Origin of the sequence: Trueperella sp. HMSC08B05 (genome assembly GCF_001808405.1) — a bacterium.
Taxonomy (GTDB): Bacteria; Actinomycetota; Actinomycetes; order Actinomycetales; family Actinomycetaceae; genus Trueperella; species Trueperella bernardiae.
This window is the reverse complement of sequence record NZ_KV793272.1, coordinates 26,801-84,471: the sequence shown is the minus strand read 5'-3', so window position 1 is coordinate 84,471 and position 57,671 is coordinate 26,801. Positions and strand designations below refer to the sequence as shown.

39 protein-coding genes and 1 pseudogene (1 of these 40 cut by a window edge) are annotated in these 57,671 nt (G+C 65.2%); 15 read left to right on the top strand and 25 right to left on the bottom strand.

Going from position 1 to position 57,671, the window contains the following annotated elements; translation table 11 throughout:
- Together HMPREF3167_RS08320 and HMPREF3167_RS08315 are read left to right on the top strand one after the other, a co-directional pair.
- Positions 1-53, top strand: partial view of a hypothetical protein gene (locus tag HMPREF3167_RS08320; protein WP_062613457.1) — the 3' end only. 247 nt of this gene lie to the left of the window's left edge; 53 of the gene's 300 nt are visible here — the last part of the coding sequence; the start codon falls outside the window, past its left edge; it ends in the stop codon at positions 51-53.
- 60 nt (positions 54-113) lie between these two features.
- Positions 114-845 (top strand): alpha/beta fold hydrolase, encoded by a 732-nt coding sequence (locus HMPREF3167_RS08315; RefSeq protein WP_160326868.1) that lies wholly within the window; start codon positions 114-116, stop codon positions 843-845.
- A gap of 153 nt (positions 846-998) precedes the next feature.
- Here the strand turns inward: HMPREF3167_RS08315 and HMPREF3167_RS08310 are convergent, their stop codons facing one another.
- Positions 999-2,102: a coiled-coil domain-containing protein gene (locus HMPREF3167_RS08310; RefSeq protein WP_062613459.1), complete on the bottom strand. Its 1,104-nt coding sequence runs from the start codon at positions 2,100-2,102 to the stop codon at positions 999-1,001.
- A gap of 143 nt (positions 2,103-2,245) precedes the next feature.
- Here HMPREF3167_RS08310 and HMPREF3167_RS08305 point away from each other — a divergent pair, with 143 nt between their 5' ends.
- The 4 genes from HMPREF3167_RS08305 (at position 2,246) to HMPREF3167_RS08290 (ending at position 6,204) form a co-directional block, all read left to right on the top strand.
- Positions 2,246-3,358, top strand: coding sequence for a hypothetical protein (locus tag HMPREF3167_RS08305; RefSeq protein ID WP_068538692.1), 1,113 nt, complete (start codon positions 2,246-2,248; stop codon positions 3,356-3,358).
- Positions 3,351-4,364: a hypothetical protein gene (locus tag HMPREF3167_RS08300; protein WP_062613461.1), complete on the top strand. Its 1,014-nt coding sequence runs from the start codon at positions 3,351-3,353 to the stop codon at positions 4,362-4,364. Before HMPREF3167_RS08305 ends, HMPREF3167_RS08300 begins: the two co-directional genes overlap by 8 nt.
- A 12-nt stretch (positions 4,365-4,376) precedes the next feature.
- Positions 4,377-5,282 carry a tetratricopeptide repeat protein gene (locus HMPREF3167_RS08295; RefSeq protein ID WP_062613462.1) on the top strand — a complete coding sequence of 302 codons (906 nt, stop codon included), beginning with the start codon at positions 4,377-4,379 and terminating at the stop codon, positions 5,280-5,282.
- 61 nt (positions 5,283-5,343) lie between these two features.
- Positions 5,344-6,204: a MurR/RpiR family transcriptional regulator gene (locus tag HMPREF3167_RS08290; protein WP_062613463.1), complete on the top strand. Its 861-nt coding sequence runs from the start codon at positions 5,344-5,346 to the stop codon at positions 6,202-6,204.
- Here the strand turns inward: HMPREF3167_RS08290 and HMPREF3167_RS08285 are convergent.
- From HMPREF3167_RS08285 to HMPREF3167_RS08270, 4 genes are all read right to left on the bottom strand, one after another.
- The gene (locus HMPREF3167_RS08285) at positions 6,201-7,535 is read right to left on the bottom strand and encodes a lyase family protein (protein ID WP_070446425.1); all 1,335 of its coding nucleotides are present in this window, start codon (positions 7,533-7,535) and stop codon (positions 6,201-6,203) included. The genes HMPREF3167_RS08290 and HMPREF3167_RS08285 overlap by 4 nt on opposite strands.
- A 16-nt stretch (positions 7,536-7,551) precedes the next feature.
- On the bottom strand, positions 7,552-8,910 hold the full coding sequence (dcuC, locus tag HMPREF3167_RS08280; RefSeq protein WP_070446423.1) for a C4-dicarboxylate transporter DcuC: 1,359 nt from the start codon (positions 8,908-8,910) through the stop codon (positions 7,552-7,554).
- A 235-nt stretch (positions 8,911-9,145) separates the two neighbouring features.
- Positions 9,146-10,801: a glycoside hydrolase family 13 protein gene (locus tag HMPREF3167_RS08275; RefSeq protein ID WP_068538695.1), complete on the bottom strand. Its 1,656-nt coding sequence runs from the start codon at positions 10,799-10,801 to the stop codon at positions 9,146-9,148.
- Positions 10,802-10,829: 28 nt separating this feature from the next.
- Positions 10,830-11,852, bottom strand: a complete 1,023-nt coding sequence (locus HMPREF3167_RS08270; protein WP_070446422.1) for a LacI family DNA-binding transcriptional regulator — start codon at positions 11,850-11,852, stop codon at positions 10,830-10,832.
- 276 nt (positions 11,853-12,128) lie between these two features.
- On the opposite strand from HMPREF3167_RS08270, the gene HMPREF3167_RS08265 reads away from it, so the two are divergent.
- The 3 genes from HMPREF3167_RS08265 to HMPREF3167_RS08255 all read left to right on the top strand — a co-directional run bounded on the left by HMPREF3167_RS08265 (position 12,129) and on the right by HMPREF3167_RS08255 (position 15,969).
- Entirely contained in the window at positions 12,129-13,379 is a 1,251-nt protein-coding gene (locus HMPREF3167_RS08265; protein WP_062613468.1) for a sugar ABC transporter substrate-binding protein, read from the top strand.
- A 79-nt stretch (positions 13,380-13,458) separates the two neighbouring features.
- Positions 13,459-15,063, top strand: a complete 1,605-nt coding sequence (locus tag HMPREF3167_RS08260) for an ABC transporter permease subunit (RefSeq protein ID WP_062613469.1) — start codon at positions 13,459-13,461, stop codon at positions 15,061-15,063.
- On the top strand, positions 15,064-15,969 hold the full coding sequence (locus HMPREF3167_RS08255; RefSeq protein WP_062613470.1) for a sugar ABC transporter permease: 906 nt from the start codon (positions 15,064-15,066) through the stop codon (positions 15,967-15,969).
- 180 nt (positions 15,970-16,149) lie between these two features.
- On the opposite strand, the gene HMPREF3167_RS08250 is transcribed toward HMPREF3167_RS08255, so the two are convergent.
- The 14 genes and pseudogenes from HMPREF3167_RS08250 to HMPREF3167_RS10090 form a co-directional block, all read right to left on the bottom strand.
- Positions 16,150-16,884 carry a cyclase family protein gene (locus HMPREF3167_RS08250; protein WP_062613471.1) on the bottom strand — a complete coding sequence of 245 codons (735 nt, stop codon included), beginning with the start codon at positions 16,882-16,884 and terminating at the stop codon, positions 16,150-16,152.
- 112 nt (positions 16,885-16,996) lie between these two features.
- Positions 16,997-19,276 (bottom strand): 5-methyltetrahydropteroyltriglutamate--homocysteine S-methyltransferase, encoded by a 2,280-nt coding sequence (gene metE / locus HMPREF3167_RS08245; protein WP_070446420.1) that lies wholly within the window; start codon positions 19,274-19,276, stop codon positions 16,997-16,999.
- Positions 19,277-19,369: 93 nt separating this feature from the next.
- The gene (locus HMPREF3167_RS08240) at positions 19,370-20,434 is read right to left on the bottom strand and encodes a methylenetetrahydrofolate reductase (protein WP_083200568.1); all 1,065 of its coding nucleotides are present in this window, start codon (positions 20,432-20,434) and stop codon (positions 19,370-19,372) included.
- 254 nt (positions 20,435-20,688) lie between these two features.
- Positions 20,689-21,060, bottom strand: a complete 372-nt coding sequence (locus HMPREF3167_RS10220) for an ATP-binding cassette domain-containing protein (RefSeq protein WP_371440128.1) — start codon at positions 21,058-21,060, stop codon at positions 20,689-20,691.
- Positions 21,061-21,136: 76 nt separating this feature from the next.
- Positions 21,137-21,583: pseudogene (locus tag HMPREF3167_RS10215) on the bottom strand (ATP-binding cassette domain-containing protein); the annotation flags it as partial.
- Between the two features lie 1,238 nt (positions 21,584-22,821).
- Positions 22,822-23,043: a radical SAM protein gene (locus HMPREF3167_RS10210; RefSeq protein WP_371440130.1), complete on the bottom strand. Its 222-nt coding sequence runs from the start codon at positions 23,041-23,043 to the stop codon at positions 22,822-22,824.
- Positions 23,044-23,744: 701 nt separating this feature from the next.
- Positions 23,745-24,290, bottom strand: coding sequence for a YagU family protein (locus HMPREF3167_RS08230; RefSeq protein ID WP_062613475.1), 546 nt, complete (start codon positions 24,288-24,290; stop codon positions 23,745-23,747).
- Positions 24,291-24,511: 221 nt separating this feature from the next.
- Entirely contained in the window at positions 24,512-26,677 is a 2,166-nt protein-coding gene (gene glgB, locus HMPREF3167_RS08225) for a 1,4-alpha-glucan branching protein GlgB (protein WP_236698668.1), read from the bottom strand.
- 66 nt (positions 26,678-26,743) lie between these two features.
- Positions 26,744-28,060, bottom strand: coding sequence for a phosphotransferase (locus HMPREF3167_RS08220; RefSeq protein WP_062613477.1), 1,317 nt, complete (start codon positions 28,058-28,060; stop codon positions 26,744-26,746).
- Entirely contained in the window at positions 28,057-29,778 is a 1,722-nt protein-coding gene (gene treS / locus HMPREF3167_RS08215) for a maltose alpha-D-glucosyltransferase (RefSeq protein ID WP_070446417.1), read from the bottom strand. The genes HMPREF3167_RS08220 and treS overlap by 4 nt, the downstream gene beginning before the upstream one ends.
- Before the next feature lie 15 nt (positions 29,779-29,793).
- Complete coding sequence (locus HMPREF3167_RS08210) at positions 29,794-31,977, bottom strand: alpha-1,4-glucan--maltose-1-phosphate maltosyltransferase (RefSeq protein ID WP_070446416.1); 2,184 nt, start codon at positions 31,975-31,977, stop codon at positions 29,794-29,796.
- Between the two features lie 51 nt (positions 31,978-32,028).
- Positions 32,029-33,117 (bottom strand): ABC transporter permease, encoded by a 1,089-nt coding sequence (locus HMPREF3167_RS08205; RefSeq protein WP_062613480.1) that lies wholly within the window; start codon positions 33,115-33,117, stop codon positions 32,029-32,031.
- The gene (locus HMPREF3167_RS08200) at positions 33,114-33,755 is read right to left on the bottom strand and encodes an ABC transporter ATP-binding protein (protein ID WP_236698659.1); all 642 of its coding nucleotides are present in this window, start codon (positions 33,753-33,755) and stop codon (positions 33,114-33,116) included. The genes HMPREF3167_RS08205 and HMPREF3167_RS08200 overlap by 4 nt, the downstream gene beginning before the upstream one ends.
- Positions 33,752-34,807, bottom strand: a complete 1,056-nt coding sequence (locus tag HMPREF3167_RS10090; RefSeq protein WP_068538702.1) for an efflux RND transporter periplasmic adaptor subunit — start codon at positions 34,805-34,807, stop codon at positions 33,752-33,754. Before HMPREF3167_RS10090 ends, HMPREF3167_RS08200 begins: the two co-directional genes overlap by 4 nt.
- 555 nt (positions 34,808-35,362) lie before the next feature.
- Here HMPREF3167_RS10090 and HMPREF3167_RS08190 point away from each other — a divergent pair.
- Positions 35,363-36,103, top strand: a complete 741-nt coding sequence (locus tag HMPREF3167_RS08190; protein WP_070446414.1) for a hypothetical protein — start codon at positions 35,363-35,365, stop codon at positions 36,101-36,103.
- Between the two features lie 68 nt (positions 36,104-36,171).
- On the opposite strand, the gene HMPREF3167_RS08185 is transcribed toward HMPREF3167_RS08190, so the two are convergent.
- From HMPREF3167_RS08185 to glgX, 3 genes are all read right to left on the bottom strand, one after another.
- Positions 36,172-38,538 carry a glycogen/starch/alpha-glucan phosphorylase gene (locus HMPREF3167_RS08185; protein ID WP_070446412.1) on the bottom strand — a complete coding sequence of 789 codons (2,367 nt, stop codon included), beginning with the start codon at positions 38,536-38,538 and terminating at the stop codon, positions 36,172-36,174.
- A 103-nt stretch (positions 38,539-38,641) separates the two neighbouring features.
- Positions 38,642-39,730 carry a tryptophan--tRNA ligase gene (gene trpS, locus HMPREF3167_RS08180; RefSeq protein ID WP_062613484.1) on the bottom strand — a complete coding sequence of 363 codons (1,089 nt, stop codon included), beginning with the start codon at positions 39,728-39,730 and terminating at the stop codon, positions 38,642-38,644.
- A 39-nt stretch (positions 39,731-39,769) separates the two neighbouring features.
- Entirely contained in the window at positions 39,770-41,974 is a 2,205-nt protein-coding gene (gene glgX / locus HMPREF3167_RS08175) for a glycogen debranching protein GlgX (RefSeq protein ID WP_083281138.1), read from the bottom strand.
- A gap of 96 nt (positions 41,975-42,070) precedes the next feature.
- Between glgX and nudC the strand changes: the two genes are divergently transcribed.
- Together nudC and HMPREF3167_RS08165 are read left to right on the top strand one after the other, a co-directional pair.
- The gene (gene nudC / locus HMPREF3167_RS08170; protein ID WP_070446408.1) at positions 42,071-42,979 is read left to right on the top strand and encodes an NAD(+) diphosphatase; all 909 of its coding nucleotides are present in this window, start codon (positions 42,071-42,073) and stop codon (positions 42,977-42,979) included.
- Positions 42,972-44,972 carry an ATP-dependent DNA helicase UvrD2 gene (locus tag HMPREF3167_RS08165; RefSeq protein ID WP_070446407.1) on the top strand — a complete coding sequence of 667 codons (2,001 nt, stop codon included), beginning with the start codon at positions 42,972-42,974 and terminating at the stop codon, positions 44,970-44,972. Before nudC ends, HMPREF3167_RS08165 begins: the two co-directional genes overlap by 8 nt.
- Positions 44,973-44,983: 11 nt before the next feature.
- On the opposite strand, the gene HMPREF3167_RS08160 is transcribed toward HMPREF3167_RS08165, so the two are convergent.
- Both HMPREF3167_RS08160 and HMPREF3167_RS08155 read right to left on the bottom strand, forming a co-directional pair.
- Positions 44,984-45,934: a hypothetical protein gene (locus HMPREF3167_RS08160; protein ID WP_070446402.1), complete on the bottom strand. Its 951-nt coding sequence runs from the start codon at positions 45,932-45,934 to the stop codon at positions 44,984-44,986.
- 162 nt (positions 45,935-46,096) lie between these two features.
- A complete protein-coding gene (locus HMPREF3167_RS08155) occupies positions 46,097-47,497 on the bottom strand; it encodes a zinc-dependent metalloprotease (protein WP_244899229.1) in 1,401 nt (466 codons plus the stop codon).
- Between the two features lie 96 nt (positions 47,498-47,593).
- Between HMPREF3167_RS08155 and HMPREF3167_RS08150 the strand changes: the two genes are divergently transcribed.
- Entirely contained in the window at positions 47,594-48,694 is a 1,101-nt protein-coding gene (locus HMPREF3167_RS08150) for a YlbL family protein (RefSeq protein ID WP_062613489.1), read from the top strand.
- 43 nt (positions 48,695-48,737) lie between these two features.
- Here HMPREF3167_RS08150 and HMPREF3167_RS08145 read toward each other — a convergent pair whose 3' ends face one another.
- Positions 48,738-49,274: a PPA1309 family protein gene (locus HMPREF3167_RS08145; protein WP_062613490.1), complete on the bottom strand. Its 537-nt coding sequence runs from the start codon at positions 49,272-49,274 to the stop codon at positions 48,738-48,740.
- 160 nt (positions 49,275-49,434) lie between these two features.
- Between HMPREF3167_RS08145 and HMPREF3167_RS08140 the strand changes: the two genes are divergently transcribed.
- Both HMPREF3167_RS08140 and HMPREF3167_RS08135 read left to right on the top strand, forming a co-directional pair.
- Complete coding sequence (locus tag HMPREF3167_RS08140; protein ID WP_236698661.1) at positions 49,435-52,422, top strand: UPF0182 family membrane protein; 2,988 nt, start codon at positions 49,435-49,437, stop codon at positions 52,420-52,422.
- 360 nt (positions 52,423-52,782) lie between these two features.
- A partial coding sequence (locus HMPREF3167_RS08135; RefSeq protein WP_168160846.1) for an endo-alpha-N-acetylgalactosaminidase family protein occupies positions 52,783-57,671 on the top strand: 4,889 nt, incomplete at its 3' end.

The window sequence follows — 57,671 nt, the reverse complement described above, 5'->3', positions numbered from 1 at the left end:
ACTGGCACACGTCGTGCTGGCGGGCGAAAGGGCGCCGCTCCACGGGCTTCTAGTGGTAGCGTGGTTTTATGATTGCATATCGTAGAACTGGGCCAGCGTCTGACCTTCCGCTTGTGCTTCTTCATGCACTGCCGTTGGATTCGGCGATGTGGAATGCCGTGCGCAGCGAGCTTTCCGACGTCGACATCCTTACCTTCGATGCCCCGGGCTTCGGGGAATCCGAACTGACCGCGGAGTTCATGGCGGGCGAGCCGAGCATCGCCACGTTCGTGGCCGCGATGAAGGCGCGCCTGGACGAGCTGGGCATCAAGCGCATCGCGCTCGGCGGGTTGTCGATGGGCGGCTCGGTGGCCGCGGAGTTCACGGTCACGTACCCCGAGCTCGTGGCCGGCCTTGCCCTCATGGACACGAACATCAATTCCGATGATGCCGACCGCAAGGCTTTCCGCCGCGACGCCGCCGCCAAGGCTGACGCGGGCCAGGGCTATGAGACGGTAAAGGACTGGACGACCACGATGGTGGGCCCGGATGCATCGGACGAGGTCCGGGCGTCGTTGGACGCCCGCTTCCGTGCCCTGCCGAATGAGGGCCTGGCGTGGATCCAGCGGGCGATGGCGAACCGTGAGGATCGCACGGACGCGGTGGCGCGGGTGAAGGGCCCGGTGTATTTCATTCGTGGTACGGAGGATCCCACGGCGTCGATGGAGAGCTACATGAAGCTCGCCTTGCGTACCGACCAGCCACGGATCAAGGAGATCCCGGGCGTGGGCCACTTCGCGGCTGATGAGAGCCCGGTGGAGCTGGCGGCCATTTTGCGCGATTTTTACGCGCACGTAGCCCGCTAAGTGGTGGCTAACTGGTAATTCTGGAGCCGATCGGGGCCGATACGGCCATGAAACCTCTCAGATTCACGAGTTAGCAACGCCGCGAGAGCGAAGAGGGCCCCGGGCGCATGCCCGGGGCCCTCGACGTGCCAGCGTCCACTTGGCAGAGCTTATCTACTCGGCTCCCTCGCCGGCACCGCCTTTCCCGGCTTTGTCTTCGGCCGAATCGACGATCTCCTCGAGTGCGATGGAGTGTGAGGAGGAGGTGAGGATCGCCCGGATGTCCTCCAGGTAGGACTGGAGGGAGTTGCGCTGTTCGCGCAGGGAGGCCACGTGCTCTTCGGCGGATTTGCGCTCTCCGTCGGCGGCGCTTTGCGCGGCGGAGCGGATGCGGTCGGCCTCCTCGCGTGCGGCCTCGAGGATGGCGGCGGCCTCTTCGCGGGCCTGGGTGAGGATGGCGGCGGCCTCGGTGTTCGAGGTGGCGGTGAGCTCGTCGGCCCGCTTGGTGGCTTCGACCACCCGGGCTTCGGCGTCCTGTGCCTCGTTTTCGGCCGCGCTCACCATCTCCTCGGCGCGGGCGCGCAGTTCGGCGGCCTGCTCGGTGAGGGCGCGGGCGGATTCGGCGGCCTTCGCGGCGATCTCGTCCTCCGCCTCGGCGCGCATCTTGGCCACCTCCTGGGCCACCGTGGAGCGCAGATTGGTCATCTCCTCTTCCGTCTGGGCCCGAAGGGCCGCGGCCTCATGTTCGGCCTCGGAGCGCAGGGCGGTGGTGTCCTTGTCGGCGAGCGTGCGCAGGCGGGCGGCCTCGCGTTCGGCGGAGGAGACCATTTCGTTGGCGGTTCGACGCGTGGTTTCGGACAGGGTGGCCGCTTCGGCTTCGGCCTTGGTGCGCATAGTGGTGGCCTCCGTCTGGGCGTGCTCGAGGGTCTTTTGGCTTTCGGATTCGGCGCTGGCGCGCAGCTGGGCGGCGCGGGACTTCGCGTCGGCAACCAGCGCGGCAGCGTCCTGGCGGGCGCGCATCATGAGGTCGAGCGCCTGTTCCTCGGTGGAGCGCAGGAGGCGTTCCACGCGCGAGCCGAGCCCGGAGTAGGAGGGCCGCTCATTTTCCCGCAGCGCGTCCTGGGCCTCGGTCAGCTCGGCGGAGAGCTGGAGGATCTGCGCGTCCAGGCGGGAGACGTGATCCCGCGTCTGCTCGAGGCTGGCCTCCAGCTGGGAGATGCGCTCGTCTACCTGAGCGCGGTCGTATCCGCGCATGACGACTGGGAATTGGTCGGTCACATTGGCTCCTTGATCGGTTTTCTCTCCCTACAGCGTAGTGTCACCGCGCCGTCGAGTCACTCACACTACGATGATTTTATTACCTGTGTCAGGATAGTGTTACACAATTGTTATCAAAGACTACTGGATGCTGAGGAACTGGTATGAAACGGATCGGCGGCCTGCTTTTGGTTATCCTGGGCCTGATCGTGGCGGTTTTCGGGATTGTCCGGGCTGCCACGGCTGAGGAATCGACCGTCGTTGAGGTGACGGTGCCAGGCGGCGAGTCGCAATTCATTTTCACCGCACCCGGCGTCCTGGAGATGGTGAATGACACGGTGGCGGTGACGCTCGAGGGCGAGGGCACGGTCCAGTGGGCGTTGGCCACGACGGGCGACGTCCGGGCCTACGTGGGCGACGCCCCGGCTACCGAGGTGACGGGCCTGGAGAGCTGGGAGGCCGCGTCGTCGGACACGGTCCCGGGCACGGATGAGGCGCGTGCCGCAATTGATGAGGCGGCGGCCAGCGAGGCCGGCTTCGTCATCACGGGCTCTGACCTGTGGCTCGATTCGGGCTCGGGGGAGGGGTCCGTGGAGCTCGAGCTCACGCCCGACACCAGCTTCGAGCAGTCCCTCATCGCGACGACGTCCACCGGGCAGGCGCCCGACCTCACGCTCACGTGGAACAGGCCGCTGGCGCTGTCGAACCCGATGCCGGTGATCGCGATCGGCGTGCTCCTCCTGCTGATCGGAGCTCTCCTTCTGCTGAGCGCGCGCCAGGCGCAGCAGGACCAAGCGAGCGTGGCGAAGAGCTACCGCGAGCGCAAGGAGCGCTCCGAGGCCGAGACCAGTATCATGCCGAAGATCCGGGGCGATGAGTCGCCGGAGGAGTTGGGCGTGCGTCAGTCGGCGGCTGAGCAGACCGGAGGCGCCTTCGGCGCGGGCATCCTTCCCGCCGTCAACCAGGAGCTGCGCGAGCGCGAGCTGAGCGACGCCGACCGGGTGGTGCTTCCCGTAGCGGACGAGGATCCCGACGTCGATCCCGCGGCTGTCGATGAGGCCGTGGAGCCGGCCGTAGAGCCCGAAGGATCTGAGGCTGACGCCCCCGCGGAGGCCGAGCAGGCTGAGCCAGCGGAAGGCGAGCCGACGGAAGTGGAGAGTGGCGAGCTCGGCGCGGACGACGTCGTCGGCGAAGCGGCCGAAGAGGAAAAGGACTGGCGGGCGCTGTGGAATTTCAAGTGGGGTACTCCGTTCCAGAAGGGAGACGAGGATGCGTAAGGCGGTGGCGGCGATTGCCGTAGTGACGCTGATGGGCGGCTGCGCGAGCGAGCAGGCGGTCCCGAGCCCGGTAAGCGGGTCGAACCCGCAGGTGGTGGTGGCGGACGCGAAGTTCGCCGAGATCGCCCAGGCGGCGGCAGATGGGATTGCCGCGGCGGACACGAGCCTGAACGCGGATGACCTCGGCGTGCGCGTGGGCGGGCCGGCCAAGACTTACCGCGCGGCCCAGCTCAAGCTTGAATCCCTGCTGGGCGACTCCTATGACCTCGACCCGCTGCTGGTGGATACGGATGCGACCCCGGTGTCGTCGGGCACGGCTTTCCCGCGTTCGATGATGGCCGTGGTGCCGCCGCGCGACGGGCAGAACCTGACCTCGCTGGCGGTGTGGAGCCAGGACTCGGCGCGCGGCAACTACCACCTGTGGGCGGACGTGGCGTTGTTCCCGGGCGTGGACGCGCCCACCATCGTCTCGCAGCTGAACAACGCCGAGGGCTTCCCGAACGTCGAGCCCGCGGACTACGCGGTGGACCCGAATGAGGTGCTCGCCGCGTACGTGGCCTACAACGGCACCCGCACCCAGCAAGCGATCGCTTTCGAGGCGGAGGACCCGCTCTACCGGCAGATCGCCAACCAGCAGGATGCCTTCGTGCAGTCGTTGGGGGACCTGGGTACGGCCGCCACGGACTTTTACGTAGGCGACGCGGGCCTGCGCGGCGTGGCCACCGACAACGGCGGCCTGGTGATCGTGGGCGAGATGCGCTACGCGATCCGGATCACGAAGACCGTGGACGGGGCCAAGCTGCGCATCGGCGGGCAGATCGGCGCGCTGTACAACGGCTCGGGGGAGAACGCCACGCTGGAGATCGATCACCAGGGCGTGGCGAACTATTCGACAACAGTGGCGTTCTACGTGCCGCCGGCAGGCGCGGATGCCACGGTGCGCGTGATCGGCTCGGCGGAGCCCACGCTGATTTCCGTGGAGAACGTGGCACAGGACCAGCAGTAAAGAGGAGAGCATATGTCGATGTCTATGGGTGGCGCTGTCGACCTGTCGATGTTTAACACGCCGGAGCCGCAGGCTGCGGGCGGGGCCGTCCAGGGCCCGTGGATTTACGACCTCACGGATCAGGGCTTGCAGGGTGCGGTGACGACGTCGGCGAAGGTGCCGGTGGTGGTGGTCTTCCACTCGTCCCATTCCGAGAATTCCCAAACCCTTGTTGCGATCTTCGAGCGGCTCATCACCGCCAAGGCCGGGCGCATCCAGCTGGCCAAGCTCAGCGTGGATGAGTACGCGGAGGTGGCCCAGTCCTTCGGGGTGAGCGCGGTGCCCGCCGCGGCCGCGCTCTTGCAGGGCCAGCCGGTCCCGCTCTTCCAGGGCATGCCCGAGGAGGCCCAGCTGGCCGAGACCCTCGACAAGCTCGTGGAGACTGCCGCCCAATATGGCATTAACGGCGTGCTCGACAACTCGGCGGCCGCCCCCGAACCGGAGGTCCCGCCGCTGCACCGCGAGGGGCGCGAGGCGCTCGAGAAGGGCGACCTCGCTGCCGCCCACGCCGCCTACACCAAGGCGCTCGCGGAGAACCCCGGCGACGACGAGGCCCAGACGGCCCTCCACCAGGTCGAGCTCCTGCAGCGCATCGAGAAGCTGGATATCGCCGGCGACGTGTCGAGGGTCGAGTCCGTGCTGCGCGCCGCGGCCGAGGCGCCGGTGAGCGACGTCGAGCCGCACCTGACCGCCGCCGACGTCGAATTCTCCCTCAACCGGCCCGACGCCGCGTTCGCCCGGCTCATCGAGGTGGTGCGGGCAACCAGCGGGGAGGATCGTGACTCCGCCCGCGAGCGCCTGCTTGCCTACTTCGACATCCTCGGGCCCTCCGAGGTGGTCACGCAGGCGCGTAAGGCGTTGACGAACGCGCTGTTCTAACGGGCGGCCAGCCTGACAATGTGGAGATAGACAATGGTTTCGAACCGTGGAAGGACTCGGCGTGAAACTCTCGCTCTTTAATCGACTTGCTAACGTCGAAACTCCGACGGCCACGGAATCTCTGCTCCAGGAATACTTCCAGGATCATTTCCCCAACATCGCGTTTGAGAACATTGAGGACATCGCGGCGGGAGCAGGAGTGAGTCCCGCGTCCGTCACCCGCTTCGTGAGGAGCCTCGGATACGCGGGTTTCCGAGACTTCAGCGGTGCGGTGCGGGAGGAGGTGCGGGAGAACTTTGATTCCCCCGCCGAACGCAACGTCGCGCAGATTGAACCGTCGCGGCCGGCGGCGATGTGGTCGGCACAGGTGCAGACGGCAGAGGCGAGCATTGGCTCCTCTATCACGGAGGAGAGCGCGCTGGTCTTCGATGAGATCGTTGAGTTGGTGCGGGATCAGTCCCGGCCGCTCTATCTCTTCTCTCACGCCTCGGGGCGCTACCTGTTGCGCTATTTTTACCTGCTCGCGCGCTACCATCGGGGCAACATGAGGTCGCCGGAAGACATCGACGTCTTACCCCATGAGCTTGCGGGAATCGAGCCGAATGCTATTGCCTTGATTTCGATCTTTGACCGGCACCCGGCACCCATTAAAGGCCTGATCGAGTTTCTACACCAGAAAAAGGTTACGACCATCCTGGTGACGAACCGGCCAGCCTCGCCGCTACGCCAGCACGCGGATATCATCATGACGTTGCAGGCCCCGCCGCCGGTCGGCCGGTTCCGTAGCCGAAGCACCCTGCTCGTTTTCTTGGAGGCGCTCGTTGGAGCCCTCGAGAACGAGGGCTCCAACGAGCGCATTGAGCAGATCGAGGAACTGTTTACGAGCCAGGGTCTGATCATCAAACCCGGCCAATCCTCCTAGTCCTGTTCGCCCTGCCTGGCAAGGTGGGCGGACAGGCCCGTGTAGCTGTCGGGCTGCGAGAGTCGATCGAGGTCCACCGAGGCCAGTGCATCAGACAGCTCCGGTGACCGGGACACGAATGCGGCGAGGGTGGTGCCCTTTTCGCGGTACTCGGCCGCGAAATCCTGCAGTACGTGATGGGCGCGGTCGTGCCCGATATGGGGAGCCATCTGCATAAGGATGTTCTCCGTGAGGATGAGTGGACCGTCCAGCTCAGCATTGCGGCGCAGGTGGGCGGCGTTGAACGTGAGTCGGGTGAAGAGGCCGTTGAGCTTCTCCAGCGCGCCCCCGACCAGCACGAGCGTACGGGGCAGGACGTCGCGCTCAACCTCGAGCTGGCGGTGGTCGCGTTCGTGGGCACCTGGCGGTTGGGTGAGCAGGGTGGCTGTAGCTCCGGCGGCAAGCCGCGCGGCCACGGATGTCTTCATCATGGCGAAGGGGTTGCGCTTCTGCGGCATGGCGGATGAGCCGGAGAGGTGGGCATCCATGGCTTCGAATGCCTCGCCGATCTCGTTGCGCTGCATGTCGAAGAGGTCTTCGGCGATCTTGGCGAGGTTCTGGCCGAGGATGGCCACCACGCAGCACAGCATCGTGATCGAATCGCGGTCAGCGTGCCAGGGCAGCAGACGGAAGGTCAGGTCAAGCTGATCAGCTAGGCCCTCGGCGATTCTCGGCCCATCCTCGCCATTGGAGGCGTAGGTGCCGGCCGCCCCGGAGAACTGGACGCTGAGCGCCTCGTCTCTGCACAGCTGAAGTCGGCGCAGATCACGGTCGAGGCTGGCCTTCCAGCGGCTGATCCGTAGACCGAGCGTGGTGGGCAGGGCCTGCTGGCCGTTGGTGCGCGCCACCATGACAGTCTCTGCGTGCTCGTGAGCCAGACGCTCGCACGTGTCGCGCAAGGCGATGAGGTGACTTTCCATTAGATCGAGTGATTCGCGGATTTGCAGGGCGCGCGCGGTGTCAAGGATGTCCTGGCTGGTTGCGCCATAGTGGACCCAGCCGCGATGCTCCGGGGGAATCGTCTTGCGGATGTTGTCGAGCCCGACGATCAGGGGGTTGCCGACGCCACCCTGGCTGACGGCGTCGACGAATTGGTCGGAGACGCGGGCATTGGCGCGAATGGCCCGGGCGGCCTCCTTCGGAATGATGCCAAGCGTCGCCTGGACTTCGGCGAGCGTGGCCTCGACCTCGAACCACGCCTCGAGGGTGCGCCGTTCGCCCCAGATCTCATCGAAGTCGGTGTAGACGTACCCCCTGCGGGTCAGTGCGCTATCAAGCAAACCAAAAGACACGGTGATTTCCTTTCTATTAGCCAACGATCAGGCTGAGGGTAGTCATGACGACGATGCCGACAGCCATCGGGAGCGCCGTGCGCTTGACGATCGCGGCGGGGCTGACGCCGACTGTTCCAGCGACAGAGATAACGACGCCGGAGATAGGAGACATTGAGCGGAACAGGCCACCCGCGAACTGCATTGGGGTGACGAGGGTGGCAACCGAGCCGCCCATGTCGCTCGCAACCTTAGGAGCGAGCGAGGCGAAGGCAGAGAAGGCGCCGACACCGGAGCCGGTGAGGAAGGTGACGAGGCCGACGATAAGGGGGAGGATGATGGCCATCACACCGATCCCGATTTCGCCGCGCTGGGCGAGACCGATGAGACCGTCGATGAGGCCCGTGATTTTGAGGCCTTCGGCGAAGACCTGTGCAGCGATAATGAGCGCGACCACGGAAGTAAAGATGTTACCCATGCCTGCAAAGAACTGACATGCGTCAAGGAAGACGCCGTTGATCTCCCGCCTGCGGATCAGCTCGATCACCATGGCGGCGAGCCAGACGACGAAGAAAGCAGAAACGGTCGACAACTCAATGGCGTCGTTCGTGAGCGGGCTGAAGACAATGAGGAGGATGATGGGGCAAATCACCAAAAGGGCGTACCACTTGGGTGCTGACGCTCCCGCGGCCTGTTCCTGCTCGACCTGGATTGCCGAGGCGGCCTCGCGTCGATCGACGTACTTCTGGGTGAAGTAAATGGTGACGGCGATGGCGATCATCGTGGGGATCGCCACGGGTAGCTGATTCTTGACGAAGTAGACGGCGGGGGAGACCCCCACAGTCTCAGCGGCGAGGATGGCCGTTCCTGTACCAGGGCCCATGGGCAGTGCCGAGACCGACGCGATGACGGCACCCGCCGCGGCCGGGCGAACCCCCGCCGATTTGAGGATCGGCAAGAGGGTGACCAGCAAAAGGAGGGCGAGACCCGCGGCGCTTGGGATCACCATGAAGAGCGATTGACCCAGGAAATAGGCAATGACCAGGAGGACGTAGGGCCGGTGGAACCTCTCCATCGGGCTGGCGGCTACCTCGACGAGTGCTCGGGTCGCGCCGATCTTCTTCATGTAGGCTGAGAAACCACCAGCGGCCATGATGATTAGCCCAACCCCTGCGAGCTGGCTCTTGGCAACGGACTCGATGACTCCGAAGATGTCAACCCATCGCGAACCCGAGGTCGCGTCCTCTGACAGCGGCATCGCGCTGGAATCCAGAATGACTGCGGCCCCAATCAGTAACAGACCTGCGAGGAGGAGCACCATGATCGGCTGCTTCCCCTTGACGAGCATGTATCCTGCGCCAATGGTGACCAGGATAGCGAGAATGATGAGAAACATCGCCCACCCCTTCTTAGTGTTGGCGCCATCGCCAACGGCTGAGAATTAGCTTTCATGTCTTCGTTGGTTGAAAACTAATATTCAGAGTACGCCTACGAAAAGAGGTTTTCATCAAAATAGTGGTGTGAATTGATTGTTTTCGCGCCCGCACGGTCAGTTCTTTACGGAGACTCGGCCCGGAATAGGACGTTGGGCCCGGGAGTTTCCTCCCGGGCCCAACCGTGTCCGTGGCGTTCTACAAGGTGTACCACACCGCGGCGTTCGGCGGTATGACCCCGGCGAAGGGCCGGGACTGGACGAGGATCTTCGCGCCGGCAGGGAGCTCGGCGGGCTCGTCGAAGGTGCAGATGACGTGGACGTCATCGCGGCCTGCCAGCCGGGAGACGTAGTGCAGGTGGTGGCCCTCCTCGGGCTCGTTCAGCTCAGCACGGGCCATCCCCAGTCGCTTACGCTCGGCCAGCAGCGTGTGGAAGAGCGTGAGGGGCGATGCCGGGTCGGCGGCCTGCGCGTCGGCGGCCAGCTTGCCATACTCCTTGGGCTGGGGCAGCCAGGTCGCCCCGCTGGGGGAGAAGCCGTAGCCGGGCGCGTCCGCCTGCCACGGCATGGGGATGCGGCAGCCATCGCGGCCGGCCTCGGCGCCTTCGGTGCGGAAGAAGGCGGGGTCCTCGCGCACCGAGTCGTCGAGCGCCATGTGCTCAGGAAGCCCTAGCTCCTCGCCTTGGTAGATGTAGCACGAGCCGGGAAGCGCGGCCTGGAGCACGTGCGCCGCGAGCGCCCGGTCAAAGCCGAGCTCCACGTCCGGCTGCGTGTCGGTGGAGCGAATCCCGTTCGGGCCCTTGCCCGTGACCGGCAGGCCCATGCGGGAAGCCGCGCGGACGACGTCGTGATTGGACAGCACCCAGGTGGTGGGCGCGCCCACGGTGTCCATGGCGGCAAGCGAATCGGCGATGACGGCCCGGTAGGAGTCGACGTCGAACGGCGTGCACAGGAAGTCGAAGTTGAAGGCCTGGCTCATCTCGTCCGGGCGCACGTAGTTGGCCAGGTCCGTCAGCTCGTCCACCCAGGCCTCGGCGACGAGCGCCCGGTCCGGCCCGTACTCGTCGAGCACGGCGCGCCAATCGCGGTAGATCTCGTGCACGCCGGGCTGGTTCCAGTGCGGCGGGCGCGGGGCGTCCCCGATGCCGGAAACCATCGCCACCTCGTAGTTCCAGTTGGGTAGCGCTTTGTCTTTGACCAGCCCGTGGGCCACGTCGATGCGGAAGCCGTCCACGCCCCGATCCAGCCAGAAGCGCAGGATGTCGCGGAACTCGGCCCGCACTGCGGGGTTGTCCCAGTTGAGGTCCGGCTGGCTGGAATCGAACAGGTGCAGATACCACTGCTTGTCGTGCTCCCAGGGCGAGCCGGGCGCGTCGGACCGGTCGCACACGCGCGTCCATGCGGCCTTGCCGAAGATCGAGCCCCAGTCGTTGGGGATCTCCTCCCCTTCGCGGAACCAGTACAGCTCCCGCTCTGGCCCGCCTGGGTTGCGCAGGGCCGCCTGGAACCAGGCGTGCTGGTCCGAGGTGTGATTGGGTACCATGTCCACGATCACCTTCAACCCGCGCTCGTGGGCGGCGCGGACCAGCGCCACGGCGTCGTCATTCGTGCCGAACATCGGGTCCACGCGCCGGTAGTCCGCCACGTCGTAGCCCGCGTCCTTTTGGGGGGAGACGTAGAAGGGGCTGATCCACACCGCGTCGACCCCGAGGTCTTTCAGGTAGTCGAGCTTGCCAATGATGCCGCGCAGGTCGCCGATCGGGCCGGCGGAGGAGGCGAAGGAGCGGGGGTAGATCTGGTAGATAACGGCCTCGCGCCACCACTGGCCGGGGGCGCTTTGGGCATGAAGCAGCATGGGTATCCTTTGAATTGGGTAGGTGAACTTAGTGGCGGGCGGAATCGTGGTGGCGGCTGGTCGATTCGCGCACGATGAGCTCCGGTTCGAACTTCATCTTCCCGACGTCGGCCGGCGCGCCCCCGATCATCGCGAGCAGCGTGGACACCGCGGCCTCGGTCATGGTCTTGACCGGCTGGCGCAGGGTGGTCAGCGGCGGGTCGGGGAAACTGGTGAACGGCGTGTCGTCATAGCCGATCACCGACATGTCCTGCGGGACCTGCAGGCCCATCGAGCGGCAGCGCCGCACGACCCCGAGCGCCATGAGGTCCGAGCCGCAGATGATCGCGGTGCACCCCGCGCCGATCAGCTGGGAGGCCGCGAACTGGCCGCCCGACACGGTGTAGAGAGTGTGGATGACGCGCGGCTTTTCGTACGGCAGCAGCTCGCGCATCGTATCAAGGTAGGCCTCGGTCTTGTCCCGGGAGGGAAAGAAGCGGATCGGACCGGAGGCCAGGCCGATCTTCGTGTGCCCGAGCGTGACAAGGTGGCGGATCGACTGGCGGACGGCCGAGGCGTCGTCGGCAGAAAAATCCGGGTTGGCGAGGGCCGGGTTGGCGCCGTTGATCGTGATGAACGGGATTCCCAGCTCCGAGATGCGCTCGTAGCGGGCTGTGTTCGCGGTAGAGTCCGCGTGCAGGCCCGAGATGAAGGCGAAGCCCGCCACCCGCTGGCTGATCATAGCCTCCACGTACGCGTCCTCAGTGGCGCCGCCGGCCATCTGCGTGCCAAGCAGGGGAGTGAAACCCTGCACTGTCATAGCGTTGGCGATCTGCTGGGTGAACAGCGGGAAGACGGGGTTGGTGAGCTCGGGAACGATGATGCCGATCTGGCCGCCGCTACGTTCGCGCAGCACCTCGGGGCGCTCGTAGCCGAGCAGGTCAAGTGCGGCGATCACTGCCTGGCGCGTTTCAGGGGCTACGGAATCCTTGCCGTTGAGGACCCGTGAGACGGTGGCGGTTGATACCCCTGCCTGTGCAGCAATATCAGATAGGCGGATCTTTCGGGCCACGGTTTCTCCAAGTCGTCGTTGAACTCACCGACACCTTAGCTTATTTGCAGAGATCTTGCGTGATATTTGCATAACACACTCTCCGTTGAGGTGGGTAAAGCGCGGAAACGCGCGGTTTTCGGGCGTTGTCGCTTGCGTGAATCTTGCACAATCCTTGTATAGCCTTGCAAAGCGCTTTCGGGAACGTATGATCAAAGACACGCGGAAGGAAGCGAGCAATGAGGCTCCGTAACCTCGTTCGCTCCACCGCATCACACCACATAAAGAGGAGAGAAAATGCGAAGGAGCATTGCGCTTATTGCGAGCACCGGCCTGGCACTGACGCTGGCGGCCTGTTCAGACAACAACTCGTCCGGCAAGGAGACGACCTCTGCCCCGGCAACCGAAACCTCCACCGAGGCCCCCGCTGGCGGCGGCAAGCTCGTCATCTGGACCGACGCGAACCGCGAGCCGGCCTTCAAGATCGCGGCTGACAACTACAAGGCAGACACCGGCAACGAGGTCGAGCTCGTCGTCAAGGAAAATGACCAAATGCGCTCGGAGTTCTCCTCGCAGGCCGCCGCTGGCGAGGGCCCGGACGTCGTCTTCGGCGCCCACGACTGGCTCGGTGAGTTCGTCACCAACGGCCTGGTGGCCCCGGTCGAGCTCGGCGACAAGGCTGGCGACTTCAACGAGCTCGCCGTCAACGCCTTCACCTACGAGGGCACCACCTACGGCGTGCCCTACGCCGTGGAGAACCTCGCCATCTTCCGTAACGCCGACCTGGTGGACTCCACCCCGGCTACCTTCGACGAGATGATCGCCAAGGGCAAGGAAGCCGGCGTCGAGTACCCGTTCATCATGCAGGTGGGCGCCGACGGCGACCCGTACACCATGTACCCCTTCGAGGCCTCCTTCTCCGGCCCGGTCTTCACCCTTGATGGCGACAAGAACTACACCGCCGATCTCAACCTCGGTGGCGACAAGGGCAAGGCCTTCGCCAAGTGGCTCTCCGACAACGGCGAGAAGGGCACCGGCGTGCTCGACACCAACATCAGCTACGACATCGCTGTTGATGCCTTCAAGTCCGGCAAGTCCCCCTACATCCTCGGTGGCCCGTGGATGATCGCGGACTTTGCCGGCATGAACATCGCGGTTGACCCGATCCCGGCCGCTGGCGACATGCCGGCCTCCCCGTTCCTGGGCGTCCAGGGCGGCTTCATCAACGCCGGCTCGGCTAACCAGCTGCTCGCCACCGACTTCCTCGTCAACTACGTCGGCTCCAAGGAAGTCCAGGACAAGCTCTTCGAGATCGGCCAGCGCCTGCCCGCTCTGACCGCCTCCGCTAATGACGCGACCTCCGATCCGCTCATGGCCGGCTTCGCCGCCGCGGGCAAGGAGGCCCTCCCGATGCCGTCGCTGCCCGAGATGGGTGCCGTGTGGGGCTTCTGGGGCAAGACTGAGTCGCAGATCATCGCCGGCGACGCCGATCCCGCAGGCGTGTGGGACAAGATGATTACTGACATCGAAACAGAGATGAACAAGTAGTGATCCATGGAAAGTGCCGGCCGGTCTCGCTGACAGGCCGGCACTTGTCCTAAGAACCGAAGGGGAAACGTTGTCTTCGATGACAGTTCAGTCCGAGGCGACCAAGGGCAGGAAGCAGCGCCGCGAAGAGCTCCGCAAGAAGGACTCGCACGCCACCAACTGGTCCGTTGGTTTCATCACCAAGCTCATCCTCATGGCTTTGGTCAACGCCCTCGGCATCTACATTATCTTCACCGCATACACGATGGGCTCGTGGGTGGTCGGCACCCTCATGCTCCTCCTGCTGCTCGGCGTCGACTGGGTCTACTTCTCCAAGCGCACACTTGCCCTGAAGTACCTCGCGCCCGGCCTCGTGTTCCTGCTGATCTTCCAGGCGTTCACGATCGTCTACACCGGCTACATCGCGTTCACCAACTACGGCCACCAGCACACCCTGTCCAAGTCCCAGGCCATCGACGCTCTGGTCCTGCAAAACGCGTTTAAGCGCGTGGAAGGTTCGCCTCAGTACCCGCTCGCGATCGTGGAGAAGGACGGCGATCTTGGCTTTGCCGTCATCGACGACGGCGATCTCAAAGTTGGCACCGCCGAGATGCCGCTTGAAAAGGTCAAGGGCGAGACGGACGGGACGAAGATCACCGCCGTCGACGGCTGGGACATCATCCCGGTCTCCGGCCTGGCCGAGCGCCAGCAGGAGGTCATCAACCTGCGCGTGCCGCTGACCGACAACCCGGAGGACGGCACACTCGGCACCCAGACTGGCTCCACCGCCTTCCAGTTCACCTCGACCTTGCACTACGACGAGGCAAGCGACACGATGACGAACACCGAGACGGGCCTGACCTACAAGGCCAACGGGGAGACGGGCTTCTTCCAGGCCGACGACGGCTCCACGCTGTCCGTGGGCTGGCGAGTCGGGGTTGGGTTCGACAACTTCGTCAAGGGCTTCTCCGATGGCCGCTACGCCCAGCCGTTCGTCAAGGTCCTCATCTGGAACGTCCTGTTCGCCTTCTTCTCCGTGCTCACCACCTTTGTGCTGGGCATGATCCTGGCGATCGTGATGAACGACGAGCGGATGAAGGGCCGCAAGATTTACCGCACGATCATGCTGTTGCCCTACGCCTTCCCGTCCTTCATGACCGCGTTCCTGTTCGCGGGCCTCATGAACGCCAAGTACGGCTTCTTCAACGAGATGCTCGGCACGGCGATCCCGTGGCTGACCGACCCGACCATGGCGAAGGTCTCCGTGATCCTCGTGAACCTGTGGATGGGCTTCCCCTACATGTTCCTCATCGTCACGGGCGCACTCCAGTCCATCCCGGGCGACCTGGTGGAGGCGGCGAAGATCGACGGGGCGAACACCTACCAGGTGTGGCGCAACGTCACCTTCCCCCAGCTCATGATCGCGCTGACCCCGCTGCTCATCTCGTCCTTCGCCTTCAACTTCAACAACTTCAACCTGATCTACATGTTGAACGGGGGCGGCCCGTCGATGGCGGACGCCTCGGTGCCGGTGGGACACACCGACATCCTCATCTCCATGGTCTACAAGATCGCGGGCCTAACAGGCGAGGCGCTGCCGAACTACGGCCTGGCCGCCGCCATGTCGCTGGTGATTTTCCTGATCGTGGGAAGCGTGTCGCTGTACTCGTTTAAGAAGTCGAACTCGCTGGAAGGACTGAAGTAGATGACTGATCTGGCACAGCCTCAGGCGGGTCAGCTTGAGGTGGCACAAAACAAGATGAGTTTCGGGCGCTGGTTCCGCGAGCTCGGATTTAGGCACGTGGTGGGCATGCTCGCGGTGATTTACGCGGCGTTCCCGATCGTCTACATCGTCTCTGCGGCACTCAACCCGAACATCTCCACCACGCTCACGGGCGCAAACGCGCTCTTCTCGGACGTCTCCGTTGAAAACTTCACCGAGCTGTCCGACACCATGTTCTGGACCTGGCTGAAGAACACGCTCATCATCGGCGTGGCCACCTCGGTGGGCACGGTGCTCATGGGCGCGGCGGCGGCCTACGCGTTCTCGCGTTACCGCTTCCAGGGCCGCAAAGTCACGCTCATGTCGCTCATGATCATCCAGATGTTCCCGCAGCTACTGACCTTCGTAGCTATCTTCCTGCTGCTGACAACCCTGGGTGACATCATCCCGTGGCTGGGCATCGACTCGAAGATCGCCCTCATCGCCGTGTACTGGGGTGGCGCGCTCGGTGCGAACACCTTCCTCATGTACGGCTTCTTCAACTCCATCCCGATGGAACTGGACGAGGCGGCGAAGATCGACGGCGCCTCGCACGCCCAGGTTTACTGGACGATCATCATGCCGCTGGTCATCCCGATCCTCGCGGTGGTCGGCCTGCTGTCCTTCATCTCCGCGTTCAACGACTTCATCCTGTCGAGGACTATCCTCACCAGCCAGGAGAACTGGACGCTGGCCGTGGGAATGAACCTGTGGGTGGGCGGTAATGAAAAACACTGGGAGTGGTTCACTGCCGGCTCGATCATCTCGGCACTGCCGATCTTGCTGCTGTTCCTCTTCCTGCAAAAGTACATCGTTTCCGGCCTGACCGGAGGCGCTGTCAAGGGTTAAGGCTCCTTTCCTCGCCTTACCCGGTTCGGCCCCGCGCTCTCGTGCGGGGCCGAACTCGTCTGGGCCACGTGTGGGCCGGCAGACCGCGTTCGCTTAAAAACTCTTGGACGGTTTTGGGGCGATCTCCTCATATAAGAAGATCGCCCCAAAACCGTCCAGTGTATATAAATCGGCTTGTCTCTACTCGGCCTCAAACGTAGCCCAGGCCCGCACCGGCAGACCGTTCGCGCTCGCGATCTTGGGCCAACCGATGGAAATGAGCGCCCCGCGCACCGGCACCTGGTCAAGGTTGGCCAGCAGCTCGAGCTGGAACAGCCCCAGTCCCAGCACGTGGCGCTCCACGGCCAGGTCGCCAGCCGCCGCGCAGTCGACGGCCGGGTCCGTGTCGAGCGTCTCGTGCCCGATCCCGATCACGCCGCGATCGGCGAGCGCGCTCACCGCCTCCTTCGACCAGCCAGGCGAGTGCAGCGCCCCGTCGTCGTCGGCGTTGGCCAGCGCCGCGCCGTCGGGCCAGCGCTTGTGCCAGTCCGACCGGAAGGTCACGAAGCTGCCCGCCGGGATGGGGCCGTGCTCCGCCTCGTGCGCTTCGATGTCCGCCACCGTCAGCGCAAAGTCCGGGTTCGCCTCCACTTCCTCATGCCTATCGATGACGACAAGCGGCAATACCGCCTGATCCACCCCGAAGTCACGGGCGAGTGCGCCATCTTGGTGGAAGTGGCCGGGGAAGTCGATGTGCGTGCCGAACTGGCCGGGGAAGGTCTGGCGCTGAATGCGCAGGTTGTAGGGTGAATCGAAGTCGAGGATCGGGGTGTTGAGCTCGATCGCGCCTTCGGGCATGCCACCCCAGTAGGGGGAGTTTTCGTCGAGTTCGTGCGTGAGGTCCACGCGGGTCAGCTTGAGGTTCCACAGGGACATGGGAGGTCCTTTCGATGTCGTTGAGTCTTCAGCTCAGTTGTCTTCGGTGTCGGTTTGCGGCTAGCACCGCCGTCGTCGGGCCGCCGTCGGTCAGCGACGCCAGCCGCCGTCGTTACAGGCGCTCGCGCACCGACTGTGCGGCATCCACGAGGTTGCGCAGGGACTGCTCGGTCTCGGCGTAGGCGCGAGTCTTAAGGCCGCAGTCGGGGTTGACCCACAGGTGGTCTGCGGCAACGTTCCTCAGTGCGGCCGAGATGAGGTCGGTGAGCTCGGCGGTGTCAGGCACGCGCGGGGAGTGGATGTCCCACACGCCGGGGCCGATGTCGTTAGTGAAGGTGCCCTCCACCGACTCGAGCAACTCCATGCGCGAGCGCGCCGCCTCCACGGAGGTGACGTCGGCGTCGAGGGCGGCGATCGCGCCGATGATCTGGTTGAACTCCGAATAGCACAGGTGGGTGTGAATCTGGGTGTCCTCCCGCACGCCCGAGGTGGCGAGCCGGAATGCGCCCACCGACCAGCCGAGGTAGTCCTCGTGTCGGGCCTCGTCCAGCGGCAGGAGTTCGCGCAGCGCCGGCTCGTCCACCTGGATCACCGTAATGCCCTTGGCCTCCAGGTCCGCTACCTCGTCACGCAGGGCGAGCGCGAGCTGGTCGGCCACCTCGCCGAGTGGGGTGTCACGGCGCGGGAAAGACCACGCGATGATCGTGACCGGCCCCGTGAGCATGCCCTTGACCGGCTTACTCGTGAGCGACTGGGCGTACTCGATCCACTCCCCACCGAGCGAGCGCGTGCGGTAGACGTCGCCCCACAGGATCGACGGGCGCGTGCACCGTGAACCGTAGGACTGCACCCAACCGTTGTGGGTCACCGCGAAGCCCTCGAGTAGCTCGGCGAAGTACTGGACCATGTCGTTGCGTTCGGCCTCGCCGTGCACCAGGACGTCCAGCCCGATCTCCTCCTGCAATTCAATGACGTGCCGGATCTCGTTCTTCAGCACCTCGCGGTAGCCGGCCTCGTCCAGCTCGCCCGAGCGCCGCTTCGCCCGCGCCACCCGCAGCTCGCTGCGCTGGGGGAACGAACCGATCGTCGTGGTCGGCAGGAGTGGCAGATCGAGGCGGGCGCGCTGGAGGGAACGGCGCAGGACGGCGTCCCCGCGGCGGCGGTCCTCGGGGCGCAGGGCGGCGGTGCGCTCGCGGACGCTAGCCACCGTGACGCCGTCGGCACTCGCGCGCTGCTCGAACGCGGCGGTCGAAGCGGCGATGTCGGCGTCGATCGCGTCCCAGCCCTCGCGCAGGCCCCGGTCGAGCGTGACGATCTCCGCTACCTTCTCATCCGCGAACGCCAGCCAGGCGTGCAGGTTGGCATTCAGCGGCTCGTCCCACACCTCGCCCTCGAGCGTATGGGGGACGTGCTGCAACGACGTCGTCGTGGACGCCACAACCCTCGCGCCCGTGGCTCGCGCCCGCTCGAGTTTGTCGGCTGCCTCGCGCAGGTCCGTGCGCCAAATGTTGCGCCCGTCCACGACGCCGGCCGCGAGCGTCACGCCCTCCGCCCGCGCGCCCTCGGGCAGGGAGCCGCGGTCAAGATCGACGCCTATCGCCTCCACGCCCGTCGCGGCCAGGGCCTCGAAGGAGGCCGAGGAGTCGCCGTAGGGGACCGCGAGGAAGATCTGCGGGCGGGACTCGAGAGATGCGAGCTGTGAGTAAACGCGGGCGGCGATCTCGGTGAGGCGGGCCCTGCTGGCGGGCAGATTATCGGTGGCCAACGTCGGCTCGTCGAACTGCACCCACGGCGCTCCGGCGCCCTGAAGCTCGGCGAGGAGGGCGGCGTAAGCGACGGCGACGTCGTCGATACGCGTAAGCGGGTCAAAGTCCGGCTCGCGCTCAGTGCCCTTCGCCAGCGCCAGGAGCGTGACCGGTCCGACGACGACCGGCCGCACCGTGTACCCCGCCTCCGCGGCCTCGGTGTAGCGGGCCACGACCTGGCGGTCGGTGTATGCCACAGCGGTGGTCGAGTCGATTTCGGGGACGATGTAGTGGTAGTTCGTGTCGAACCACTTCGTCATCTCGTTTGCCGGGTGGGAGGCGTCGCCGCGGGCTGCGGCGAAGTAGGCGTCCAGGCCGTCGAGGTCTGCGAAGCGAGCGGGAATAATGCCGGCGAGGAAGGCGGCGTCGAGCACCTGATCGTAGTAGGTGTGGGTGTCTGGGATCGCGGCCGGCTCGGTCAGGCCTAGCTCGGTGAGGCGGGCATAGTTGGCCAGGCGCAGGCTGCGGGTCGCATCGAGGAACTCCTCGCGGGTGGTCTTCGCGGCCCAAAAGGATTCGAGGGCCCGCTTGAGCTCGCGGTTGGCGCCGATGCGGGGATAGCCGAGGATGGTCGAGGGCAGAGTCATGAAAAGTCCTTCGTGTCTTAATGGTCAGTGTGGTCGGGTGCGGAATGAAAACCTGGGAGCCGGCCCGCAAGCGGATCCCAGCAGGGCATTCGTCTAGGCATGATGCTCCTTGGCGACCAGGTCCATGACCGCGAGCGCGGGGACGGCCTTGTTGAAGGTGTAGAGGTGGACGCCGGGGGCGCCACCGTCGAGCAGCTCGAGGGCGAGGTCGGCCGCGATCCGGACGCCGATCCGCTCTTCCTCCTCGGGTGTGGCGGCGGTGGCGAGGGCCTCGAGGATCTCGGGGGAGGCCACCACGCCAGTGAGCTCCTGGGTGCGAAGCACGCGCCGGGTCTCGACCGGCGGGAGGATCCCCGGCACGATCGGGATGGTGACGCCAGCCGCGCGGGCCAGCTCCACGAAGCGGGTGAACTCGGCGGCGTGCCAGGAGAACTGGGAGATGGCGAAGTCGGCGCCGGCTACCTGCTTATGGACCAGGCGCTCGACCTCGGTCTCCGGGCTCGTGCCCGCCGCCGGGTTGCCGGCGGGGAAGGTGGCCACCGCGATGCGGATTGGCTGGAGCGCGCTTTGCAGGGCGAGCGGGGCGGAGCGGGCGTTGCGCTTGTAGTCGACCTCGCGGATGAGACGGATGAGGTCGGTGGCCCGGACCAAGGCGTCATCGGCCGGAGTCCAACCCGGCTTGCCAAGAGGCGGGTCGCCGCGCAGGGCGAGGAACGTGCGCACGCCAGAATCTAGGTAGTCCGTGACGATCTGCGTGATCTCCTCGATCGACGTGCCCACGCAGGTCAGGTGCGCGATCGGGGGAGTGGGCACGTGCCGGGCGAGGATCTCCGTGACCGCCCGGGCCCCGCGCCGATCCTGGCCCGCCGCGCCGTAGGTGACCGAGATGAAGTTTGGCCGGGCGTCCACCAGCTGCTTGACCGTGGTCCAGAACTTCGGGGCGGTCTGCGGGTTGCGCGGCGGCATCACCTCGAACGACGTGGTGATGTGGGAGGGGAGCTGGTCGCTGCCGCGGGCGGGGAGCCAGCCGAAGGACGCCGGATTGGCGGTGGGTTCTGGCGGGTTCGCGGCCGGGCTTGTCACCGTTGGGTCGGTGGCCCGCGCGGCCGGCGTCGGAACAGCAGAGAGTACAGGGGTAGCAGAGGTACAGGTAGCCATGATCATCCTGGAAAAACGTAGGATGTGGGCTCAAACGGCCTCGATCGGCGAGGCGGCTTGTTTTAGAAAAGTGCTACGAGCGCCTGCGCGCCCAACGTGCGCAGGAACCTAGCACACGTACATTCGCGCAACGACACCAGCAGTCATGACCGACTGGGCGTGAGCATGCGCGTAAATCTTCATGGCAATAACTTAACCCGAATCGTTCCCGCTGTCCAAAGGGGACCCTGAAATGTCTCACATTTCGATCGGCCCTAGAGAGTCGAGGAATCGTTGGGAGAATACCGCCCACGATCCTCAGCCTCCATGATCTGTGCCTCAAACATTTTCCGGAAGGCAGTTCCCGGAGACATCAGTTCATCAAAACTTCCAGATTCGAGGATCCTGCCAGCGTCGAGGAGGTAGATGGTGTCCGCCCATTTCAAGGTTGAGAGCCGATGGGAACTGAGGATAAAGATCCTGTCCTTGGCGAGAGCTGCGAACTTCGAGAACAGTTCTTCTTCGCCGGCGGCATCGATGGTGCTCGTCGGTTCGTCTAGGATCCACACGTATTCGTCCATGACCATCGCGCGGGCGATGGCAAGCCGCTGCCATTGACCCCCCCCGACAGCTCGATTCCGCCCCACTGGCTTCCCAGGGGGTGTCAAGTCCGTTCGGGGAGTCCCGGAAAATAGGTGCGATGCTTGCAAACTCTAAGGCGTCCCACAGCTGGGAATCGGCCGCGCGCTGCCTGCTTCCCAACATCAGAAACCGACGCACCGAGATTTCGTAACGCCCATAATCCTGCAGAACAGCGGACACATAAAAGGAAATATGTTCGTCTTCTCCCACGTTGATGGTGCGGTCGCCGATCAATACGCCCCCTGATGCGTCACGCTGTGTGTTCATCAAGGCCTTGAGAAGCGATGTCTTCCCGCTCCCGTTCTCGCCCACTATTGCGGTGAGCTTGCCGGAAGGAGCTTCGAGGGACACATGATCAACGGCGCGTAGCGTGCCGTAGTTGACCGTCACATCGGAGGCGATGAGAGCCTCGGCGTTTCGAACGTCCAAAGGACTTGATTGCTCGGTAGGTCTGTCAGCAAACGAACGGAGATGCTTGTTCGCCGGCAGCGATGTGACAAGCTCCCCGATCTGGTACCCGATGCCCATCATTGCGCTGATCCCTGCCATCACGCCGGCGGTTCCGGCGAACAATGCGCCGATGTTGTTACCGGAGTCCCTGTAGAGCGTGAGAAGCGCGATTGCAAACAAGCCAGTTGTCACGAGCCCGGCCAGCGACTCACTCGCGATTGACAGCCACTCTAGTCGTTGTCTGATCGCCATATGCGCGCATCGGTGATGCGCAGCTAGCTCGGCGAAAACATTCGTCGCCCGTAGGGTCGATATTTCGACCGCCGTACGCTGGTATGAGATCTGGTCCTGAAGATACGTGGATCGGCGAATCTCTTCTGTTGCCTGTGGCCAGAGGTGGGATTCCTGTTTCCCGTACCAGGCATATGCAAGCGTGGTGGGAATGGGTGCAAGGAGGCTGATCAGTGCGGCTGCCGTGCTGATTTCCCACAAAGAGAGCGACAATGTGAACGCGGTCAGCGTCGCGCACGCGATATTGACCGTTGCCTGGAACTGCGAAGAGACATGTCCCTCGGCAACACACTGCCGCGCCGCTCTCAACTCCTTCATGAACCCTTCGTCGTTAAACTCCCGAGCCGAAGCCTGAGATAGCCGATCCTGGAATAAGGAGGCAGAAGAAAGGTTGATCCTCATCGCATTCACGCGCGAGATTGCGTTGGAGACTTGTTGCCAGGCGTTCCCTGCGCCGAAAACGACGGCAACTAGGATGATGAGCCTGACGGCTCTCTGCTCCGAACCCATCGCGCTGGATAGCAACTTGATCAGCACAACGGTGGCGGCGGGGATTAAAGCAGCAACAATGAGAAACAAGATCGATGCGACAGCGCTAAGTGGAGTAGAGCGCAATCCGAATCGGAAGGCCCAAAGCCAGTGCGGGGTGTTCTTGTACGTCTCCACGGATTCACCCCTCAGCGAGAATCTTGACAATTTCCAATGCTAATCTCTGGTGGAGGTCGGACTCTTTGCCGGAGTACCCACATTGAACCCAGCTTTGTTCCTTTGATGTATCGAATCCGGAAATCACATCACCTATGGACATACCTGCCTGACCAGCACTGTCCCAGCAACTGTAGAGCTGCCCATGAGAGGTAACGACAATACCCTCTGGGTCAAACGGGGTGCCACAGGTTCTGCACAATCCAGAGTGCCCAGGGAGAGTCAAGCTAAAGCCAGCGGCAACTACGCTTCGTGCAAGCCTCACATACTCGCTGATGAATCTTTGGTCATAGGTGTGCGGGGTGTAAAACGGGGTTGAATCAACAACGGTCAAAGTGATCGAGATAAAGGAGTGGCTCCCCTCCAAGCAAGGAAAGGTGGATGCTTTGCTTTTTCTTTGTCGTAGCAAATTGGTGAATGAACCTCGAAATCTGTTCGTTCGATACGGACCGTTTCCCAAGGATTGGTTTACGTCGAGAATGAGATATGTCAGTCCTTTGATAGCAATAATCGCAGGATAAGTTGCAAGCAAACCCAGGCATATAGGCCACAGTTAAAACTCTGGGCTTCTTAGACTTTCCCATAGTCACAAGTAGCCTCAGGGCAACTGCACCGAATCTAGTTACGGTCCCGTTAGGAGTCACCAATGATCTTGGCAGGAAGAAAACGCCCGAACTGCACGAGACGTACGAGTGTTTTCTCCCTCTGAAACCGTACTATGCATCCTCCAAAACACTATTGTGTCTGTTAGTCAGCTTTGCTGGCTAACAGACAGTCGACCTAGAGCAGGCCGGGTACCATTCGACTACGCTACGGGCACTTATCGTCCATCGGAGTAAATGTGCCGAATCCCAGCTTTCGTAAGAGCGCGAGTAGCATCGTCTTCACCTCCTTCCTGTAGGTGTGATAAAGATTGCATCTGATAATGAGTGAACGCTACCCATTCGCGGAACGGATTGATCTGACCCTCTCCAACAGAGTATGGATGTAATCGGGTTGCGCCCCGGTTGCGTCCTTAAGAGTGGTGTATCTGGACTCGGGCTTGGGCGAAGCTTAATTGGCGGCGGCCTGTTGTCGCACTGTGTTCGGCTACCTTTCGATCGATCAACAACCCGTTTAACCTTTGCCAGTGGGCGACTGGGAAGCAAATGGTAAATACAGTGGGCCGCTCGGCTGAGCGGCCCACTGGTCGTTGCTTGGGCTGAAGCCCGTTGAAGTTTGGGCTGACCCAGCCCGGTGATGATTAGCGCGTGGCGAGCGCGACCTCCGGGTCAGGCTGACCGGTGATGCGGTTGCGCAGGTCGCGCCGGATGATCTCAATCACCCACATCCAGATCGCGTGCCCGGGGATCTCTGACAGGTGCTCCTCCCACGGCTGGTTCCACGGTGCCGGGACCACACCCATGGCCGGCATGAGCACCGCGTGGAAAACGAACCACAGGAACACGCCGAAGGCGACGCCCTGCCACAGCTTGATGCCCGGGTAGACCTCGGCGATCAGGCAGTAGAGCACCGCGAAGAAGATGGCGAAGCCGAAGTGGATGAGGAAGGACACCCACGGCAGGCCTTCGTTGCCATTGAAGGTGTAGGAGGCGTGCGTGGTCTGGTCGGAGAAGCCGAGCAGCTCCAGGAATGCCTGCGGCGGGTTGGTCGCGTTGCGCTCGGGGGTGCGCGGCGGGAGGGGGACCTCCCAGCCGAACTTCACAATCGCGGAGACGATTCCGCCGATCAGGCCAACGAGCGCGGCAACCTTATAATTACGTCGGGAAACATCAGTCTTTGTCCACATATATACGATTATTTCACTTAGCGAACCAGCGGTGCCAAATCGGTTCACATGACAGTACATGTGAAACTGTCGGCCCAGCAGATCCACACCGTTGTCGCTCGACCATCACACCGCCAAGGGACCGATCAAAAAGTTTGGACGGTTTCGGGGCTATCTCCTCGCATACGAAGATAGCCCCGAAACCGTCCAGTGTTGTGAAATCGCCGGCTTCCGGCCAGCCGCTACGCCCGCTTCGGCGTCAGGTACACCACGCCGTAGGGCGGCAGCTGCACGATCGCCGAGTGGGCGCGGCCCGCGTGCTCCACCGGCTCGGTCTCTACCTGGCCGAGGTTGCCCACGCCCGAGCCGCCGTACTCGACCGCGTCGGTGTTGAGAATCTCCTCCCACACGCCTTCGAACGGCAGCCCGATGCGGTAGTCGTTGTGCGGGACTCCGGAGAAGTTGCACACCGCCACCACGAAGTCGTCCTCGTCCTTGGACTTGCGCAGGTAGGCCAGCACGTTGTGGTCCGAGTCGTTGACTTCGATCCACTCAAATCCGTGGTTGGTGAAGTCGTCGCTCCACAGGGCGGGGTGCTCGCGGTAGATTTCGTTGAGGCGCTTGACGCAGGCCATCACCCCGTCATGGCCCGGGTTGTCGGTGAGCCACCAGTCGAGGCTCTTGCCCGAGTTCCACTCATCGATCTGGGCGAACTCCTGGCCCATGAACAGCAACTTCTTGCCCGGGTGGGACCACTGGTAGCCGAGCAACAGGCGCACGCCGGCCAGCTTCTGCCAGTGGTCGCCGGGCATCTTGCCGTACAGGGAACCCTTGCCGTGGACCACCTCGTCATGCGAGAGCGGCAACAGGAACTGCTCGGAGAACGCGTAGACCAGCGAGAACGTGAGCTCCCCGTGGTGCCACTTGCGGTTGATCGGCTTTTCTTCCATGTAGTGCAGGGTGTCGTTCATCCACCCCATGTTCCACTTCAGGCCGTACCCGAGGCCGCCCTGATCTGTCATGCCGGTGACTCCGCCCCACGACGTCGATTCCTCGGCGATCATCATGATGCCCGGGTGCGTACGGTAGGCGGTGGCGTTGGCTTCCTGGATGAAGGAGATCGCCTCGAGGTTTTCCCGCCCGCCGTACACGTTGGGCTGCCACTGGCCATCCTGGCGCGAGTAGTCGAGGTAGAGCATGGAGGCGACGGCGTCCACGCGCAGCCCGTCCACGTGGAACTCCTCCAGCCAGAACAGCGCGTTGGCCACGAGGAAGTTGCGCACCTCGCGCCGGCCGAAGTTGAACACGTAGGTGCCCCAGTCCGGCTGCTCGCCGCGCAGCGGGTTCGGGTCCTCGTACAGCGGCGTGCCGTCGAAGCGGGCGAGCGCCCACTCGTCCTTGGGGAAGTGGGCGGGCACCCAGTCCATGATGACGCCGATGCCGGCCTTGTGTAGCTCGGAGATGAGGTAGCGCAGCTCGTCCGGATGGCCGTAGCGCGCGGTGGGGGCGTAGTAGGAGGTGACCTGGTATCCCCACGACGGCCCGAACGGGTGCTCGGCCAGTGGCATGAACTCCACGTGGGTGAATCCCGTGTACTTCAGGTGGCCGATGAGCTGTTCGGCGGCGTCGCGGTAGGACAGGCCGTGGCGCCAGGAGCCCAGGTGCAGTTCGTAGACCGACACCGGGCCGGCGTGCGGATCCGTCTTCGCGCGCCCTTCCATCCACTCCTCGTCATCCCACTCGAAGTGGGACTCGGTGATAATCGAGGCCGTCGACGGCGGGATTTCCGTACGCCGAGCCATCGGGTCAGCCTTCTGGTGCCAGCTGCCGTCGGCGTACTGGATCTCGAACTTATAGCGCTGGCCGTCCTCGGCACCGGGGATGAAGAGCTCCCAGATGCCGGAGGTGCCCATGGTGCGCATCGCGGCAGACACGCCGCTCCACGAGTTGAAGTCGCCAATCACGCGCACGACGCGCGCGTTGGGTGCCCACACCGAGAAGCTGGTGCCGTGCACCGGGCCCATCGGCGTGTCATAGGTCTGCACGTGAGCGCCGAGCACCTTCCACAGCTGCTCGTGGCGGCCCTCGGAGAACAGGTAGCGGTCCACCTCACCGATGGTGGGAAGGAAACGGTAGCCGTCATCGGTGGTGGCCTCAAAGTCGCCGTAGGTGGCGCGCACCTGGTAGGTGGGAACCTCCCCGCCCGGGATCGCCACCACCCATACGCCGTTCCATTCGTGGGCGGCGGGGTATTCGGCGTCGGGGGTCACGATCGTCACCGAGTCTGCCAGCTGGCGACTCACGCGGATCGTGACGGTTTCACCGTTGGTGTGCGGCCCAAGGACGTCATGCGGCGAATGGTGAATTCCATTTGAGACGGCGTCAAGAACGTCATGGGAGACAGACATCGGTACGGGTTCAGTCATGTCAGGCTTCCTTCATCGTGCTGGCTAATGGCAATATTCTACGTCGGATTAGTTGTCCTGGGCGCCGATCAGGCGAAGTACTCCGCGCACGGGAATCTCCAACCAGGTGGGTCGGCTCGCCACCTCATAGCTCACCTCATACAGGGCTTTGTCCAAGGTTAGGGCGTCGAGCAGGCGTTGTTCGGAGGTCTCGATCTGCCCGTATCCGGCCATGAACGCCTCCCGCGCGCTCCGCGTCCACGCCTCCAGTTCGGCCCGGTTCCCGCCGGCGAGTTCGGCCGAGCCCCCGGCGTAGTCGAACGAGCGCAGGATGCCGGCCACATCGCGCAGGGCCAGGTCCGGGTGCACGCGTTCGGCAAGCGGGCGCAGCGGCTCGCCCTCGAAGTCCAGCGCCACCCAGCCCCGCCCCGGGGCGTTCAACACCTGGCCCAGGTGGTAGTCGCCGTGGATGCGCTGCAACGGGGGCCAGTGCTCCTCGAGCGCCCCGGCGAACACGGCCTCGATCCGGTCGCGGTAGTCGGCAAGCGCGGGCACCTGGGCAAGGGCCGTCCGGGCGCGCTTGCGCCACTGGTCCACGATCTCGGCCCGCATCGCCGGCGTCGCTTCCACCGTGGGGAAGGCCTCGGCGAGCTGGCGGTGAATGTCGCGCGTGAGCTTGCCCAGCGCCACGATTTCGCCGCATTGCGCGAACGACGCCGTCGTCTCCAGTTGTCCCCGCAGCACCTGCCACGCGTCGGTTGCCCCCGCGAGGAACTCTTGGGCCACGAGCATGTCGGTGCTCGCCGCGCCCCACGCCCCGGTCACCGATCCGTACTGGCGGGGCACCGCGCGCGAGCCGGCGGCGTCCAGCGCGGTTTGCAGCTCGACGTCGGGGTTCGCCCCGTCCGACAGCACGCGGAAGACCTTGAGGATAATCCCGGCCGAGCCCGTCTCATCCAGCTCGGCGAAGCGGTAGATGATCGACGTGTTCGACTGCTCCGAGGTCAGCTTGGCCGCGCTCGCCACGGGCGCGGCGGGCCGGATCGGGTGGGCCTCGAGGGTCAGGCCATCCCCGGACAGTGCTCCGGTGTAAACCGCGCCGAGCAGGGCGGCCTGGCCATCGGCGTCGTCGGTGGCATCAAAGACGTCGACCGCCCCGGTGCGCTCCCGGAACGTCAGCGGCACCGAGAACATCAGCTCTCCGGAGCGGACCAGGAAGATCTCCGTGCGGGCTGCGCCGTCGGCGAGCAGGGCGCTCGGGCCGAACTCGAGCTCATCTCCCGGGTTGCCGGTGAACCACCGAGCGCTCGTCATCCACTCCCGCGTCACGCCGGCGAGCGCCTCGGGCGTCACGGCGCCGAGCGTGGCTTCGATCGTGCCGATCACGCGCTATCACCCTCCACGGGCGCCGACTCGCCCTCCCCGGGCGGGGTCAGCTCGAACCAGAAGAAGTCGCGCGAGCCGAGGGTCATCGGGTAGCGGCCGTCCTCACCGATCGCGGGGAAGCCGGCGCCGCCAAACACGTCGCGCACGTTCCACCCCGCGTACTGCGGCACCTCGACCACCGCGGCGCGCGCCGTGTTGGCCATGTTCATTACGCACAGCATCGCCTGCTCGGAGTTCGCGCGGGTGAAGGATAGCACCGCCTCGTTGCCCGACTCGCGCAGCTCGAAGTCGCCGTTGCCGAGCACCGGGTAGCGGCGGCGCACCTGCAACGCCCCTCGCATCCAGTGCAACAACGACGCCGGCTGGGCCAGCTGCGCTTCCACGTTGATCGCCTGATAGTGGTAGACGAGCGACTGGATTGTGGGCAGGTAGAGCTTGCCCGGGTCGGCGGTGGAGAAGCCCGCGTTGCGGTCCGGGGTCCACTGCATGGGCGTGCGCACCGAATCACGGTCCGGCAACCAAATGTTGTCGCCCATCCCGATCTCATCCCCGTAGTACAAGCACGGCGAACCGGGCAGCGAGAGCAAGAGTGCGTTGGCCAGCTCGATCTCCGCGCGCGAGTTGCCGAGCAGAGGCGCCAGACGACGCCGGATGCCCACGTTCGCCCGCATCCGCGGGTCCTCCGCATACCAGCCATACATCTTGGCCCGCTCCTCGGTGGAGACCATCTCGAGCGTCAGCTCGTCATGGTTGCGCAAGAACGTACCCCACTGGGAGCCCGCCGGGATCGCGGGGCTGGCATTCAAGATGTCACGAATCGCGGTGGCCCGCTGGTCGCGTAACGCGTAGTAGATGCGCGGCATGACGGGGAAGTGGAAACACATGTGGCACTCCGGAGTCTCTTCATCCCCGAAGTACTCCACCACGTCCTCCGGCCACTGGTTGGCCTCAGCCAACATGATCTTGCCTGGGAACTCCTCATCCAGCATGGCGCGTAACTCCGCCAGGTAGGCGTGCGTGCGCGGCAGGTTCTCCCCGTTCGTGCCCTCCTCCTCAAACAGGTAGGGCACGGCGTCGAGCCGGAAACCGTCAATCCCAAGCCGGGCCCAGAAGCGCACCACGTCCTTAATCGCCTCACGCACCTGCGGGTTTTCGTAGTTGAGGTCCGGCTGGTGGGAGAAGAAGCGATGCCAGAAATACTGGCGGCGTACCGGATCGAACGTCCAGTTGCTCGCCTCCGTGTCAATGAAAATGATGCGGGCGTCCGAATAGGCCGTGTCGTCGTCGCTCCACACGTAGAAGTCGCCGAACGGGCCATCCGGATTCGAGCGCGAGGACTGGAACCACGGGTGCTGATCCGAGGTGTGGTTGACCACCAGGTCAATGATGATGCGGATCCCGCGCCGGTGGGCCTCCTCGATCAGCTCGCCAAACTCCTCGATCGTGCCGTACTCGGGCGCAATCGCCGTGAAGTTCGAGACGTCGTACCCGCCGTCGCGCATGGGTGAGGGGTAGAAGGGAGGGATCCACAGGCAATCCACGCCCAGCCACTGCAGGTAGTCCAGGTGCTCGATGAGGCCGCGGAGGTCACCGGACCCCTTCCCCGTCGAATCCCCGAACGCACGAAGCAGGACCTCGTAGAAGACCGCCGTCTTGAACCAGTCCGGATCGTCGGACAGCCCGGGGAAATGACCAGAGTCGAAGTGCGCGTTGGCCACTAAGCCACCTTTCGGTTAGAGAACCTTGACAGAGAGGATATGTGCGACCGTCCCGTTCGGGTCGAGGTTCACGTACGGGCGGTCGTTCCAGCGGAAGGAGGCGCCCGTCAGCTCGTCATAGACCTCGATCGCCGGTGAGCCGTCCCAGCGGGCCGACGTGCCAAAGACTGACAGGTCGAGGTCAATAGTGGCCGAGTGGGTCTCGAATGGGTTGAGATTGAGCACTACGATCACCATGTCCACCGAGCCATCCGCCGACTCCTCCGGGCGGGAGACCTTGCTGAAGCACAAAATGTTGTCATTATTCGTGGGGTTGATCCGCACGTTGCGCAGGCGGCGCAGCGCCAGGTGGCGGCTACGCACGTCGTTCAACTTGGTCAGCAGGTCCGAGATACCAAACGCCTCAGCCGAGGACCAGTCCCGGCTTTTGTATTCGTACTTCTCATTATCGATCTGCTCCTCCGCACCCGGGCGCGCCACGTTCTCCGCCAGCTCGTATCCCGAGTAGATGCCCCAGGTTGGCGAGCCGGTAGCGGCGAGGATGGCCCGGATCTTGAAAGCCGGCACGCCGCCGCGCTGCATGTACGGGGTGAGGATGTCGTGCGTCGTCGGCCAAAACGCCGGACGCACCCGCGAATCCGACTCCGCCGAGAGCTCCCACAGGTAGTCCTCGATCTCCTTCTTCTCATTCCGCCACGCGAAGTAGTTGTAGGACTGGTGGAAGCCCACCGCGCCCAGGGTCTGCAGCATCGGCGGCTTCGTGAACGCCTCGGCCAGGAAGATGACCTCCGGATGCTCCGCCCGGAACTCCTCCAGCAGGCGCTTCCAGAACATGACCGGCTTCGTGTGCGGATTATCTACGCGGAAGAGCGTCACCCCGTGGGAGACCCACAGCTTCAGGATCCGCTTGATCTCCTGGTAGATCCCCTCCGGGTCGTTATCGAAGTTCAGCGGGTAGATATCCTGGTACTTCTTCGGCGGGTTCTCCGCGTAGGCGATCGTGCCATCCACGCGCGTGGTGAACCACTCCGGGTGTTCCTTCAACCACGGGTGATCGGGGGAGCACTGGAGCGCGATGTCGAGCGCCACCTCCATGCCCAGCTCCCGGGCGCGTGCCACAAACGCGTCGAAGTCCTCGAACGTGCCCAGGTCCGGGTGGATCGCGTCATGGCCGCCGTCGGCAGAACCGATCGCGTACGGCGAGCCCGGATCCTCCGGGATGGAATCGAGGGAGTTGTTGCGCCCCTTCTTGTTCGTTTCACCGATCGGGTGGATCGGGGTGAGGTAGACGACGTCGAAGCCCATCGCCGCGATACGATCCAGCGCCTCAGCGGCGGTCTTCAGCGTGCCCGACACCCACTTCTCAGCCGCCGCGTCGTAGTAGCAGCCCGCCGAGCGCGGGAAGAACTCGTACCACGAGCCCACGAGCGCGCGCTCGCGGTCCACGTTCACCTTCAGCCGCGCCGATTCCGTGACCAGGTCACGCAACGGGTAGGCGGCGAGCGCCCGGCGCACGTCCTCCGAGGTGGCCGCGGCGAAGCGCAGGTTGATCGCCACCCGGTCACGCTTCATCACCGAGATTGCATCGCGCAGGATCTTGCGCTCCTCGCTACGCGCGGGCATCTTCTCCATCGCGCGGGTGAGCACACGCGCGCCCTCGAGGAATACCAGCTCCGTGTCCTGACCGGCGTTGAGCTTGATGTCGGCGTCGTGGTACCACGTGGCAACCGGGTCAGACCACGCGCGCACGAAAAACTCCCACGTGCCCGGGTGGGTGGGGGTGAGCCAGCCCTTGTAAATGTTGAGCCCCGGGTGGGAGTCGTACATGATCGACTCCTGCACCTCGCGCCCCTCCGGATCCACGAGCACGGCGGCAGCGCCAAACTGGTCGTGGCCCTCGCGGAACACCGTGGCGGTGACGGGGAATGCCTCGCCCTGCGTGCCCTTCGCCGGCCACGCGCCGTTCTGCAGGCTCGGCTGGACGTCGACGATCGGGATGCGGCCCAGCGTGGGCGCCTCGGCGGCCTTTGTGGCCTTGGTGGTGCGGCGCGTGGTGGCGCGCGGCTTGCGCGCTGCGGGCTTCTTCGCCGGCGCCTTTGCAACGGCAGGAGCCTTGCCAGCAGGCGCCTTCGTGGCGGCTTCAGCGGCAGAAGCAGGAACAGCGGGCTGGGTGAAATCGTTGCTAGTCACGTTTTTCATCCTATGCCAAAGGCCGCAACTTTACTGCCGCAATCAGCCGGTATCGAAATGCTACATGTGCGTGCGCATCACGGTGACGGGATCGCGGTAGGCGGCAACAACGCCGGGCGTGAACGCCGCGAACACCGCCGCAGTGACCGTCAGGATGAAGGTTGCCAGCGCAAACGTCCAGGGCACGGCCACGCCGCGGGTTGCGAGCACGATGTGCGCGCCCAGCACGCCGGCCGCGGCGCCCAGTAACGCGGAGTAGGCCACGCGCAACTGGACGAAGGCTACGAGCTGAGAGCGGGTGATGCCGAGCGTGCGGCGTCGTCCAAGATCGCGGGCGTGGAGGAGGACGTCGGCGAACACGACGCCAAACACGATAAGCAGCCCGGCTCCCATCGTCTGCGCCACGTTTGCAGTGCCCGAGCTACGCAGGATCCCCATAACCTTGAGCGATTCGGCTGCCGACGCCGCCGCCGACTGCTTGGCGATCTCGATCCCTGGGAATTCGCCGACGACGTCGGAGACGTCCCGCTCCATGCCCGAGAGCACCTCGAGGCTGCGTGCCACCACGTGCAGGCGTGCGTAGGCGCCGGCCTCCTCGGTAGAGATGGCGTAGGAGTTGAGGTCGGTGAACGGGGGTCGCGCCGCGAAAGTGCCGACCACCGCCCACTGCTCCCCGGCGGGGGACTCCACGTAGCCCACCCCGTCGACAAGCCGGAGCGCGTCGAGCGCCCCGGGGCCGATGACGACCTCGTGGGGGTCGGGCATCCGGCCCGAGGTGAGTGTGAGCGCGCCGTCGACGTCGCCGGCGATGTGGGACAGTGGCACGGGCGTCGAGTCCTGGCCGAGGTTGCCGGCTACGATGTCCTGCGGGGTGGTCATGGCCAGCGCGCGTTCGACCGAGGACAGCGAGCGCACCGAGTCCACGATCGGCATCCCGATCACCTGCTGCTCGCCGTCGGTGAGCTTGAACGTGCGCGCCTCGGGGGCGTTGAGCGACTCGCTGATGGAATCGTAGGTGGCGGCGTTCGAGCCCGCGCTCGCCATTGTAATGGCGCCCATGCCGGCGGTCAGGAAGGCGATGAGGAGGGCCGCCACGGGAGAGGAGCGGAAGGCGCGCCAGGATTCGGCGAGGAGTTCGGCGATGTTCATAGGGCGAGCACCCTGTCCGCGCGTTCCAGCACCACCGGGTCGTGCGTGGCGATGACGACGGCGCGCCCGGACGCCGCCATGTCGCCGAGCGCGTCGAGGACGATCGCGGAATTTGCGGGGTCGAGATTGCCTGTCGGCTCGTCGGCGAGCACGACGGCCGGGTCGTTGACCAGCGCCCGGCACAGCGCCACTCGTTGCGCCTGGCCGCCCGAGATCTGGGCCGGGCGGTGGGTGGCCCGTTCCTCCAGGCCGACCTCCGCTAGGAGGCGGCGGGCGCGCTCGAGGAGGTCGGCCCGGCGCGCGCCCGCATACAGCCCGGGCTCGATCACCGAGTCGATCATCGGGCGTGCCGGGTCGAGCTCGGAATCTTGAAAGACGAAGCCGAACTCGCGTGCCCGCACGGAGGAGATCTCGTGGTCCTTGAGCGTGGTGAGGTTCCTCCCGCGTAGCCGGATCGTGCCCGACGTCGGGCGCAACAACATGCCCAGGATGTAGAGGAGCGTGGACTTCCCGCGGCCGGACGGGCCGGTCACCGCCGTCACGCCGGCCTCGAAGTCGTGGGTCAGGCCGTCGAAGAGCTCGGGCAGGGAGGCCTTGTAGCGAAAGGTGAGGTCCGTGACGGTGAGGATCCCGGTCACGACTCCTCCTCCTGCGGCCCCGACAACAGGAGCGTGTCGCCTTCCTCCACTCCCTCGACAACCGCGAGGCCGCCCGAGACGCCCACGACCGTGACGTTCACGCTCTCCTGCGCATCTCCCGCCACGCGGGTCACGCTGGTGGTGCCGTCGGCGTGGGTGCTGATCGCGGCCACCGGGACGGTCACGCCCGTGGCAGGAGGGACGAGGACGACGTCGGTCAGCAGCGAGGCCGTGGCGGTGGGCGGGAGGGCGTCGCATTCCTCGCCGCAGACGAGCCCGCCGTCGGCGCCGAGCAACTCGAGCGAGATGCCCTCGTCGGTGGTGCTGGACTGGCCGACCACCCCGTCCCACGTCAGCTCACCGTGGTGGACGCGCACCGTCGTTCCGGGTGGGATCATTCCCGCCTGGGTGGGGGTGACGATCATAGCGAAGCTCGGATCGCGGTCCAGGATAGAGATCGCCCGCTCCCCGCCGGATAACCGGGCGCCCGGATAGAGGATCGACCTATCGATCATGACCGGGGTCGCCTCGGAGGGGATGGCGATGAGCTGGCCGATCGGCACCACGTCGTCGAAGCCGGCGCCATGCTCGGCGAGCAGGGCCTTCATCGCCGCCCGCGTGGCCGCGGTGAACTTCTGCCCAGGTTCGGCGAGGAAACCGGTGTCGACCAGCATCTGGTTGAGCTGGGCGACGTCGTCGCCCGAGTCGCCGGGCGCGAGGTCGCGCCAGAATGGGGTAGAGCCGACGACGGCGAAGACGGGCCGGGCGTCGACCTGGTAGAGAATGTCGCCCTGTGAGGCAGTGGAGGCGTCCGTGACCTTGAGGACGTAGCCCTCCAGCGCGTTGACCGTCAGGGGGAGCGCCTGCCTGCTCACGCTCGCCGTGAGGACGATCTTGTGCTCGATCGTTCCCGACGTGGCCTCGACCGTGGTGGGCGCGGCGTCCTTGGTAGGTGCGGAGCTCGGGGACGCGACGGTGTACCCCGCCCAGAAGACGCCGGCGAGCACGACGACGGCGCCGAGGAGTGTCGCGAGAGCACGAAAACCTTTCATACGGGTTCCCTTACATGCGCAGCGTTCTGGATCAAGCGGGAGGCCTGAACTTGCGGTGTTGGTTCGCTACTCAGAATCAACTAGTTGATGATCTTAGGCGCGCACGTAGCGTAGGTGCCTTACCAGAGTAGCCATGGCGAACTTGCAGACCACGTCTTGGTCCCTCCAGATGTGGTGTATCCCCATCCCACATACTCGCCGTACTTCGAGTAAACGGTCGAACCGCCGAGTTTAAGAGTCATAGTAGCGAAACGCTGTTGCTCACCTCTGACAGCATTCCTTGCGATTGTTGCGCAAGAATGAGTCCCCGATTTTGTACCAGCCGAAGCAGGCATTGTAGCGCCAAATACGAGCGCTACCGACATCATGGTCGCAGCAACGACTCTACCAAATCTCTTCATGAGATTATCCCTTCTATCATCACTGAAATAGGTACTTTCAGGTTAAATGTCGGGCATTCTTCGATCAAGGATACCTACTACTGCCTTGGTAGGAAGGCAAGATTCAGTCTGATTTGCCATAGTTGATAACAGATTGCTTTGAAGGATGGTTTTCATGCGTAAGCCTTTCTGTGCCGTACTTGTGACTGTTTTGCTCGCGGGTTGTTCCGTTCCCCAGGCACAACAGCCCGACGCCCCGACGTCCGAGGGCACGGGGACCTCGGAGGGGCCGTCGCGGGACTGGGATCCCAAGGCGTGGGAGCCAACCGTCACCATTACGCGCCCCTCGCTGACCGAGGACGAGAAGGATCAGACCCGCAAAGAGGTTGCACGGCAATTCGTCACGGATCCCGAGCTGCTTGAGAGCCTGCCTGATGTGCCCGTCGTCGCCTATTACGATTCGTTCCGAGAACAAGAAAAGAAGATGGCCGAGTGTATGACCGACGCCGGCTTTAGCGCCAAAGCACTTCAAACGGGCGGCCTGTCCTATGGTAAGTATCCCGAGTTGCAAGAGCGGGCATTCCAGCTGGCGGGATACACGTGCCAAATGCAGTTTCCCTTCGACCCGGCCCTCGCCCGCGACTGGTCAGCCGAGCAGGTCGGGCTCGTCTACGACTACTGGAACGAGTACATGATTCCGTGCCTGGAGGGCTACGGCTATGCGACGGACGTCTCCAAGCGCCCCTCGCGTGAATCCTACGTGCAGAACTTCTTCGCCGAGGACGGCTCGGGGCGGGAGTGGTTCCCCACCGACCTCCAGCCTGCTCTCGAAGCCGAGGGCGGCCACGACGACGTCCTCGAGGCCTGCCCGGCGCTTCCCGCGAGCGACATGCTCTACGGGGTTGCCCTCAAGTAGCGCCTAGAAACGCAGTGGTGCCCGCGCAATCGCGCGGGCACCCCGTGGGATCAGATCGCTTTTACACGTCAGATCTTCTGTGGCTCGATCTTCCACACCTCGCGGGCGTAATCCCGAATCGTGCGATCAGAGGAGAAGCGGCCCGACTCGATGATGTTCTTCAGGCACATCGCCGCCCAGTGGCGACGGTCGGCGAAGTAGTCAGCCGCCACCCTATCGCGGGTCTCGCGGTAGGAGGCGAAGTCGCCCAGCACGTAGTATTCGTCCGCGCCGCCCCAGCCGTCGAACAGCGAATTGTGCAGGTCGTGGAACAGCCCCGTGCCGCCGTCGTCGAGCGTGCCGTCCACCAGCGCATCCATGACACGCTGTAGGCCGGGGACCTCGGCGGCCGTGCGCCGCGGGTCGTACGTCTTGCGCAGCTCGGGCAGCTCGTCCTCCGTGGCGCCGAAGATGTAGGCGTTGTCGTTGCCCACCGCGTCCACGATCTCCACGTTCGCACCGTCCATGGTGCCCAGCGTGAGCGCGCCGTTCATCATGAACTTCATGTTGCCCGTGCCCGAGGCCTCCTTGCCGGCGGTGGAGATCTGCTCGGAGATGTCGGTGGCCGGGATGATGTGCTCGGCGGGGGAAACGTTGTAGTTCTCCACGAAGACCACCTTGAGGCGGCCGGCCACGTCGTCGTCGTTATTGACCAGTTCGCCGATCGTGTTGATCAGCTTAATGATCGCCTTCGCACGCACGTAACCGGGGGCGGCCTTCGCGCCGAAGATGAACACGCGCGGGGGCACCTCCATCGACGGGTCGTCCTTGATCTGGAAGTACAGGTCAAGGATGTAGAAGGCGTTGAGTAGCTGGCGCTTGTACTCGTGCAGGCGCTTGATCTGCGTGTCGAAGATAGCGTCCGGGTCCACTTCGATGCCCTGGCGGTGCTTGATCCACGCGGCGAAGTCCACCTTGTTGGCGTGCTTGATCGCATTTAGGCGGTCGAGCACGTCGGCGTCGTTGAGGTAGCCCTCGAGGTTCTTCAGCAGGTCCAGGTCGCGTACCCACTCGTCGTTGCCCAGCAGCTCGGTGAGCAGGGCGGACAGGCGCGGGTTGCACTGGTCAAGCCAGCGGCGCGGAGTCACGCCGTTGGTCTTGTTGTTGAACTTCTCCGGCCACACGTCGTACCAGTCCTTGAGCGTGTCGGCCTTGATGATCTCCGTGTGGAGGGCGGCTACGCCGTTGATCGAGAAGGCCGCGTAGCAGGCGATCCACGCCATACGGATGCGGTTGCCAGACACGGGTGCCATGTAGTCGATCTTGCCCTGGTCGAAGCCGGCCTTTGCCATCTCCTCGCGGAAGCGGCGGTCAATCTCGAAGATGATCTCGCGGATGCGCGGGAAGAGCCGGTCGAAGATCGACACCTCCCAGGTCTCCAGCGCCTCGGCCAGCACCGTGTGGTTCGTGTAGGCGAACGTGCCGCGCACGATCTCCCACGCCTCGTCCCACCCGAAATCGTGGTCATCCATGAGGATACGCATGAGCTCGGGGATGGCGAGAACCGGGTGGGTGTCATTGAGCTGGATCGAGTTGAACGTCGCGAAATCCTTCAGCGTTCCACGCTGGGCCAGCTCGTTGTCCACGATCTGCTGGAGGGAGGCCGAGCAGAAGAAGTACTGCTGGCGCACGCGCAGCACCTTGCCCTCGAAGGAGGAATCGTTGGGGTAGAGCACGCGCGAGATGTCGTTGACCCGCTCGCGCTCCACGATCGCGCCCGTGAAATCCTGCGAGTTAAACGCGTTGTAGTCGAAGTCGGCCATCGGCTCGGCCTTCCACAGGCGCAGCGTGCCCACGGTGTCGGTGCCATATCCGGTGATCGGCATGTCGTAGGGGATCGCGCGGACCTTGAGGTCGGCGTAGTTGATGAACTTGACGTTCTCCTCACGGCGGATGACGAAGGGGTAGCCCTCCTCCATCCACGGATCGGGCTCTTCGCCCTGGTTGCCGTCCTCGAAGAATTGCTTAAACAGGCCGTAGCGGTACAGGATGCCATACCCGCGCACGGGCAGGTTCTGGGTGGCCGACGAGTCGAGGAAGCACGCGGCTAGGCGGCCCAGGCCACCGTTACCAAGCGCGGCGTCGTGCTCCTCCTCCAGGACGTCGCTCAGGTTCTGGCCGAACGCGCCCAGGGCCTGTTCGGCTTCCTCGACCAGCCCCAGGTTGTTGAGGTTGTTGAGCAGCGCCCGGCCCATGAGGAACTCGGCCGAGAAGTAGTGCTGCATGCGCGAGGCGTTGTAGCGCTCCTCGGTCTTTTGCCAGTTGTCGGCAAGGTGGTCGACGACGGCGGCCGCGGTGCCCTGCCAGTATTCCTGCAGTGTGGCGGAAAGGACGTTCTTGCCAGAGACGGAACGGACCTGGCCCGCAATTGTCGCGGTCAAATTATCGTGAGTCATGAAACCCCTTCAGTGAAGCGTGGACGTCCACGAGACCTAACGCTCCAAGGATACCCGCGAAAAAAGCGTCTCCAAATTGGTCCAGGATTGTTGCAAGAAAACGTCAGTAACGCATGCCAAGCGCGTCGTGAACTTCCGCGAGTGTCTGCGCCGCCTGCTCGCGGGCCCGGGCCACTCCGCGCTCGAGCACGGAGGTGAGGTAGGCCGGGTCGTTTGCAAGCTCGGCGCGGCGTTCGCGCAGAGGTGCCAAGTGCTCGTTGAGGGCCTCGGTGACGACGTTCTTCAGGGTCCCGCCGCCGCCGTTGCCGATCTCCTCAGCGATCTCGCGCGGGTCGCGGCCGGTGGCCAGGCCCGCCAACAGCAGGAGGTTGGACACTTCGGGGCGGCCCTCCGGATCAAACGTGATGAAGCGCTCCGAATCGGTCACGGCCTTCTTAATGAGCTTGGCCGTCTCATCCGCGCTCATCCCCAGCTCGATCGTGTTGTGGCGCGACTTGCTCATCTTCGCCCCGTCCAGCCCGAGCACCGACTCGGCCTCGGACAGCAGGCCCTGCGGGCGCGGGAACACACGGGACTCGCCCTTGTGGCCGTAACGGGCCTCGAATCGGTCCGCGATCACGCGCGCCTGCTCCAGGTGGGGGAGCTGGTCCTTGCCAACCGGCACCAGGTTGGCCTTGCAGAACAGGATGTCGGCCGCCTGGTGGACCGGGTAGGTCAGCAGCAGGCCGGACATGGGTCGCCCGCCCGTCGCCTCAAGCTCGGCCTTGACGGTGGGGTTGCGGCGCAGTTCGGCGTCGGTCACGAGGGAAAGGAAGGGCAGGAGGAGCTCGTTGAGCTCGGGCACCTGGGAGTGGGCGAAGATCGTGGTCGCCTCCGGATCCATGCCGATCGCCAGGTAGTCGGTGAGAAGGGAGTAGACCGAATCGCGGATCGAGCCCGTCTCATCGCGGTCGGTGATCACCTGGTAGTCCGCGATCAGCAGCCAGGTATCGACCCCGCGGCGTTGGATGTCCACCCAATTGCGAAGCGCTCCAAAGTAGTGACCGATGTGCAGGTTGCCCGTGGGGCGGGCGCCCGTGAGCACACGGAACTGGGAAGGGTCCTCGGCAATGGCCCGATCGATCTTCGCGCTCACCGAGCGAGCGTGATCGAGGGAGGCATCGGACATGTCAAAGCTAGCGCGATCAGTCATGCCCCCATGATAGGTGGCCGCCTCGACGTTTCGAAACTTCTAGGCCGGGTTGGCGAAGAACAGTGTCAGTGAGAGCGGGGGCACGCGCGTGAGGGCGCCGGGCGCGTACGTCGGCGTCGATCGGCGCGGAGTCTCCCAGGTGGAACGCCACTCGAGACGGAACGGGTTGCCCCGCCCCTGCGGGAGCTGCACCACGCGCCAGGTGACGTTGCCGTTCGCCACGATCAGCGCGTCCGCGTCCTGCCCGAAGCCCGAGCGCAGGGCCTGCAACAGGCGCACGTTCGGGTCAAACCACTTGTAGTCGGGCATCATCTGGCCGGTGTAGTCGAGCCAGGTGATGTCGGGGATCACGTCGCCGTCGGCGGTGTTGCCCGTGTAGAAGGTCGTGGGGCGGAAGGTGCGGTGGTCGCGGCGCAGGCGCAGCAGGTAGGCCACCGTGTCGAACATGTTGCGCTGGTCCTGGTCGAGGTCCCAGTCGATCCACGAAACCGCGCCGTTTTGGCTGTAGGCGTTGTTATTGCCGCCCTGGGTCTTCATCAGCTCGTCGCCGGCGGCGATCATCGGCGTGCCCACGGAGAAGAAGAGGGAAGCGAAAAGGTTACGCATGGTTTGACGACGCGCGGCCAGGATCTTCGGGTCGGCGCTCTCGCCCTCCACCCCATGGTTCCACGAGCGGTTGTTGTCCGTGCCGTCTCGGTTGTCCTCGCCGTTACTCTCGTTGTGTTTGTGGTTGTAGCTCACCAGGTCATACATGGAAAAGCCGTCGTGGGCGGTGATGAAGTTGACCGAGGAATACACCCCGCGCCCGCCGGGCATGCGCCCGTGCCCGAACAGGTCCGCCGAGCCGGCGATGCGGGTGGCGAGGTCGCGCTGGTCCCCGCCCTGGCCACCGTGGACGATCGCGGCCGGCTCCGTGACCCAAAACGAGCGCAGTGTGTCGCGGAAGCGGTCATTCCAGTCCGCGGTCGGCGGCGGGAACTGGCCGGTGCGCCAGCCGCCGTGCCCCAGGTCCCACGGCTCGTTGATGAGCTTGACCTGGGACAGGATCGGGTCGGTGGCCATCGCCACGTAGAGCGGGTGCATGTGGTTAAACGAATCGCCCTCGCGCCCGAGCGTGACCGCAAGGTCGAAGCGGAAACCGTCCACCCCGATGTGCTCCACCCAGTAGCGCAGCGAATCCAGGGTCAGCCGGATGACCGGCATGCGGCGGAAATCAAGGGAGTTGCCGCAACCGGTGGTGTCGATGAGCTGGCCCGGCCGCTGGGAATCGTGGCGGTAGTACATCGAGTTGTCCAGCCCGCGCCAGGACACGGTGGGCCCATCGGAGCCTGCCTCGCACGTGTGGTTGTACACGACGTCGAGCAGCACCTCAATCCCCGCGTCGTGCAGGAGCTTGACCATGCCCTTGACCTCGTCGATCACCGCTTGCGGCCCGGCGGCCCGGGAGGATTCCATCGCGTAGGAGGGCTCGGGGGTGAAGAAGCTTAGGGTGTTGTACCCCCAGTAGTTTTCCTTTCCCTGGACGGACAGGAAGGGTTCGCTCATCTTCGCGTGGATCGGCAGGAACTCGATCGCGGTGACGCCCAGGCTCTTGAGATGGTTGATCGTGACAGGGTGGGCGGCGCCGGCGTACGTGCCGCGCAGCTCCTCGGGGATGCCGGGCAGGGCCTTCGTCAGCCCGACCACGTGCGCCTCGTAGATGACCGTCTGGTCCCACGGCACGTTCGGCCGATGGATCTCCAGGGGCTGATCTTCGACCACGACGCCGAGCGCCGTTACCTCCGCCGAATCGCGCTGGTCGGCCTGGTGTGACGGGTCCGGCTTGAGGTCGGCGTCGACGACGTGCGAGTAGAGCGCCGGGTGGAGTTCGGGGGTGCGGGTGATGGCGCGCGCGTAGGGATCGAGGAGGATCTTGGCGGGGTTGTGCAGGAGGCCCTGGGCCGGGTCCCAGCGCCCGTGCACGCGAAAACCGTAGGCCTGGCCGGCGCGGATGCCGGGCACGTGCCCCGACCACACGCCGTGGTCACCGCGGCGCAGGCGGAAGCGGCGCTCGGAGGTGTGGTAGGCGCTTGCGTCCACGAAGCAGACGTCCACTGCCGTAGCGTGCGAGGCCATGACGGCGACGTCGACCCCATGGCCGGTAAGGTGCGCGCCGAGGCGAACCGGGCCCGTGACGGGCAACGACGGCTCGGGCTCGCGCGCGGTATAGCGCGACACGGGCTTTGTGGATTGCTGGGAAGTCACGAACCCTATTGTGGCAGTTTATGGTGTGAATCGGTAGCGGGCTGGCCTCCGGCAGTGTCGGAGGGGCGCAGTAGAGTGGAGGGGGAAGGAGGCACGATGTACGGAAAATTGAGCGAGCGGCGGGCGATCGGCCAGCGGGACGCGGAGAGCAGGTCTGATCCGCGGGCGGGGCTGGCCGATCCGCGCGGACGATACCTCTTAATTCAGGAGGGGGACGTGCCGTTCGACGGTGCGCTCGTGTTTTTGACGCGCGGCCAGTTCCAGCAGCTGGGCGCGCCTGAACCGTCCTACCTCGGCGTGTTCGAGGGGCGGCCGTACTTCGGCGTCGACGCTGGGGCGCTCAGCGTTGATCGCGCGTGGCAGGGCGAGCTGGCCGGCTTGCGCTTCGCGCCGTTGCGGGAGGTTGGCCACCTGCTGAACGAGGCCGAGGCGGCGCTGGCGATGGAGGCGATGGCGCTCCTCAACTGGCATGGCACGCCGTACTGCCCCATGTGCGGGCAGCGCGCAGAGCTGGTCGAATCGGGTTGGCAGATGCGCTGCCCGGGCGGACACGTGATCTTCCCGCGCATGGACCCGGCGGTCATCATGGCGATCCGGGACGGGGCGGACCGCCTGCTACTCGGGCGTAACCGCAGTTGGCCCGCCGGGCGCTTTTCCACCCTGGCCGGCTTCGTGGAGGCCGGGGAGACCTTGGAGGACGCGGTGCGCCGCGAAGTCCTGGAGGAGGCAGGGATCGAGGTGGGGCGCCTGGAATACTTCGCCTCCCAGCCCTGGCCCTACCCGCGCTCGCTCATGGTGGGCTTCCGCGGTTGGACGGCGCAGGAGGCGCCGGAGCTGAGGCCCGACGGCGTGGAGGTGGTGGAGGCCATGTTCGTCACGCGCGCCGAGCTACGCCAGATGTACGCGGACAACCCCGCCTCGATGCCCGGGCCCACGTCCGTGGCTCGCGCCCTCATCGAGGACTGGCTGGGCGGACCGCTAGAAAAAGGAGGGGCACGTGTTTGATGCCGAGGAGCTACTGAGCCACCTGGACCCGCGCCAGCGCGAGGTGGCCGAAAACGTGAGCGGGCCGATGGCGGTGCTGGCCGGCGCCGGCACAGGCAAGACCCGCGCGATCACCTACCACATCGCTTATGCCGTGCACTCGGGCCAGCAGCGGCCCACGAACATCCTGGCCGTCACCTTCACCCACCGGGCGGCCAGTGAGATGCGCTCGCGATTACGCGACCTGGGGGTGCCCACCGTCCAGGCCCGCACCTTCCACTCGGCGGCGCTGAGCCAGCTGCGTTATTTCTGGCCGAACGCGATCGGCGGGCGGGTGCCGGAGATCAAGGAGTCGAAGGTCAACCTGGTGGCGAGCGCCGCCGCCCGGCTGGGAATGAGCGTGGACAAGGTCTCGGTGCGCGACATGGCGGCCGAGATCGAGTGGTCGAAGGTCTCGCTCATCGCGCCGGGGGACTACGAACGCGAGGCCGCCTCCCAGCTTCGCCCGGAGGTGGCCGGCTATTCGCACGCGGAGATCGCCGCGCTCATCAGGGCCTATGAGGAGGTCAAGTCCGAGCGCGCCGTCATTGATTTCGAGGACGTCATCGTCATCCTTATTGGCATCATGCGTGATCGGCCCGACATCGCGGCCACGATCCGCAAACAGTACCAGCACTTCGTGGTGGACGAATACCAGGACGTGTCGCCCATGCAGCACCGCCTGCTCCAGCTGTGGCTGGGCGATCGGCGGGACCTGTGCGTGGTGGGTGACGTGTCGCAGACCATCTACAGCTTCACCGGGGCCTCCGCCCGGTATCTGGAGGGCTTCACGCAGGAGTTCCGCGGGGCGCGCACGGTCAAACTCAACCGCGACTACCGCTCCACCCCGCAGATCGTGGAGCTCGCCAACGCCGTCATCGAATCCGACCACAACGCCGCCGCCGTCCAGCTCGTCTCGGCGCTAAAGTCCGGCCGGCCCGTCACGTACTCCATGTATGCCGACGACGCCGACGAGGCGGTCGGCATCGCCGGCAAGATCCTTACCCTGCGCGAGTTGGGCATGGACTTTTCCGACATGGCGATCCTCTACCGCACGAACGCCCAATCCCAGGAGTTTGAGACCGCGCTCGCCCATGCGGGCATCCCGTACGAGATGAAGGGGTCGGAGCGCTTCTTCATGCGCCGCGAGGTCAAGGACGCGATGGTGGCCCTGCGCGCCGCCGCGCGTGGGGCGGTGGCAGGGGAGTTGCCGCAGATTGTGGAGGACACGCTTTTTGGGATGGGCTGGCGGCCCGAGGCGCCCGAGGCGGGGGCGGCCAAGGAGCGCTGGGAGTCCCAGAACGCTCTGCTCAAGCTGGCCCAGGCCATGTGGGACAGGCGCCACGCGAGCGTGGCCGAGTTCGTGGCCGAGCTCGAGGAGCGCGCGGAGCTGGGCAACGAACCCACCACCAACGCTGTCACCCTCTCCTCCCTCCACGCCGCCAAGGGTCTGGAGTGGGGAGCCGTGTTCCTCGCCGGCATGAGCGAGGGGCTCATGCCGATCTCCCACGCCTCCAGCCCCGAAGCGGTGGCCGAGGAGCGCCGCCTGCTCTACGTGGGCATCACCCGCGCACGCGAAGAGCTCTTCATCTCCTATGCGGAAGGCAACCGGGGCCGGTCCAAGCGCAAACTCACCCGCTTTCTCGACGAGCACTGGCCCCAGCCCGAATCGCGCTCCACGCGCTCGCGGCGGGCCAGCTCGAAGGCGGCCAAGGAGCAGTGGGCGGCGGAGAATCCTGACGACGTGGCGCTGTTTGAGGAGCTGCGCATGTGGCGGCTGGCCAAGGCGCAGGAGACGGGCAAACCCGCCCACCTCATCTTGCACGACGTGACGTTGCGCGAGATCGCCGTGAAGAAGCCGCGCGACCTGGCCGAGCTCGGCCGTGTGCGCGGGATCGGTACCCGCAAGCTCACCGACTACGGCTTCGACCTGCTCGCCATCGTGGGCGACAAGCCCATCGGCTTCGGGCGCTAGCCGAAGCCGGTTCACGCGGTGCTGAGCGTGCACCCGCACTTGGGGTGGGGCTGGAGCACCATCGGCTCGGGCGGATGCGGTGCCGGCCCCACCTTCCACATGTGGGGTACGGGCCCGCCGTCCAGGTAGGCCACGATGTCGCGCACGGCCAGCGAGATCACCATCATCGCCGAGGAAGACTCGGGCATGAGGGGCGTGGCCGAGCAGGCCTGCTGGATGAGGTCGGTCCAATTCGGGTCCGCATCCGCGCGGTGCAGCATGAGGCAAGTGCCGCACGCCGACTCGTGAGGGATTGAGAGCGGACCGGCGAACACGTCCACCTCCTCGATCCAGGTCTGGTAGACGGGCGCGGACTGGCCCAGGTACATGCCCACGCTCACCGGGTCGGTGGCATACGTGCCGCTGACCACCACCACGTCTGGCGGACGTACCCCCATGTCCACCCCCGCGGTCTGGATGGTGGGCGCCTCCCGGCGCAGCAGGGTCTTGAGCGCGGCGGCCCGCCCCCTGCCCAAGCCGAGCGAGGTCATCGTGGGATGATCGCTGTAGCCTACCGCGCCGGAGTCGTCTGTAGTAATCTTGCCCACCCCGCACCGGGCGAGCGCGATCGCGATGCCGGCGCCCAGGTAGTCGGCGCGGTGGATGTGGACGTGGCAGTTCTGGCGGCGCGGCGAATCCTGCCGGATGCGCCGCCACGGCGCGTGGTCCACCCCGGAGGAGGGGCGCTGGTCAAGCACGCCGGCGTCGGTGAGCATCCCAAGCAGCGCGGCCAGCCGCTTTCGGGAGATGCCGGCGGCCTTGGCCCGCACCTCCACCTCGGGCCGTTCCTGAGGGAGGGTGAGGGTGTCGACGAACGACAGCTCGGCCTTGCTCAGCCCGTCAAGGCTGAGGCCGATGCGCGGGTCGATCCCGATCTGGGCACGCCACGGTCCCGTCCAAAACACTCCAGTGGTCAGCTGCATGAGGCACACGCTAGTCAAAACGCCGGGCGCGGGCCCCGGCAATGCACCGCTGTGGAAAACTGCCGCGCGCTCGCGGGACTCGCCTCGTTCGTGGCACTCGCCTCCCTCGGCCCTCGCCCTACGCGGAGCTCTCTCAGCTCGCGCCGCCCTCTGCCAGCCGGGCTACTCCACGTCGCCGAAGCCGGGCTCGTGCGGGGCCTGGCCCTGGTTCTCGTCGTTGAAGAGGTCCTCGAGGAAGGAATCGAGCTCGGCCTCCACGCTTGCCACGTCCGGGCCGAAGAAGGCGGCCGGGTTGTCGAGCGCGGCGGAGGTGGGCAGGAGGTCGGGGTGAGCCCACAGGGCGTCGCGCTCGTCGATCCCCACGCGGAACTCGGCCTGCTGCCAGAAGGCGGCGGCCTCGCGCTGCAGGCGCGGGGTGAGTTCGATGCCGAGCTGGGCCTGCCACACGTGCTTGGCAGGGTTGTCGGTGGCGTAGCGGCGGGTGAACAGTTCGCGCAGGGCCACGGCGTTGGGCAGGTGCGGTGCCACGGCGCGGGCGGTGACCTCGCTGACCCAGCCCTCCACCAGTGACAGGAGGAGCTGAAGGCGCGCCACGGAATCCTCCTGCTCTTCGGACAGGTCGAGCACGAATACCTTCGACATGTCGAGTTCGGGCATGGAGGACGGGTCGAAGGACATGCCTTCGGTCAGGCCGCGGGCCTGTTCCTCGATCGTTTCCATGTCGATCTCGAAGCCGGAGGCGATCTGGGCGATCGTGTCGATGACTCGCGGGCGCAGCCAGGGCACGCGCGTGTAGAGGCGCGCGGCGGCGGCCTCGCGAACGGCGGCAAATAACAGCACTTCCTCGTCCGGGATCTCGAGGTCCTTGGCGAAGCCCGCCACGTTCGTGGGCACGAGCACGGCCGAGGACCCCTCCATGAGCGGAACGCCCGTGTCGGTGGAGCCGAAGCTCTCGGCCGCGAGCTCCGCCAGCGCCCCGCCGTATTGTACGCCGAGCACGGAGGCGATCATCTTGTTCACGAAGCCGCCCGGGTCGCCGAACAAGCCGGCCATCTGTGGGGGTATGTGCTCGGCCTGCTCGCGGAAGATCTCAGAAAAGGCGCGCGAGACGTTGGAGCCCACCGGCTCGAGCAGCCTGCGGAAGGTGGACAGGGAATGGGCCAGCATGTCGAGGCGGGACAGGGCCATGTTAGGGCCCGTCGTCGGGTCGAGGGCGGTGGCGGCGTCCAGCCACAGGGAGGCCGTGCGCAGGGAGGCGCGGGTCCTATCGGCGGTGTCGGCGGTGAGCCGATCAAGGTGCTGATTGGTGATCGTTTCGCGCGCCACGCGCTCGGCCAGCTTCCAGTTCACCGGCCCCTCGCCCGAGGAGCCGAGCATCTGCTGAATTTGATTCGTCACAAGTGCGAGGTTTGCTGGGTTGAGCATCTGGGACATGAACTGATCCGGATCCTGGCCCTGATTCCTGATTTGCTCAATGAGCCGGTCGGCGGCCTCCGGGCCGAGGATGGCGCGTAGGCGGTCCTGCCAACCGTCGTTGTCCGGGCCCATGTCGCTATTGCTCATTTTTCCTCCTTGGATTCACTATAGGGTAGTAGCAGTCCGCCGCACCGGACAACGCGGGGCGGTGCGCCGAGCGCGAAGTTCCGGAAAGAGGATCACATGTTCACTTCTCGCCCCTCCAAGACCGTCATCTCGGGTGGCATCTTCGCCGTTCTGCTCGCGGCGGGTGCCGCGCTGCCGTCGTCGTATATGGTGCAGCGCCCCGGCCCGGTCCTGGACGTGACCGAGCACGGGGAGAACCTGGTGACGGTCGGGGGCACGCAGACCTTCGATTCGGGCACGCATTTCCTCATGACCACCGTCAACGCCTTGGGCAACGCCGACGCCGGCATCTCGGGTGCCGTGGTGGCCTCGGCGCTCCTGACCTCAGACGAGGTGGTGCCGGTGCGCGCGTACTATCCCAAGGAGGTGTCCTCGAGCGAGGTCAACGAGCAAAACGTTCAGCTCATGACGAGTTCGCAGGACACGGCCGCCGCGGTCGCCTTCGAGGAGGCGGGGATGGACGTGTCGATGACGCTGAGCGTGGCGGGCGTGCCCGAGGGCTCCCCGGCAGAAGCGATCCTGCAGGAGGGCGACGTGTTGCGCGCGATCACGACGCCGGAGCGCACGGCCACGATCGGAACCTTCCGCCAGATGACCAACGTGCTCGACGATACGGCGCCCGGTACGCAGGTGACGCTGACGATCGAGCGCGACGGTTCGGAGCAAGAGGTCACGACGACGACCCGCGGCTTCGAGCCCGACGTCACCGGCTGGGTCCACCCCGGCTCGGTGCTCGGAATCTACGTCTCGGTCGCTGATGTTCAGCTGCCCGCGCAGGCCACCTACGAGGTGGAGGGGATCGGCGGGCCCTCGGCCGGCACGATGTTCACCCTCGCCATTTACGACGCCGTCACGCCCGGCTCGCTGGGCGGGGATGCGGTGATCGCCGGCACGGGTGCCATCGCCTGGGATGGCGACATCGAGCCGATCGGGGGGATCCGCCACAAACTCGCGGGGGCAAGCGCGGCCGGCGCCACGGACTTCATTGCCCCCGCCTACAACTGCCCCGAGACGATCGGGTACGAGCTCGACGGTCTGAATATCTGGGCCGTGCGCACGATCGACCAGGCCATCGCCGCCGTCGAGGCGATCGGCGCGGGTGACACGAGCTCGCTCACTCCCTGCTCGGCGCTGCCCGAAGTGAACCCGGAGGGCTAAGCGCCTGCGGCCCGCCGCCCGGCGGCGGAGGCTGAGCCAGCGCTTAGGGCTGCTCGGCGAAGCCCATCTTCAGCCCCTCGACGATGCCGGGGATGAGGTTGGCGCCGGAGAGGACCTTGGCGTCGTCGTCAAACTTGCGCATGCGGATCGCGCACCAGCTCTCGCCCGTGCGAAGGACGGAGGCGACGATGCGCACGTCCTGCCGATCCGGGTGTTCGGCCAGCATCTTCTCGGCTTCGACCGGGTCTTCGGGCAGGGTCACCTCGGCGCTGGGCGGAAGAATGATGCGCTCCACGGCGAGGGCCGCGCCATCGACGTCGGCGGGCCAGACGATGCGGCCCAGGAGCTCCTCGAGCGTATCCACCGGGGGCAGGCCCTCCTGCTCGATGGAGAACAGGGTGGTCTCGTCGTTGATCGCGTCGGCCTGGACGTCCGATGGGAGCTCGCCGGCGAGTTCGGGATGCTGGGCGAGCGCATTCTTGGCGAGTGCGAGGGCGAAGAGCCGGATCGGGGCATCCCAGCCGCCGGTGGCCACGTGCCGCTCGATCTCCAAGGTGGACTTCTCCAACGAACGAGTCATGGGGGTCTTCGTATTTTCAGTCACGGCCTATTCTTACCACACGCCACCGGCAAGCTCTTAGGTGAACCGCATGGCGCCCCGCGCGGCAGATGTTATACGGTTTTGTCAGTTCTAACGTGCCCAAATGCCCGCAAAACGCGGCCATGAAACGAGGTTTATCTTGACTACATCCACCGAAAAGGAGCATCGGGCCCGGCCAGGAGCGTTCATCCCCACGCTGATCGTGCTCGGCTTGCTGGTGTTTGCGCTCATCGGCTTTGCCGGTTTTTGGACCGAGCTCAAGTGGTACGAACAGATTGAGGCCGCGCGCGTGTTTTGGACCCAGTACGGCGCGTCGATCGCCCTCGGCGCGATCGGATTCGTGCTGGTGTTCGGGGTCGTCGTGCTCAACCTGTGGATCGCGGTGCGCGAGCGCAAGACGCCGGAGAACGTCATTAACCTCGACGGGAACAACTTCCGCGACACGCTGCTGGGGCGCAAGTGGCTGACCTTCGGCGTGGTGCCCGCGGTGGTCTCCCTGCTGTTCGGCGCGGGCCTGGCCGGCAACTGGCAGACCTTCCTTCTGTGGATCAACCGCTCCTCGTTCGGGGAGGCGGACCCCGAATACGGCCTGGACGTGTCCTTCTATGTCTTCTCCCTGCCCGCGATCCACACGATCATGAGCTTCATGGTGACCTTGGTGATCCTATCGTTCATGGTGGGGGCCGTGGTCTACTGGATGACGGGCGATATCGGGGCGGGCCAGCGCGGATTTACCGTGTCGAAAAAGGCCCAGGCACACGCCGGCGTGTTGCTCGCGATCGGCACGCTCATGATTGCCGTCAACTACTGGCTCGCCCGGTATGACCTGCTGCTGGGCAATAACCAGCGCTTCTCCGGCGCCACCTACACCGACATCAACGCCTCCAAGCCGGGCCTGACGATCCTGGCGATTGTGGTGGTGCTCGTGGCGGGACTGTTCGTGGTCGCCGCGGTGCAGCGCCGCTGGAAGCCAGCCGTCATCGGCATCGCCTCCACGGTGGCCACGGCCCTCGTGGTGACGATGCTTTACCCGGCGCTCGTGGAGAACTTCAAGGTGCGCCCGAACGCGGCCGAGCTCGAATCGACCTACATTCAGCGCAACATTGACGCCACGCTCAAGGCCTATGACATGGCCCACGTTGAGACCCAGCAGTATGACGCGCGTACCGACGTCGAGCCGGGCCAGCTGCGCAAGGACTCGGAGACGGCGGCGCAGATCCGCCTGCTCGATCCGAACATCGTGGATCCCTCGTTCAACCAGCTCCAGCAGAACCGGCAGTATTACCAGTTCAAGGACCCGCTCACGGTTGACCGCTACGAGATCGACGGGCAGACGCGCGACACGGTGATCGCGGTGCGCGAGCTCAACCTCGGGGGTCTGGACGCCGAGCGTCGTTCCTGGGTCAACGACCACACGGTCTACACCCACGGCTTCGGCGTGGCGGCCGCCTACGGCAACACGATTACTTCGCGTGGCGACCCGGCGTTCTGGGAGGCCGGCATCCCGTCCACGGGCCAGCTCGGCGACTACGAGCCACGCGTGTACTTCGGTCAGCAGTCGCCGTCGTACTCGATCGTGGGCGCACCGGAGGGCTCGGACCCGTGGGAGCTCGACTACCCGGACGACACGGCCCCGAACGGTCAGGTGATGAACACCTACACCGGTAACGGCGGGCCGAGCGTGGGCAACGCCTTCGAGCGGCTCATGTACGCCATCCGGATGAGGTCGACCGAACTGTTCTTCTCTGACCGCGTCACCTCCGATTCCCAGATCCTGTTCAACCGCGACCCGCACGAGCGCGTGCGCAAGGTAGCTCCGTACCTGACCCTGGATACGAAGGCCGTGCCCGCGGTGGTGGACATGGACAACGATCCGTCCACCCGCAAGGACCTGGTGTGGATCATCGACGGCTACACGACGTCGAACAACTACCCCTACTCGGCGCGCGAGACCCTGACCGAGGCCACCGCGGATGCGACGACGACCGGCCTGGGTCAGCCGCGCCCGGAGGAAATCAACTACATTCGCAATTCGGTCAAGGCCGTGGTCAACGCCTACGACGGCTCGGTCACCCTCTACCAGTGGGACAACGACGATCCGATCATCAACGCCTGGAAGTCCATCTTCCCCGGCCAGATCACCGAGCTGTCCGAGATGCCGGGCGATCTGATCGCCCACGTGCGCTACCCGGAGGACCTGTTCAAGATCCAGCGCACCCTGCTGGCGCGCTACCACGTGACGGACGCGAAGTCGTTCTACTCGGGCGGCGACTTCTGGAACGTGCCGCTGGAGCCGACCAAGGCCGCCAGCCCCACCACCCCGAAGCAGCCCCCGTACTACCTTACCCTCAAGATGCCGGGGGAGGACCAGACGGCGTTCTCGCTCACCACGTCCTACATTCCGGGCGGCCAGACGAACCGTAACGTCATGACCGGCTTCCTTGCCGCATCCGGCGACGCCGGCAACGAGAGGGGCGTCAAGGGCGAAGGTTACGGCAAGCTCAGCCTGCTCGAGCTGCCGCGAGACCTGACGGTGCCCGGCCCCGGCCAGGCGCAGAACACGATGCTGGCCAACCCGAAGGTGTCTACGGATCTCAACCTGCTCCAGCAGGGCGGCACGGAGATCATGCGCGGCAACCTCCTGTCGCTGCCCGTGGGTGACGGCCTGCTCTACGTCCAGCCGGTTTACGTCCAGGCATCCTCGGGTACTCAGTACCCGACCCTGCAGTACGTGCTCACCCTGTTTGGTGACAACGTGGGCTTCGCGCCCACGCTGGATGAGTCCCTCGACCAGGTCTTCGGCGGTGATTCGGGTGTGAACGCGGGCGATGCCGGCGTCGTGGGCGAAAAGGAGGCCCCGCTCGAGGGTGCGACGCCGCCGGAGGAGCCGAGCACGGAGCCGACTGAGGATCCCCGCAGCGAGCCGAGCCAGGCGCCGATCGCGCCCGTGCCGGGTAGCGTGCAGGAGCGGCTCGATAGCGCGCTGAATTCGGCGAAGAAGGCCATCGAGGATTCGAAGGCCGCGCTGGACGCGGGCAACTGGGCGGACTACGGCAAGGCTCAGGAGGCGCTGGAGAAGGCGATCGACGACGCGGTCAAGGCTCAGCAGGAGATCGACGGCCAGTAGCTGGCGCTGAGTCGCAGGCAGGGGAGGGAGTCCGGGCGGGCTCCCTCCCCGTTTCCTGGTCCCCGTGGTCGCGCAGGTTTGGCCAATGTGGCAAAAGAACGGTTTTGACGTGGTCGAGTTTTGCCAGTTTTGCTGAAATGAGTTCTCCCATGGTCTAGGCTGGAAGCGTGAAGCCGTGAACATTGACGTTCAAGCGGGCTTTACAGATCACAAATCCAGCGACAGGAATAAAACATGCGATCATCTCCACAACGAAGTGCGGCGCTCATCGCGGGTGCAGCGCTGGCGATAGGCGGGATCACAGCCCCCGCCTTTGGCGTAACTTATACATACTCACCGATACCGCAGACGGGGATGTCTGTGGCCTACGCGGACTCGGTCGAGACCACGGGCGAAGGTGCCAACGGCCCGGCGAAGCTCGTTCTCGACGGCAACACTGACACTTATTGGCACACGAAGTGGAACCCTGCGAAGGATCCGCTACCTCACAAGCTCGTCGTGGACCTTGGCGAGAGCGTGGAGGGGCTCGGCCGTATCGTGCTGACCCCGCGCCAGTCCTCTAACGGTTCGGGCCGGTTCGGCAATTTCAACGTCTCCGTTTCTACTGACGCGGAGTGCGCGAACCCGGAGGCATACGCCAGTAAAGACTCGGTCCCCGATTTTGAGTCCGTGGCGGACGAGTCGATCCCCGCGGCCCCGGATGCCGGCAAGCTTGCGCCGGTCAACGTCGATTTCGAGCCGACCGCCGCACGTTGCGTGGCGGTGACTATTAACAGCACATGGGGCGGCAACGACAGCGCGGAGCAGGTGGCCGCGCTGTCCGAGTTCGCGGCCTTCACCGCCGCTGAAAACGAGCCAGGCACCGAGCCGGAGCCGGCCGCTCCTCTCGAGGTCGTTATCCCCGAGGGTGCGCCCGAAATCACGGACGGCCAGCTCACCGTTCACACCCACCCCGCCTTCCCGCAGGTGGTGGACTACCAGCTGGGTGAGAAGCAGATGCCCGGCAAGTTCGGCGATGCGCTGACCTCGGTCAACATTGATGGGAAGGCGACGCCCGTCGTCGTCGGCGATCCGTCCGTCAGCGCGGACAAGACCGCGGTGACGTACCCGGTCAGCCTGCCGTCGGTGTCTGGATCCTTCGATGTGGTTATCTCGGTCAAGGACCAGGTGCTCGACTACCGCATCACGAACATCACTGACCCGGAGAAGAAGATCAACCGCATCCAGATCCCGGGGCTTGACCTCGTGTCGCTGGACTCGGTTGCCGACGCCACGGCGATGGTGGGCGGCGCGCGGATCAACACCAACCGCGCCGCGAACCCGGACAGCTTCCTCACGGTCGCGTCCACCGCCGACACGACTGCACGGGTGTGGATGGCGGTGGCAGCCGGCAACGGCCTGGCCGCCGGTTTCGAGACCAATGCGATTGACGACCAGACCGCCGTGTCCGGCACCTCGGGTAATGACCGCTACACGGTCCAGGTCCGCGAGCAGAATGGCAACCGCATCGGCACCATCTCCCCGTACGAATGGGTGCACCGCGGCGGCGCCGTCGTGCAGTACGACGACGGCAGCGGCATCGGGGAAGAGCCTGATCCCTTCATCCAGGTCAAGATCACGGCTGACGCGAACGCGGACGGGGCTGTCGACTGGCAGGACGCAGCGATCGCCACGCGCGACGTGCTGCGCCCGTTCGTCGGCATGAATGACACGAAGAACACCGTCATCACCCGCATCCCGTTCAACATCGTCTCCCAGGCCACCCACCCCTTCCTGCGCACGCTCGACGACACGAAGCGGATCGCGCTCGCCACGGATAACCTCGGCCAGCAGGTCCTGCTCAAGGGCTACCAGTCCGAGGGCCACGACTCGGCCCAGGGCGACTACGGCAACAACTACAACGAGCGCGCCGGCGGCCTTGCCGACCTCAAGAAGCTCGTGGATGCCGGCAAGGCCTGGAATGCCACCTTCGGTATCCATGTCAACGCCACCGAGTCCTACTCCGAGGCCAAGTGCTTCTCTGACGGGGTGAACGGCTACGTGGACGATGCCGCGAACGGCGTGGCCGCTCCGTGTGAGCTGCGCATGCCGCCGCGGCTCGCGTGGGGCTGGATGAACCAGTCCTACAAGATGAACGACAAGAAGGACCTGGCCACCGGCAACGTGCTCAAGCGCCTGGCGCAGCTGCGCAAGGACTTCCCGGCCGATTCGAACCTCAACTGGCTCTACTGGGACGTCTACTACGAGAGCGGCTGGCAGGCCGAGGCGTTCGCGTGGAGGCAGCAGCAGGAGCTGGGCTTCCGCCTGGCCTCCGAGTGGGCCTATTCGCTTCCCACCCTGTCCACGTGGTCCCACTGGGCCAATGACGAACCCTACGGCGGAACCACGAACAAGGGCCTGAGCTCCACGCTCATCCGCTTCGTGGAAAACTCTTACCGTGACACGTTCAACCCCGATCCGATGCTGGGCAACACCAACGTCCGCGAGTTCGAGGGCTGGGCGGGCAACGTCAACTACAACACCTTCATCCAGGGCATCTGGCAGAAGAACCTCCCGGCGAAGTTCCTCCAGCAGTCCGACATCATGTCCTGGACCAAGCCCGCGAACGGCCAGGCCGGCCGCGTGGTCTTTGCCAACGGCACGGAGGTCACCTCGGCGCAGACCGCGGTTGGCGGGTACGACTCCGCAACCGACCGTGTGGTCACCTATGACGGCGCCACCGTGCTGAACGGTGCAACCTACTTGCTGCCGTGGAAGGACGGCGGCGAGGATCGCCTGTACTACTACAACCCGAGCGGGGAGGCCACCACCTGGAAGCTCACGAATGCATGGGCCTCGCAGTCGAGCCTGAAGCTGTTCAAGCTCACGGCCACCGGCCGCGCCGAGGTCACCGACCTGCCGGTTTCGGACGGCTCAGTGACCATCCCGGCTACCGACGGCGGTGCCACTACGGCCTACGTGCTCTACCCGAGCAGCGCTGTTCCCGCGCCCGCCACCCCGAACTGGGGCGAGGGCACCGGAATTACGGACCCGGGCTTCTTCTCCGGCACCCTCGATAGTTACGACGTGACTGGCGACGCCACCGTCGCCACCTCCGAGCGCGGCAACTACCAGGCCCAGTTCGGCGAGGGCGCGGGCTCGATCTCCCAGGAGATCACCCTGCCCGAAGGCGACTACTCCGCCTGGGCGTGGATCGAGATCCAGCCGGGTAAGACGCGCGAGGTGAGCGTGTCCGTGACCGGCAAGGACGGCGTCGTGACACCGGGCGACTACCAGAAGGACGTGGACGGGGTGGCCACCACCACCATCACCACGTCGGGCGCGATCAATGCCACGGCGTCGGACGAGAAGTTCAAAACGCGCTTCCAGCGCGTGCCCGTCCGCTTCCACACCGACGGCAAGGCGATGACGTTCGCCATCACCGTGGGCGAGGGCGACGCGACCGTGGCGGTCGACGACCTACGCGTGGTGGCCTTCAAGGAGACCGACAAGGCCCCGACAGACGCGACCATCGCGTTCACGAACTTCGAGGACACCGACACCGGCTACTGGCCGTTCGTCACCGGCTCCACCCAGACCGGTGACGCCCGCACGCAGCTCGCCCTGCGCAACGAGCCCTACTCGCAGTCCGGCTGGTGGGGCACCCGCAACGGCCAGAACACCGAGGCGGGCCAGAAGCTCATCGACAACGTGCTCGACGGCGACTGGTCGCTCCTCGCCCACCAGGAGAACGGCGGGCTCATCCTGCGCACCACCACCGCGTCGGTGCCGCTCGAAGCGAACCGCACCTACAAGGTGAGCTTCGACTACCAGGCCGGCTACGACGGCGACTACCAGCTGGTCATCGGCCACGACGAGTCGACCGGGGATAGCTGGAAGGAAGTCATCGACACCCGCAACCCGATCGCGCAGAGCCGCGGTACAGGCTGGCAAGACGCCGACGGTAACGCCGGCAAGGGCACGTCGACCTTCGAGATGCAGTTCCGCGCGAGCTCCCAGCCGACCTTCATCGGTATTGTCAAGGCGGGCAACCACTACCAGGGCGATCTGACGATCGACAACTTCCGCGTGGAGGACCTCGGGCTGATCCCGGGCACCAGTATGGATGTCCAGCAGGTTGAGCCCTCGAGCGACGACGTGCGCACCTACGAGGTAACCACAACGGTGGATTCCTACGCTGACGACCTAACCGACGTGGCGCACAAGCTTCAGGCGCCCGAGGGCTGGACCGTCACGGAGGTGACGGCCGGCGCCACCGAGGCCACGAAGGACGCCGCGTCTGTGGCGACCTGGATGGTCGATGCTCCGCGCACTTCCGAGCCCGGCGATCTGGTCTTCACCGGCACCTGGATGATCGGCGACAAGGCGGGCGAGGGCGCGCAGACCGCGACCATCGACCCGAGCAAGGCCGAGCTCCTCAACCCGATCGGTGGGTCAGACCTGACGGTCACGGACTTCAGCTCCCAGCAGACGTCCGATGAGCCGGCGCCGAGCGGCTTCGCTGCGGCGGCGATCGACGGCGATCCCAGCACCTACTGGCACACCCAGTGGAGCCCGAGTGTGCGGGGCTACCCGCACCACATCACGCTCGAGCCGGCGGCGGTCACGGATAACGACCTGACCTGTACGTTCACCGGTTTCGAGTACACCACCCGCCAGGGTGCGGCGAACGGTCGCATCAAGGGCTACGAGATCTACGTCTCGATGGATGGCGAGGACTGGGGCGATCCGGTCGCTACGGGCAACTTCACTGCCGACCTCGCGCCTCAGGTTGTGGAGTTCCCGGCCGTTGAGGGCAAGTTCGTCAAGCTGGTTGGCCTCGATGCCATCAACGGCGCTGTCTTCGGTGGCGCTGGCGAGATCCGCCTCGGCGGCACCTGTGCTACGCCGGAGCCGCAGCCCGAGCCGGAGCCGCAGCCGGAGCCCGAGCCGGAGCCGCAGCCGGAGCCTGGGACGTGCCAGGCCGTGGATCGTCCGTCGATTCCGGCTCGTGGCACGGGCCTGTTGGGTGAGTTCACGGGTGATCGTTTTGCTGACCTGTGGGCGGTTGACAAGGACAACAGTCTGCGCCGCTACGCCTCTGTGGGCAACGGCACTTTCGCGGGCGGCGCTATCGTCGACTGCAACGCGGATGAGTTCACCGCTCTCGCCCCCATCCCGGACATGAACGGCGATGGGCGTACGGACGTGCTGGTTCGCCACACAGACGGTACGGTGCACTTCTACTACTCTCAGGGTGATGGTTTCCT

Coding starts and splice junctions, on each gene's coding strand:
- HMPREF3167_RS08305 (WP_068538692.1), top strand. CDS start 2,246: ATGAAACGGATCGGCGGCCTGCTTTTGGTTATCCTGGGCCTGATCGTG.
- HMPREF3167_RS08300 (WP_062613461.1), top strand. CDS start 3,351: ATGCGTAAGGCGGTGGCGGCGATTGCCGTAGTGACGCTGATGGGCGGC.
- HMPREF3167_RS08295 (WP_062613462.1), top strand. CDS start 4,377: ATGTCGATGTCTATGGGTGGCGCTGTCGACCTGTCGATGTTTAACACG.
- dcuC (WP_070446423.1), bottom strand. CDS start 8,910: ATGTTTCTCATCATTCTCGCTATCCTGGTCACCATTGGCGCAGGATAC.
- HMPREF3167_RS08275 (WP_068538695.1), bottom strand. CDS start 10,801: ATGCTGCTTCATGCCCAAAGCGCCCCCGGCCAGTGGTGGCGCGAGGCC.
- HMPREF3167_RS08265 (WP_062613468.1), top strand. CDS start 12,129: ATGCGAAGGAGCATTGCGCTTATTGCGAGCACCGGCCTGGCACTGACG.
- HMPREF3167_RS08260 (WP_062613469.1), top strand. CDS start 13,459: ATGACAGTTCAGTCCGAGGCGACCAAGGGCAGGAAGCAGCGCCGCGAA.
- HMPREF3167_RS08255 (WP_062613470.1), top strand. CDS start 15,064: ATGACTGATCTGGCACAGCCTCAGGCGGGTCAGCTTGAGGTGGCACAA.
- HMPREF3167_RS08250 (WP_062613471.1), bottom strand. CDS start 16,884: ATGTCCCTGTGGAACCTCAAGCTGACCCGCGTGGACCTCACGCACGAA.
- metE (WP_070446420.1), bottom strand. CDS start 19,276: ATGACTCTGCCCTCGACCATCCTCGGCTATCCCCGCATCGGCGCCAAC.
- HMPREF3167_RS08240 (WP_083200568.1), bottom strand. CDS start 20,434: ATGGCTACCTGTACCTCTGCTACCCCTGTACTCTCTGCTGTTCCGACG.
- HMPREF3167_RS10210 (WP_371440130.1), bottom strand. CDS start 23,043: ATGCCTGGGTTTGCTTGCAACTTATCCTGCGATTATTGCTATCAAAGG.
- HMPREF3167_RS08230 (WP_062613475.1), bottom strand. CDS start 24,290: ATGTGGACAAAGACTGATGTTTCCCGACGTAATTATAAGGTTGCCGCG.
- glgB (WP_236698668.1), bottom strand. CDS start 26,677: ATGTCTGTCTCCCATGACGTTCTTGACGCCGTCTCAAATGGAATTCAC.
- HMPREF3167_RS08210 (WP_070446416.1), bottom strand. CDS start 31,977: ATGAAAAACGTGACTAGCAACGATTTCACCCAGCCCGCTGTTCCTGCT.
- HMPREF3167_RS08205 (WP_062613480.1), bottom strand. CDS start 33,117: ATGAACATCGCCGAACTCCTCGCCGAATCCTGGCGCGCCTTCCGCTCC.
- HMPREF3167_RS10090 (WP_068538702.1), bottom strand. CDS start 34,807: ATGAAAGGTTTTCGTGCTCTCGCGACACTCCTCGGCGCCGTCGTCGTG.
- HMPREF3167_RS08190 (WP_070446414.1), top strand. CDS start 35,363: ATGCGTAAGCCTTTCTGTGCCGTACTTGTGACTGTTTTGCTCGCGGGT.
- HMPREF3167_RS08185 (WP_070446412.1), bottom strand. CDS start 38,538: ATGACTCACGATAATTTGACCGCGACAATTGCGGGCCAGGTCCGTTCC.
- trpS (WP_062613484.1), bottom strand. CDS start 39,730: ATGACTGATCGCGCTAGCTTTGACATGTCCGATGCCTCCCTCGATCAC.
- nudC (WP_070446408.1), top strand. CDS start 42,071: ATGTACGGAAAATTGAGCGAGCGGCGGGCGATCGGCCAGCGGGACGCG.
- HMPREF3167_RS08160 (WP_070446402.1), bottom strand. CDS start 45,934: ATGCAGCTGACCACTGGAGTGTTTTGGACGGGACCGTGGCGTGCCCAG.
- HMPREF3167_RS08155 (WP_244899229.1), bottom strand. CDS start 47,497: ATGAGCAATAGCGACATGGGCCCGGACAACGACGGTTGGCAGGACCGC.
- HMPREF3167_RS08150 (WP_062613489.1), top strand. CDS start 47,594: ATGTTCACTTCTCGCCCCTCCAAGACCGTCATCTCGGGTGGCATCTTC.
- HMPREF3167_RS08145 (WP_062613490.1), bottom strand. CDS start 49,274: ATGACTCGTTCGTTGGAGAAGTCCACCTTGGAGATCGAGCGGCACGTG.